This window comes from Nostoc sp. DedSLP04 (assembly GCF_034530775.1).
GTDB lineage: Bacteria > Cyanobacteriota > Cyanobacteriia > Cyanobacteriales > Nostocaceae > Nostoc.
In genome coordinates, this window is sequence record NZ_JAVRCL010000029.1 from 1 (window position 1) to 57,671 (window position 57,671).

At 40.5% G+C, this 57,671-nt stretch carries 49 protein-coding genes and 1 pseudogene (1 of these 50 running past the window's edge); 23 read left to right on the forward strand and 27 right to left on the reverse strand.

Annotated elements, in window-relative coordinates; translation table 11 throughout:
- The first annotated feature begins 469 nt into the window (after positions 1-469).
- From rsmI to RMX89_RS17710, 4 genes are all read left to right on the forward strand, one after another.
- A complete protein-coding gene (gene rsmI / locus RMX89_RS17695; RefSeq protein WP_322673641.1) occupies positions 470-1,330 on the forward strand; it encodes a 16S rRNA (cytidine(1402)-2'-O)-methyltransferase in 861 nt (286 codons plus the stop codon).
- Positions 1,331-1,822: 492 nt separating this feature from the next.
- Positions 1,823-2,101 (forward strand): GlsB/YeaQ/YmgE family stress response membrane protein, encoded by a 279-nt coding sequence (locus RMX89_RS17700; RefSeq protein WP_322673642.1) that lies wholly within the window; start codon positions 1,823-1,825, stop codon positions 2,099-2,101.
- 59 nt (positions 2,102-2,160) lie between these two features.
- Entirely contained in the window at positions 2,161-3,069 is a 909-nt protein-coding gene (locus RMX89_RS17705; protein WP_322689835.1) for a hypothetical protein, read from the forward strand.
- Positions 3,070-3,748: 679 nt separating this feature from the next.
- Positions 3,749-7,372: a response regulator gene (locus tag RMX89_RS17710; RefSeq protein ID WP_322689836.1), complete on the forward strand. Its 3,624-nt coding sequence runs from the start codon at positions 3,749-3,751 to the stop codon at positions 7,370-7,372.
- A gap of 62 nt (positions 7,373-7,434) precedes the next feature.
- Here RMX89_RS17710 and RMX89_RS17715 read toward each other — a convergent pair whose 3' ends face one another.
- Both RMX89_RS17715 and RMX89_RS17720 read right to left on the reverse strand, forming a co-directional pair.
- Positions 7,435-8,130 (reverse strand): Uma2 family endonuclease, encoded by a 696-nt coding sequence (locus RMX89_RS17715; protein WP_322689837.1) that lies wholly within the window; start codon positions 8,128-8,130, stop codon positions 7,435-7,437.
- Positions 8,131-8,322: 192 nt separating this feature from the next.
- Entirely contained in the window at positions 8,323-9,339 is a 1,017-nt protein-coding gene (locus tag RMX89_RS17720; RefSeq protein WP_322673646.1) for a ribose-phosphate pyrophosphokinase, read from the reverse strand.
- A 1,463-nt stretch (positions 9,340-10,802) separates the two neighbouring features.
- On the opposite strand from RMX89_RS17720, the gene RMX89_RS17725 reads away from it, so the two are divergent.
- Positions 10,803-12,527, forward strand: coding sequence for a protein kinase domain-containing protein (locus tag RMX89_RS17725; RefSeq protein ID WP_322689838.1), 1,725 nt, complete (start codon positions 10,803-10,805; stop codon positions 12,525-12,527).
- Positions 12,527-13,222: a dethiobiotin synthase gene (gene bioD, locus RMX89_RS17730; RefSeq protein WP_322689839.1), complete on the forward strand. Its 696-nt coding sequence runs from the start codon at positions 12,527-12,529 to the stop codon at positions 13,220-13,222. Before RMX89_RS17725 ends, bioD begins: the two co-directional genes overlap by 1 nt.
- Positions 13,223-13,317: 95 nt before the next feature.
- Here bioD and RMX89_RS17735 read toward each other — a convergent pair whose 3' ends face one another.
- Together RMX89_RS17735 and RMX89_RS17740 are read right to left on the reverse strand one after the other, a co-directional pair.
- The gene (locus tag RMX89_RS17735) at positions 13,318-15,984 is read right to left on the reverse strand and encodes a PAS domain S-box protein (RefSeq protein ID WP_322689840.1); all 2,667 of its coding nucleotides are present in this window, start codon (positions 15,982-15,984) and stop codon (positions 13,318-13,320) included.
- A gap of 182 nt (positions 15,985-16,166) precedes the next feature.
- Entirely contained in the window at positions 16,167-16,304 is a 138-nt protein-coding gene (locus RMX89_RS17740; RefSeq protein ID WP_322689841.1) for a hypothetical protein, read from the reverse strand.
- A gap of 161 nt (positions 16,305-16,465) precedes the next feature.
- On the opposite strand from RMX89_RS17740, the gene RMX89_RS17745 reads away from it, so the two are divergent.
- Positions 16,466-18,076 carry a DEAD/DEAH box helicase gene (locus RMX89_RS17745; protein ID WP_322689842.1) on the forward strand — a complete coding sequence of 537 codons (1,611 nt, stop codon included), beginning with the start codon at positions 16,466-16,468 and terminating at the stop codon, positions 18,074-18,076.
- Positions 18,006-19,220, forward strand: a complete 1,215-nt coding sequence (locus RMX89_RS17750) for a DUF790 family protein (protein ID WP_322689843.1) — start codon at positions 18,006-18,008, stop codon at positions 19,218-19,220. Before RMX89_RS17745 ends, RMX89_RS17750 begins: the two co-directional genes overlap by 71 nt.
- A 57-nt stretch (positions 19,221-19,277) precedes the next feature.
- Here RMX89_RS17750 and RMX89_RS17755 read toward each other — a convergent pair whose 3' ends face one another.
- Entirely contained in the window at positions 19,278-20,300 is a 1,023-nt protein-coding gene (locus RMX89_RS17755) for an aromatic ring-hydroxylating dioxygenase subunit alpha (protein WP_322689844.1), read from the reverse strand.
- Positions 20,301-20,428: 128 nt separating this feature from the next.
- Here RMX89_RS17755 and RMX89_RS17760 point away from each other — a divergent pair, with 128 nt between their 5' ends.
- A complete protein-coding gene (locus tag RMX89_RS17760) occupies positions 20,429-20,647 on the forward strand; it encodes a hypothetical protein (RefSeq protein WP_322689845.1) in 219 nt (72 codons plus the stop codon).
- 120 nt (positions 20,648-20,767) lie between these two features.
- Positions 20,768-21,580 (forward strand): HNH endonuclease, encoded by an 813-nt coding sequence (locus RMX89_RS17765; protein WP_322689846.1) that lies wholly within the window; start codon positions 20,768-20,770, stop codon positions 21,578-21,580.
- A 43-nt stretch (positions 21,581-21,623) separates the two neighbouring features.
- Here RMX89_RS17765 and RMX89_RS17770 read toward each other — a convergent pair whose 3' ends face one another.
- From RMX89_RS17770 to RMX89_RS17820, 11 genes are all read right to left on the reverse strand, one after another.
- On the reverse strand, positions 21,624-22,088 hold the full coding sequence (locus RMX89_RS17770) for an SMI1/KNR4 family protein (RefSeq protein WP_322689847.1): 465 nt from the start codon (positions 22,086-22,088) through the stop codon (positions 21,624-21,626).
- Between the two features lie 14 nt (positions 22,089-22,102).
- Positions 22,103-22,495 (reverse strand): deaminase domain-containing protein, encoded by a 393-nt coding sequence (locus RMX89_RS17775; protein WP_322689848.1) that lies wholly within the window; start codon positions 22,493-22,495, stop codon positions 22,103-22,105.
- Positions 22,496-22,527: 32 nt separating this feature from the next.
- Positions 22,528-22,812: a 2Fe-2S iron-sulfur cluster-binding protein gene (locus tag RMX89_RS17780; protein ID WP_322689849.1), complete on the reverse strand. Its 285-nt coding sequence runs from the start codon at positions 22,810-22,812 to the stop codon at positions 22,528-22,530.
- 18 nt (positions 22,813-22,830) lie between these two features.
- Positions 22,831-24,036: a P-aminobenzoate N-oxygenase AurF gene (locus RMX89_RS17785; RefSeq protein ID WP_322689850.1), complete on the reverse strand. Its 1,206-nt coding sequence runs from the start codon at positions 24,034-24,036 to the stop codon at positions 22,831-22,833.
- Between the two features lie 39 nt (positions 24,037-24,075).
- The gene (locus RMX89_RS17790; protein ID WP_322689851.1) at positions 24,076-24,981 is read right to left on the reverse strand and encodes a ferritin-like domain-containing protein; all 906 of its coding nucleotides are present in this window, start codon (positions 24,979-24,981) and stop codon (positions 24,076-24,078) included.
- Between the two features lie 120 nt (positions 24,982-25,101).
- Positions 25,102-26,154 (reverse strand): aromatic ring-hydroxylating dioxygenase subunit alpha, encoded by a 1,053-nt coding sequence (locus RMX89_RS17795; RefSeq protein ID WP_322689852.1) that lies wholly within the window; start codon positions 26,152-26,154, stop codon positions 25,102-25,104.
- A gap of 5 nt (positions 26,155-26,159) precedes the next feature.
- The gene (locus RMX89_RS17800) at positions 26,160-26,900 is read right to left on the reverse strand and encodes a hypothetical protein (protein ID WP_322689853.1); all 741 of its coding nucleotides are present in this window, start codon (positions 26,898-26,900) and stop codon (positions 26,160-26,162) included.
- Positions 26,901-27,160: 260 nt separating this feature from the next.
- Positions 27,161-28,165 (reverse strand): aromatic ring-hydroxylating dioxygenase subunit alpha, encoded by a 1,005-nt coding sequence (locus RMX89_RS17805; RefSeq protein WP_322689854.1) that lies wholly within the window; start codon positions 28,163-28,165, stop codon positions 27,161-27,163.
- Positions 28,149-28,571, reverse strand: a complete 423-nt coding sequence (locus tag RMX89_RS17810) for an Mpo1-like protein (protein WP_322689855.1) — start codon at positions 28,569-28,571, stop codon at positions 28,149-28,151. The genes RMX89_RS17805 and RMX89_RS17810 overlap by 17 nt, the downstream gene beginning before the upstream one ends.
- Before the next feature lie 343 nt (positions 28,572-28,914).
- Positions 28,915-30,582 carry a DUF262 domain-containing protein gene (locus RMX89_RS17815; RefSeq protein ID WP_322689856.1) on the reverse strand — a complete coding sequence of 556 codons (1,668 nt, stop codon included), beginning with the start codon at positions 30,580-30,582 and terminating at the stop codon, positions 28,915-28,917.
- 18 nt (positions 30,583-30,600) lie between these two features.
- A complete protein-coding gene (locus RMX89_RS17820; protein ID WP_322689857.1) occupies positions 30,601-30,747 on the reverse strand; it encodes a hypothetical protein in 147 nt (48 codons plus the stop codon).
- Positions 30,748-30,847: 100 nt separating this feature from the next.
- Here RMX89_RS17820 and RMX89_RS17825 point away from each other — a divergent pair, with 100 nt between their 5' ends.
- Together RMX89_RS17825 and RMX89_RS17830 are read left to right on the forward strand one after the other, a co-directional pair.
- The gene (locus RMX89_RS17825) at positions 30,848-31,189 is read left to right on the forward strand and encodes a type II toxin-antitoxin system RelE/ParE family toxin (protein WP_322689858.1); all 342 of its coding nucleotides are present in this window, start codon (positions 30,848-30,850) and stop codon (positions 31,187-31,189) included.
- 4 nt (positions 31,190-31,193) lie between these two features.
- Positions 31,194-31,508: a helix-turn-helix transcriptional regulator gene (locus RMX89_RS17830; protein ID WP_322689859.1), complete on the forward strand. Its 315-nt coding sequence runs from the start codon at positions 31,194-31,196 to the stop codon at positions 31,506-31,508.
- Between the two features lie 55 nt (positions 31,509-31,563).
- On the opposite strand, the gene RMX89_RS17835 is transcribed toward RMX89_RS17830, so the two are convergent.
- Positions 31,564-33,270: a D-aminoacylase gene (locus RMX89_RS17835; protein ID WP_322689860.1), complete on the reverse strand. Its 1,707-nt coding sequence runs from the start codon at positions 33,268-33,270 to the stop codon at positions 31,564-31,566.
- 472 nt (positions 33,271-33,742) lie between these two features.
- On the opposite strand from RMX89_RS17835, the gene RMX89_RS17840 reads away from it, so the two are divergent.
- Complete coding sequence (locus RMX89_RS17840) at positions 33,743-34,192, forward strand: orange carotenoid protein N-terminal domain-containing protein (protein ID WP_322673667.1); 450 nt, start codon at positions 33,743-33,745, stop codon at positions 34,190-34,192.
- Between the two features lie 142 nt (positions 34,193-34,334).
- Entirely contained in the window at positions 34,335-34,484 is a 150-nt protein-coding gene (locus RMX89_RS17845; protein ID WP_322685440.1) for a hypothetical protein, read from the forward strand.
- Between the two features lie 143 nt (positions 34,485-34,627).
- Here the strand turns inward: RMX89_RS17845 and RMX89_RS17850 are convergent, their stop codons facing one another.
- From RMX89_RS17850 to RMX89_RS17865, 4 genes are all read right to left on the reverse strand, one after another.
- Positions 34,628-34,933: a hypothetical protein gene (locus RMX89_RS17850; protein ID WP_322673668.1), complete on the reverse strand. Its 306-nt coding sequence runs from the start codon at positions 34,931-34,933 to the stop codon at positions 34,628-34,630.
- A gap of 287 nt (positions 34,934-35,220) precedes the next feature.
- Positions 35,221-37,440: an adenylate/guanylate cyclase domain-containing protein gene (locus tag RMX89_RS17855; protein WP_322689861.1), complete on the reverse strand. Its 2,220-nt coding sequence runs from the start codon at positions 37,438-37,440 to the stop codon at positions 35,221-35,223.
- Between the two features lie 84 nt (positions 37,441-37,524).
- A complete protein-coding gene (locus tag RMX89_RS17860; RefSeq protein WP_322689862.1) occupies positions 37,525-38,304 on the reverse strand; it encodes a DUF928 domain-containing protein in 780 nt (259 codons plus the stop codon).
- Between the two features lie 269 nt (positions 38,305-38,573).
- Complete coding sequence (locus RMX89_RS17865; protein WP_322689863.1) at positions 38,574-39,251, reverse strand: Mo-dependent nitrogenase C-terminal domain-containing protein; 678 nt, start codon at positions 39,249-39,251, stop codon at positions 38,574-38,576.
- Positions 39,252-39,636: 385 nt separating this feature from the next.
- Between RMX89_RS17865 and RMX89_RS17870 the strand changes: the two genes are divergently transcribed.
- The 8 genes and pseudogenes from RMX89_RS17870 (at position 39,637) to RMX89_RS17905 (ending at position 46,301) form a co-directional block, all read left to right on the forward strand.
- Positions 39,637-40,737, forward strand: coding sequence for a glutamate-cysteine ligase family protein (locus RMX89_RS17870; RefSeq protein ID WP_322685442.1), 1,101 nt, complete (start codon positions 39,637-39,639; stop codon positions 40,735-40,737).
- Between the two features lie 548 nt (positions 40,738-41,285).
- Positions 41,286-41,642 carry a hypothetical protein gene (locus RMX89_RS17875; RefSeq protein WP_322685443.1) on the forward strand — a complete coding sequence of 119 codons (357 nt, stop codon included), beginning with the start codon at positions 41,286-41,288 and terminating at the stop codon, positions 41,640-41,642.
- A gap of 249 nt (positions 41,643-41,891) precedes the next feature.
- On the forward strand, positions 41,892-42,431 hold the full coding sequence (locus RMX89_RS17880) for a Dps family protein (protein WP_322685444.1): 540 nt from the start codon (positions 41,892-41,894) through the stop codon (positions 42,429-42,431).
- A 231-nt stretch (positions 42,432-42,662) separates the two neighbouring features.
- Positions 42,663-43,121, forward strand: a pseudogene (locus RMX89_RS17885) (ChaB family protein); the annotation flags it as partial.
- A 366-nt stretch (positions 43,122-43,487) separates the two neighbouring features.
- Positions 43,488-43,721 (forward strand): hypothetical protein, encoded by a 234-nt coding sequence (locus tag RMX89_RS17890; RefSeq protein WP_094352841.1) that lies wholly within the window; start codon positions 43,488-43,490, stop codon positions 43,719-43,721.
- On the forward strand, positions 43,714-43,995 hold the full coding sequence (locus RMX89_RS17895; protein WP_322673676.1) for a hypothetical protein: 282 nt from the start codon (positions 43,714-43,716) through the stop codon (positions 43,993-43,995). Before RMX89_RS17890 ends, RMX89_RS17895 begins: the two co-directional genes overlap by 8 nt.
- Positions 43,996-44,776: 781 nt before the next feature.
- Entirely contained in the window at positions 44,777-45,430 is a 654-nt protein-coding gene (locus RMX89_RS17900; protein ID WP_322689864.1) for a hypothetical protein, read from the forward strand.
- A gap of 319 nt (positions 45,431-45,749) precedes the next feature.
- Positions 45,750-46,301 (forward strand): L,D-transpeptidase, encoded by a 552-nt coding sequence (locus RMX89_RS17905; protein ID WP_322689865.1) that lies wholly within the window; start codon positions 45,750-45,752, stop codon positions 46,299-46,301.
- A gap of 107 nt (positions 46,302-46,408) precedes the next feature.
- Here RMX89_RS17905 and RMX89_RS17910 read toward each other — a convergent pair whose 3' ends face one another.
- From RMX89_RS17910 to RMX89_RS17930, 5 genes are all read right to left on the reverse strand, one after another.
- Positions 46,409-47,638, reverse strand: a complete 1,230-nt coding sequence (locus RMX89_RS17910) for a glycosyltransferase family 4 protein (protein WP_322689866.1) — start codon at positions 47,636-47,638, stop codon at positions 46,409-46,411.
- Between the two features lie 25 nt (positions 47,639-47,663).
- The gene (locus RMX89_RS17915; protein ID WP_322689867.1) at positions 47,664-49,196 is read right to left on the reverse strand and encodes a response regulator; all 1,533 of its coding nucleotides are present in this window, start codon (positions 49,194-49,196) and stop codon (positions 47,664-47,666) included.
- On the reverse strand, positions 49,196-55,159 hold the full coding sequence (locus tag RMX89_RS17920) for an AAA family ATPase (protein WP_322689868.1): 5,964 nt from the start codon (positions 55,157-55,159) through the stop codon (positions 49,196-49,198). Before RMX89_RS17920 ends, RMX89_RS17915 begins: the two co-directional genes overlap by 1 nt.
- A 514-nt stretch (positions 55,160-55,673) precedes the next feature.
- The gene (locus RMX89_RS17925; RefSeq protein ID WP_322673681.1) at positions 55,674-56,306 is read right to left on the reverse strand and encodes a response regulator transcription factor; all 633 of its coding nucleotides are present in this window, start codon (positions 56,304-56,306) and stop codon (positions 55,674-55,676) included.
- Entirely contained in the window at positions 56,303-57,139 is an 837-nt protein-coding gene (locus RMX89_RS17930) for a S1C family serine protease (RefSeq protein WP_322689869.1), read from the reverse strand. The genes RMX89_RS17925 and RMX89_RS17930 overlap by 4 nt, the downstream gene beginning before the upstream one ends.
- A gap of 92 nt (positions 57,140-57,231) precedes the next feature.
- On the opposite strand from RMX89_RS17930, the gene RMX89_RS17935 reads away from it, so the two are divergent.
- Positions 57,232-57,564 carry a hypothetical protein gene (locus RMX89_RS17935; RefSeq protein WP_322689870.1) on the forward strand — a complete coding sequence of 111 codons (333 nt, stop codon included), beginning with the start codon at positions 57,232-57,234 and terminating at the stop codon, positions 57,562-57,564.
- Here RMX89_RS17935 and RMX89_RS17940 read toward each other — a convergent pair.
- Positions 57,532-57,671: the end of a S1C family serine protease gene (locus tag RMX89_RS17940; RefSeq protein ID WP_322689871.1), read on the reverse strand. Its footprint extends 763 nt past the window's final position; 140 of the gene's 903 nt are visible here — the last part of the coding sequence; its start codon lies beyond the right edge, outside the window — the gene reads right to left on this strand; it ends in the stop codon at positions 57,532-57,534. The genes RMX89_RS17935 and RMX89_RS17940 overlap by 33 nt on opposite strands.

The window sequence follows — 57,671 nt, forward strand, 5'->3', positions numbered from 1 at the left end:
CTACCTCAATGGTCAACTTGCTATCTAATGTTTTTGCAAAAATGGGATGCTCCCGTATTAGTTACCCTCAGTGGACTAAGATTATTGAAATAAGATAGGACGCAATATAAGCCCAAAAGCCAGTTGTAGAGACGCGATTTATCGCGTCTTCAAAGACCAGAAATACCCAAAATCACTGAAATTGATGAATTATATCATGTCCGCTTGATTGCTTATTAAACCCGAAGAACCCCACCCCGCCAAAGCTGTGCTTTGTCTCCCCTCCCCGCAGGCGGGGAGGGGTTGGGGGTGGGGTTCTTTTATTATGGGTAATTTGGCGGACATGATATTAGAAACTCTCATCGGGTCAAAAAACAAAATTTGAGTATGGAGTGTTACCAATACTCAATTCGTATTAGACGTAAATTATTATTTTGACTTCTTAACTCTTAACTCCTAACCCCTAACTCTTAACTCCTAACTTTTGCTCATGCAAACCGATCCAAAACCAGGAACACTTTACGTTGTCGGCACACCAATTGGCAACCTGGAAGATATTACCTTTCGGGCAGTACGAATTTTGCAAACTGTGGATATCATTGCTGCGGAAGACACGCGTCATACGGGGAAACTACTACAGCATTTTCAAGTTAAAACACCCCAAGTGAGTTACCACGAACACAATCGTACCAGCCGTATTCCAGAATTATTAGAGCATTTAGTTAATAATAAAGCGATCGCTCTGGTGAGTGATGCGGGGATGCCAGGTATTTCCGATCCTGGATATGAACTGGTGAAAGCTTGTATTGAAGCGGGAATTCCTGTAGTTCCCATTCCTGGCGCTAGTGCAGCAATTACCGCTTTGAGTGCAGCTGGATTACCAACAGATCGGTTTGTCTTTGAAGGCTTTCTCCCAGCGAAAACCCAACAGAGACAAGAACATTTAGAATCTCTGCAAACAGAATCTCGCACTTTGATTTTCTATGAATCGCCGCACCGTTTGCGAGATACTTTGCAAGACTTAGCTCTTGTTTGGGGAAGCGATCGCCAAATTGTGCTAGGACGGGAGTTAACTAAATTGTATGAGGAATTTTGGCGGGGGACAATTGCCGAAGCGATCGCTTACTACACTCAACGAGAACCCCAAGGTGAATATACATTAGTTGTAGCCGGAATTCCAGCCAGTCAGCCCCAACTGACAGAAGCAGAATTGATAGCCGAATTGAAACAGTTAATTAGTCAAGGAATATCGCGATCGCAAGCTAGCCGTCAGTTAGCAAAATTTACTTCCCTTCCCCGTCGCCAACTATATCAACTAGCTCTTTCTATAGTCTCCAGTCCTGAACCTTGAACGGCTGATATCGCTTTTTTGAAAATTAAAAATCTAGATGTTAAATGTCTATATTTATTTATTTTTTCTTCCTTTTCTGTCCTTCTCTACGAAATACTACAGATTCTTGAAAAGTAACTTTTGCTTTCCGGTTGGGGTGCATGTTAAAGGGAAAGTAAAATTCCATACCGTTACCCTTTAACCCACTTCTGTAAGAAGTCCTATGCTTACCCATACAGGGAAGCAAGCTACACTAGTGTCTCATATAGAATGCGGTTAGCTTCCTTATCTACATCTTGTATGATGTCAAATAGGATTACTATATAAATAGTTGAATGTACAGAATGTGACTAATTTGTATATTCATCCTCAAAGATGACTTGGCGAATATTCAAATGATATCTAAAGATTTATGATATTAGTTCTTTAGATAGATCGGAAATTTTAGAAGCAAACTTTAATATGAAATAGTCAAATGCAAATAAAGCAGATTTTTAGTGAAGGAGAAATTCGATGACTAACATTATTGCTTGGTTGGTTTTGGGTTTAATCGCAGGTGCGTTAGCTAAGTTATTTTATCCTGGAACCCAAGGTGGCGGTATTATCTCTACAATTATATTAGGAATCCTTGGAGCCGTATTCGGTGGTTATTTGGGTCAAGTATTACTAGGAAGTGGTTCGGCAGCAGCTGCATCTGCCGGAGCTTTATCTCTAGGAAGTATTTTATTTGCTGTTATTGGTGCAATGATACTAATTTTCCTTTGGGGTTTACTGACTCGTCGCGCTGTGTAATTACCTCAAATTGAGGTAACAATCTTGGGAATCACTTCTAACTGCAATAAACCGATAAAATGACATTAGAGAAAGAGCGAAGAACTATAGGAGTTTTCGCTGGGTATTCCGATGCACAATTGGTACTTCAGGAACTAAAAGCTTCTAATTTTCCAATGGACAAAGTTTCTGTTATTGCACGGAATACAGAAGAAAGTGATATTGCTGGTGTTAGAATCATCGAAAACACTGGCAATACATCCTTAAAAGATGCTGCTGGAGCTGTTGCTAGTGATTATTTAGGAAATATTGCTGATTTATCAGTCGATCTAGTCCTCTTGGTAATTCCTGGTATAGGCCCAGTCATCTTAGCCGGAGCGGAAGTAACAGCGATCGCTACCACTTTAGCAGGTGGTTTATCCAGTTTGTTCCTAAGTTTAGGAATTACTGAAAAACAAGCACAGGGTTATAGCGATCTTGTCTGTAAAGGTTACTATTTGGTGATAGTAACCGGTATAGACATAGAACTTCGTCTTGCCAAGAGGATTTTTAATCGCCGCGATATTCAACAATGGGGAGTCTTTGAGCCATACTTGACCCCAAATAATCGCTACAAATATGCACTCGGTATTTTTTATCGATATCAAGATGCACAAGCAGCGGTTACTGAATTAAAAACCGCTGAATTCCCCATGAGTCAAATATCAATAGTTGTTAAAAATACAAGCAATCTGGGTGATATCTCTGGGGTGAATATCAGCAGTTCCCAAGATAAATATACTACTTTAGGAATTTCTGATGAGCTAACTAAATATTATGAGCATCATCTGACTCTTGGCCATTACATATTAGTACTAAAAGGCACTGATATCTATGTAGCAGGTGCAAGAGCTATTTTAGAGAGTAACAAAGTTCAACATTTTAGTATTTATAGTCAATCCGAGCTTGAGGCAGCTAGAAGCGATCGCCAGGTGATTAATAACTTCTAGTTAAATATTAAGTTGATATCAACAGATTTTTCGACACGCCATGATTGTGCGTGCATGTTCCTAAAAATGCTTTTGTACTATAAATTATATACTTCTATTGAAACCTTGACTTTGTTGTGGAATGGATGCTGCTGGCGATCGCTAAGGTTATGGTTTGTGTAGATTGATGTATAATGGCATAGATGTCATATCCAATTGCGAAATACACTATATCTAGTGTCTAGATAAATTACGTTTTAATTAATTGAATTTTACCGATTAGGCTGTTTAATTTTACTATCCAGTCTTTTGATTAATTTCAAAGTTATTGAACCATTACAATATAAATTTAAAGATATCATTTTTTAGCTAATGTTAAATTTAGAATCTAAGCAAAAATTTTTACCTATACCCGGCAATATTAAATTCAAAATATAATCAAGTAATTGCTTCTTTGGAAAGAAGTTATACTATTGAATGGCTTCTTGTCAAAATCTTAGATAAAAATATTAGTATTTAGTTATATACTTATTTAAGTGCCTTACATTTGTAAAAAGTTAGGATACAAATGATAATAGTTGGGGTGCAAAAAATTAGGTATATCCTAGATAAACTAAATATCCCCCATTGATTTTGCACAGCCAAAACATAATCAAAATAGTCTCAAAAACAGAAATAATTTGAATACGTGCCTGGAGTAATGTTAAACCGTTTGAAGATTGGACCCAAGATTGGAGTGAGTTTTGCCTTGAGTTTGGCAACTCTGACCACCATTGGTTTCATCTCCTACCAAAGCACCAATGAGCTTATTCAAACTTCGCGCCAAGAAAGCCATACTTACCAGGTGTTAAGTCAGCTAGAAGACCTCAACTTGCAACTGACAAATGCTGAGACAGGCCAACGCGGTTACATTATTACTGGAGAACAGCGCTATTTAGAACCTTATAACGCTGCTATTCAAGTACTGAATCAAAAAGTTAAAGAACTTCAAAGGTTAACGGCAGATAACCCCAACCAACAAAATCGGCTTGATATTTTACAGCCACTACTAACCGAGAGAATGGCTGTAATGAAAGATGTCATAGAGCTACGGCAAAGCCAGGGCTTAGAAGCTTCTCAAAAAGCTGTTCTGACAGACCAGGGTAAACAACTGATGGATAATATCCAGAAAGTTATCCAGGCGATGAAAAATGAAGAGAATGGACTGCTAAAACAGCGTTCTGAGAAAGCACAAGCAGCTGGTCAGCAAACGCTCGCCAGCATTTTCTATAGTATTCCCTTATTTTCTTTGCTCTTAGCTTTGATTGGATTCGCCTTGACCAGACATATCTCAGTACCGCTGAAGCGAGTTTCTGATTTGGCAGAAAAAATGGCGGATGGGGATTTATCGGTAAGTTTACCAGATAGCGATCGCCAAGATGAAATTGGTGTGTTGACGCGCACCTTCAACCAGATGATCGTTAATCTGCGAAACACAACTCAAAAAAATGAGGAGCAAAACTGGCTCAAATCTAACTTAGCTGAATTTACTCAGATGCTCCAAGGGCAGCGAAATCTGGAAAGCGTGTCTAGTCTGATATTGTCGAATTTAGCACCACTAGTTGGGGCATCACAGGGCGTTTTTTATCTGATGGACTCCATAAACGACCAGCCTGTGCTGAAGTTGCTGAGTGGTTATGCTTATAAAGAGCGAAAAAACCTAGCAAATCAGTTTCGTTTAGGTGAGGGATTGGTGGGACAATGCGCCCTAGAAAAACAAAGAATCCTCCTCACAGAAGTTCCCAGTGATTATATCCGGATCAGTTCCGGTTTGGGAGAAGCACCACCGTTAAATATTATTGTCTTGCCCATACTATTTGAGGAACAGGTAAATGCTGTAATTGAACTTGCCTCTTTTGGGCCTTTTAACCAGTTGCACCTAACATTTTTAGAACAATTGAGTGAAAATCTGGGTGTATTTTTAAATAACATCGCTTCACAATTGCAAACACAGCAACTACTTGAAGAGTCTGTTGCTTTAACAGAGGAACTGCAAACCCAGCAAGAAGAACTACAGCAAAGCAATCAACGCTTGGAAGAACAGGCGCACGAGTTAGAAGAATCACAATTCCTTGTCAAGCAATCTAACGAAGAATTGCAACAACTAAATGAGGAGCTAGAAGAAAAAGCAGAATTGTTAGAAGTTCAAAATCGGGAAGTGGGCCGCAAGAACCAGGAAGTCGAGCGAGCGAGGAAGTCTTTGGAAGAAAAAGCTGCACAACTGGCTCTGTCTTCCAAATATAAGTCAGAATTTCTGGCGAATATGTCTCACGAATTGCGGACACCGTTAAATAGCCTATTAATTTTAGCAAGGCTACTGGCAGATAACTCTCTTAACAACTTGACCGACAAACAGGTAGAGTACAGTCGGACTATTTACTCGGCTGGAACTGACTTGCTGGAATTGATCAATGACATTCTAGATTTGGCAAAAATTGAGTCCGGTACTATGTCGCTCGATATTGAGCAAATTGCTCTTGCAGATTTGGAAACATCTCTAGAGCAGACTTTCCGGCAAGTTGCCCATAATAAAGAAATCAGTTTTACTATTGAACGGGATGAGAAGTTACCCCCAACAATTTATAACGACTCCAAACGTCTGCAACAAGTCCTGAAAAATCTCCTCGCTAACGCCTTTAAATTTACAGAACAGGGAGGTGTAAAGTTACAAATATTCCAAGTTGATAATTCCACGATCGCTTTTGCCGTCAGCGACACCGGCATAGGCATTCCAGCCGAAAAGCAGAAGATTATTTTCGAGGCATTTCAGCAAGCAGATGGCACAACTAGCCGCAAGTACGGCGGAACTGGCTTAGGCTTGTCCATTAGCCGGGAATTAGCTCAACTGTTGGGAGGGAGAATTGAACTACTCAGCCAGCCAGGACAGGGAAGCACCTTCACCCTTTACTTGCCCAAACAACAGGAAAAGAATAGTCAAAATATCACCACATCACCCCTTGAGCCAACCACCCCAAGCCGTACAGCATCGACCATAAAAGAACTGCCAATGGTGGAAAACAGACCCACAACTGTGGACATCTCTCCATCAGTGAAAGTACTTCCCAGCTTACTCCACGAGATTCCAGATGACCGAGAAATAATTCAACCGGGCGATCGCATTTTGCTAATTATCGAAGATGACGATAAATTCGCCCGCATCTTACTAGATATGGCACGTCAGCAGGGTTTTAAAACTATTGTTGCTTTACAAAGCAAACAAGGTCTAGCACTGGCAGAACAGTTTAAACCTAATGCGATTATGCTAGATATCCACATGCCAGAGATGGATGGTTGGACGGTGCTGGATCGTTTGAAGCATAAACCAGATACCAGGCATATACCAGTACACATACTTTCTGTTGATGAAAGACAACAACGGGGATTACAGCTAGGAGCAATTACTTATCTCCAAAAACCCGTGTCTCCAGAAGCGCTAACTCAGGTATTGACTGAGATTAAAGGCTTTATTGAGCGTCAGGTAAAAAACCTCCTAATTGTAGAAGATGACCCCGTACAAGCCCAAAGTATTATCGAACTGATTGGTAACGGCGATGTCCAGAGTACAGCAGTCGGTACGGGGGCAGAAGCTCTCGCGATTTTGCGATCGCATCACTTTGATTGTATGGTATTGGATCTCGGTCTGCCCGATATGAGCGGGTTTGCCTTAATTGAGCAGATAAAACTTGAACCCAAGCTTTTGAAACTGCCGATAATTGTTTACACCGGTAAAGAACTCAGCCGACAAGAAGAAACCCAGCTGCGGGGGCTAGCAGAGACAATTATTATTAAAAATGTGCGATCGCCAGAGCGGTTGTTAGACGAAACTGCCTTATTTTTGCATCGGGTGCAAGCAAATTTGCCCAAACCAAAGCGGCAGATGTTAGAGCAACTACATCAAACTGACCCGGTGCTGGCTAATCGGAAAATTTTGATTGTAGATGATGACCTCAGAAATATTTTTGCCCTGACCAGCTTTTTAGAAAGCTATCAAATGCAAGTGCTATTTGCCGAAAACGGCAGAGATGGCATAGAGAGGCTGCAAGCTAATCCTGAGGTTAATATAGTTTTGATGGATATCATGATGCCAGAAATGGATGGTTACGAAACCACCCGCGCCATCCGCAAACAACAACAGTTTCGCTCACTACCAATCATTGCTTTAACTGCCAAAGCTATGCCAGGTGACAAAGAAAAGTGCATCGAAGCTGGAGCCTCTGACTACATCACCAAACCTGTAGATACCGAGCAACTGCTTTCACTACTCCGGGTTTGGCTGTATCGGTGAGATTATTGTCAAGCCGTTGCTTGCAAATTTTCGCAGTAGATACAGCAATAACTCTGCTATATCTATTTCCTATTTCCCATATTCTCATTCAACTTTTGCATAAATTCTTGATGTTCAGTGGCAGCTAAACCTGCTTGCAGGACAGATAACACCGTTGCCATTTCTCCTGAGAGCAAGGCAGATACGGCCAACCACAACCCCGGAAACACCTGAGAGCGAATAATTCCCTGCTCATCGGTTGGTAGCGAAACATACTCGTCCGCTTGCAGCCTAAACCAATCCAACTGATTATCTAATGTTCGCCAGACAATATACTCCTGTACTCCATTCCGCCGATAGGTGCGTTTTTTATCATGTAAATCGATGGCTGCACTGCTTGCTGCCACTTCTATTACCAGTTCGGGTGCGCCTTGGATATAATCATCCTCACTAATCAATGCCTGTCTGCCCGGAATAAATAGTACCGCGTCAGGCTGTGGTTCATTATCCGCATCTAAACGCACTGTGGGTTCAATTCCCAAAACAACGCCAGGGGTTGCAGTTTTATAGTTCCATAACCACCCGATCAAGTCTCCATGTGGTTCGCCATGACTTTTAATTCTCAGTGGCGATGCCATGATATACACAACTCCCTCAACCAGTTCAGCTTTTCTTAAATGTGGCATTGCCTGATAGCGCCGCTCAAATTCGTAGCGAGATAAGCGATCGCCATTTTCCAAAGGTAAAACTGAAATGACTTTTTTAGGAGTTGTAACCATTCCTTTGTCCTCTTTACCCAAATTGTTCAAACTGAATCAAAGTATTCTAATTTGACACTGCTGGATTTATTTTACTCCACACATGAAAAAGCTCCTTTGGACTGAAACAGGAGCGTAATAACTAAAAGCCCACACTGACCCCCCAAACGGGTACAGTGTGGGTAATTTATGCTTATAACACTAATGGCAATCTTAGCGAAACATACTACTAACTGAAGTATCTTCATGAATTCGCCAGATAGTTTCTCCCAACAGATTAGCTACTGACAACACCACAAGTTGTGGAAAACGATTGTTTTCTGGTATGGGAATAGTATTGGTGACAATGACTTCCTCAAACAAGCCACTAGACAACCGCTCCATCGCTGGTGGAGAGAATACCGCATGAGTTGCACAGGCGTATACCTGACGCGCTCCTTCTTCACGCAGTAATCGCGCTCCTTCTGCGATCGTTCCCCCAGTGTCGATCATGTCATCTACTAACACTGCCGTTTTGCCTTTAACATCGCCAATGATATTTAACACTTCAGCAACATTATGTGCCTGACGACGTTTGTCAATAATTGCCAGTGGCGCATCATCCAGTTTTTTGGCAAATGCCCTAGCTCGTGCTACACCGCCAACATCGGGGGAAACAACCACAAGATCGGGCAGTTCTTTGCTTGCTAGATAATCCAGCAATACTGGCGAACCGTAAACATGGTCAAAGGGGATATCGAAATAGCCTTGAATTTGAGCCGAGTGTAAATCCATTGCTAGAACGCGGTTGGCACCTGCTTCCACGATCAAGTTAGCAACCAGTTTAGCGGTTATTGACTCTCGTCCTGCCGTTTTGCGATCGGCACGAGCATAACCATAGTAGGGAATTACTGCCGTTACCTGTCGCGCAGAAGCTCGACGACAGGCGTCAACCATAATCAATAATTCCATCAAATGATCGTTGACGGGTTGACAACATGGCTGGATTAAATAAACATCACAACCTCGAATCGATTCTTGGATTTGAACGTAAAGTTCTCCATCCGCAAATCTTTTGCGAATCATTGGCCCCAAGTCCATGCCCAGATAACGAGCGACTTCTTGAGACAGTTGTAAATTGGCAGAGCCAGAAAACAGCCGCAGGCGATGATTATCGTTCAGTCCTGTTGCAGATGGTTGCACTTTGAAAGTTGCAGAACTGAGCACAGCAGATCCTCTATGTGCATTCATAGTAATATTATCATTAGAGATTTAATAGATTTAACCAAGAAATAGCCTAAAAAAACATCTGTAAGTTTTATTGAAGCTTCCATACAAAATTTAAACATTTTTCCATGAAATTATTATTCGCTACTTATCTAGTCTTCTTGGCAAACAAGCTATTCATAGCTTAACTGACATCAAGTCGATGCACTAGGTCTATAGTTCAATTTTTTGGTTGAGGTAAATAAGCCTAATTGCTTAAACATTATTGGTGTGCTAAGTTCTTCTAATTACCTCATTGATAGCTGACAGTAAAGCATTGACAACTTTAGTTGATATTAAAAAGTTTGTTCTCACACAGTATAGCACTTGTAACTAAGTAGTCAAAGAGTAGCTTATTACTCTATAGCCTACGCATTGACAAAAGTGACAGTTATTATAAAGCCTAAAAAAAGCTGGCAGTGGACAAAATTTATCCACGCACTAGCAAGTTTTTAGATAAAGATTAAATAAAGATGTTTTTTTGATACTTAATCTTACTTAACACAAGTAATTTCATTTAAGTAACTTATTGTAAGTATTTTTACTTAAAAAATTTAGTTGAATATAAAAAAATTGTTGAATATCATTGATATTGAATTTGTCTGCGAACATCCTGTCAAGTAGAAGCTACGAATCACATCTGAACTAGTTAGTGACCGTATTATTACTGAGATAAAAATAGTACTTTTGGGTATGCTTGATTTTTGAGTGATTGCGATCGCTCTACTTGGGTGCAGCGAGAACTGCCTCTGCCCTGTGATTCAAACGAATCGTGATTTTGGATGTTGGGGCGATCGCGGAGGGAATAAATTCGGTAAATAGCCCAATGGCATAATTTTGAGAACTTTGCAGATGAAAAATTTTAAAATTTTTTGATGCAGTAGCCCAAATCTGGGATGGAAGAGAAACGCCATCTAGCTCAAATAAGAATTGACAAAATCAAGATTTGTAGTGCTAAATAAATCATTATTGAGTGAGATATAGCGATTACCAGTTACGTGAGGTATAGATAATATTTTGAAACGCAAAGGGACGCAAAGTAAAGCGCAGAGGTACGCAGAGCTTTGTACCTCAGCAGACTAGGAAACGCTATAACACTATTCTTTATAAAGATGCTCGCTACCTATTTTATTGTGCAGAAGCTTGGCTTACACAAGCACAGTTAGCCGATTGCAATTTTTTATTTTTCCACAGGATTGATTGAGAAAGAGATGAGTGATTTGTATAACTTCGATTCTCAAGTTAATTTTGAATATTTCAAAATTTATCGTTTTCTCAGGCAGAGAAATTGAATTGAGGAGTTATGCAGTAGGAAACAACTTTGCTCTGGTAGAGTCTACTTGTTGAGTATAGTAGAATATTGCCGCAGGTAACTGTCCGTCGCCTCTTGGACTTAATCTTTGTGGGTGACTTCCTCCTCAGTTGCTACTACACTCAATCAACCGATCATGCAACCACCGATTACAGTTGGCACTGTCTTGCAAAACCGTTACCGCATAATTCAAATTCTCGGACAAGGAGGATTTGGTAGAACCTATCTGGCAGAAGACCAGAGGCGCTTTAACGAACTTTGCGCGATCAAAGAATTGAATTCAACAGCAAGGTCGGCTTTGGATTGGGAGAGGGCACAAGAGCTTTTTCACCGAGAAGCTGCCATTTTATATCAAATCGAACACCCACAAGTGCCGAAATTTCGGGAAAGATTTGAGCAAGACCAACGCTTATTTTTGGTGGAGGATTACGTTGCAGGTCAGACGTACCGCACTCTGCTGGCTGAACGTCAAGCTGTGGGTAAAACTTTCACAGAGGCTGAAGTATTGCAGCTGATAGAGTTGTTGTTGCCTGTTTTAGAGCATATTCACAGTCGAGGAATTATTCACCGGGATATCTCGCCAGAAAACATTATTTTGCGAGATAGTGATGCGAAACCTGTGTTAATTGACTTTGGGGTAGTGAAAGAACTGGCAACGCGTTTACAATCACCAAATAATCCCCTGCCAGAAACCACCGTGGGAAAATTAGGCTACTCTCCCAGCGAACAAATGCAAACAGGGGGAGCTTATCCTAGTAGTGATTTGTATGCATTAGCGGTAAGCGCGATTGTTTTGCTGACTGGTAAAGAACCAAAGGATCTATTCGATCAAAACCAACTAACTTGGAATTGGCAGCGGTGGGTAAAAGTGAACCCGCGATTTGCTATAGTGTTGAATCGAATGTTGAATCATATACCGAGCGATCGCTATCAAAGTGCTACTAGTGTATCTCAAGCACTACAACCTTTACACGAAGTCAGTCCTCCGAATGTGAATGTGTCTAACTTGCAGACAATGGCAGTTAGTCGCCGTCCTGACTTAGTAGCACCAGCAGCTTCGCCCAAGAAAACCGATCCTGTGATTCCACCAAGTCCCACTAACTCAATTTTGGATAATCCGTTAGCGATCGCCGCAATTGCCATTGGTGTCACGATCGTAGCAGGATTTGGTTCTTGGGCATTAGTCAGTTCCATCCGCAGTCAGTCAAAAACATCAGATGAGAGGCTTCCACAAAATTTTCCTTCACCAGTAATTTCTAGTGGTACTACATTCACACCGACACCGACACTAACACCGACACCAACACCCACACTCACATTTACACCTACTAACGAGCCACCTGTTATATCTACTAAGCGCCTCAAGCTTACAACATCTAACCCGATCGCGGTTGAAGGTACTCTCAAAGCAAATCAAATCATCCAATACAGCTTTTTTGGCCGAGAAGGTACTAAATTAAATACGTCTATTGACCCAGGCAGCAGCATTTTGCTAACAGTCTTAAGTCCCAATGGACAACCAATTGAGAATACTGCCCAACAAGTCACATTTTATCAAGGCACATTGTTGGTTACTGGTAGATATACTATTGAGTTAACTCTGCTTTCAGGTGTTGCCGAAAGCAATTACAATCTCAATGTTGCATTAGAAAAATCAGTCAAACCAATTCCCACAGAGACACCTTTGCCACTTCCTACAGAAACACCCTTGCCACTTCCTACAGAAACACCTTTGCCAATTCCCACAGAAACACCTTTGCCAATTCCCACAGAAACACCCTTGCCAATTCCGACCATTACTGAAGCGCCGACTTTGCCGCCGACTGATGGAACACAACCATTTTCTGGCCAAAGAAATTAATGTTAAACACACTACTGATTACTGGAACTGATACGGAAGCTGGTAAAACTGTTTTAACAACAGCGTTAGCAGCTTATTGGCAAAAATATTACCCGCAGCGTCACTGGGGAATTATGAAACCGATTCAATCGGGGATTGGCGATCGCGAGTGGTATCAAAAGCTATTCGTGCTAGAACAATCTACTGAAGAAATTACACCTTTATATTTTCAAGCACCTCTGGCCCCTCCCATAGCAGCAGCAAAGGAAAATCGCCAAGTAGATTTAGCACTTGTGTGGCAAGCTTTGTCTAAATTGCGATCGCAGCGTGATTTTGTACTTGTAGAAGCCTTGGGAGGGTTAGGTTCGCCAGTAACTGAGGAATTAACAGTAGCTGATTTAGCGGGGGAATGGCGTTTACCAACAGTATTGGTAGTACCAGTGAGATTGGGTGCGATCGCTCAAGCAGTGGCGAATGTAGCATTAGCTAGACAATCGCGCGTCAATCTCAAAGGCATTGTTTTGAACTGCGTACAAAGACGAACGGATGCAGAAATAGCCGACTGGACACCATCTCAATTGATTCAATCACTCACTAACACGCCAGTTTTAGGCTGCTTACCCTATCTAGATAACCTGACTGATTTAGATAAACTTGCTCAAATAGCATCAGATTTAGATTGGGAAACACTAACACTTGAGAATGATTTAAATTGACATTACCGAAGGAAGGCAGGGGAGAAATCAATTCAAAATTCAAAATTCAAAATTCAAAATTCAAAATAAAAGAACTTCTGCCTCCTGCCTCCATCCTAAATAGCCTTCATTGACAGACTGACAACGAATGTCGCCCCCTGTCCAATTCCTGGACTTTCGGCTAACACTGTACCACCGTGTAATTCTACCAAGTGACGGACGATCGCTAACCCTAATCCTAGTCCGCCATGCGATCGCGTGCTGGAACTGTCAGCTTGACGAAAGCGTTCAAATACATGGGGTAGGAATTCGGCAGCAATTCCCGCTCCCGTATCACTCACCCGAATTTGCACGTAAGATTCAATACACTCTAATTGCACATCAACCCTGCCGCCCTTGGGTGTAAACTTGACGGCGTTGGAGAGCAAATTCCACACAACCTGTTGCAAGCGGTTGGCATCGCCCACAACTATCTCCACTTTCGGGTCGAATTTACATTTGATGCTAATCTCTTTAGCCTGGGCTGCTGGATACACAGTATCAATTGCCGCCTCTACAAGCGATACAAGTTCAACCTGCTCCCTCTTTAAATGGAGTGTGCCTCTAATAATTCGTGATACATCGAGAACATCTTCAATTAGTTGTGTCAGGGATCTAGTATTCCGTTCAATTGTCTCTAGTGCCCGGCCAGTAGTAGCTCGATCGAAGTTGCGAGTTATAAGTAGCTGTGTCCAGCCCAGTATAGCATTGAGGGGTGTACGGAGTTCGTGAGAGAGTGTGGCGAGAAACTCATCCTTCATCCGGTTTGCAGTTTCGGCATCGGCGCGTGCTGCTTGTTCGCGTTTGAGCAGTTCTTCGCGTTCTTGCTCTGCTTGCTTGCGATCGCTAATATCAATCATGAATCCATGCAGTAACTGTGGGCCATTTTCATCCCGCACTACATTTACAATGTCATATAGCCAGACAACTCTGCCATCAGCAGCTAACATTCTGTATTCAAATTCGTAATTATTTAGTGATAAAGAAGATTCTTGGCAATACTGAATAGCCCACTGCCGATCTTCTGAATGCATATTTTTTTCCCAGAAATTATCGGTGTACCAGTCTGACAATGGATAGCCTAGAATCTCAACAGTTTGCGGCCCTACGTAGGTAAAATTCCCAGTATTAGCATTTACCTCCCAAGGAATCACGCGGACTTTTTCAGTCAGCATCTTTAACCGTTTCTCGCTTTGTTTGAGAGCTGCTTCTGCTAACTTGTGAAGTGTAATATCTGTGACAAGGGCAACAAATCCTGCAACTTTCCCCTCCTGACTGAACTGGGGAATGTAAGTGACATTCACGTAACGGTTTGTGCCATCTTTATCGGGTAATTGGGTTTCGTAAGTTACTTGCTCTCCTGAAAGTACTGCTTCTACATAAGGAAGAATAGACTGATAAACTGACTCTCCCAAAATTTCTCTAATATGTTTACCAGAAATTTCGGAAGCAGGAAGCTCATACCAGTCTTCATATTCTTTATTATTAAAGCGATAACGCTGCTCGCTATCAACATAAGAAATTTTGACGGGCACAGCATTGGTAATTAGGCGCAGTTCATCTTCTCGTTGACGGAGTGCTGCTTCGGCTCGTTTGCGTTCTGTGATGTCGCGTTGAGTTCCCCACGCTCTCACTAAAAACCCATTTTCGACAATTCCCACTAGATTATTCAAAAAATATTTAGAATTACCTTGCTTATCTATTTCATGAGACTCGGCATCAATTAGTCGGTAGTTAGAACGGATAAAGTTACGCAGGTATGCAATATTATGTGGATCGGAGGCAACAAGAAAGTCTCCTAATCTGACACCGATAATTTCTTCGGCACGAGAACAGCCATACATCTGTGCCATAACATTATTGCATTCTGCCAAGTAAACATATTGGTAAAAATGTTGAATTTGTTCATCTTCTGGACAATCTAGCGAAATTGGTACTTCCAGTTCGATGCACCAAATACCTTCTGAACTCTGCTCTAAAAAAGTGCGGTAGCGTTCTTCGCTTTTAGAAAGGGCAAGTTCTGCTTGTTTGCGTTTGCTTATATCAATCACAAAAGAAATAATATGATTTTGGTTATTTTCTAATAAAGCAGAACCTAACAGAATAGGAACGCGGCTCTTATCTTTGCGGATGTATTCGTTTTCAAAAGGCTGACACACGCCTTTAGTTTTGAGTTCTGCGATTGCACTGTTGTTAGTTTCAATATATTCTGGTGGGATCATGTCGTGCCATCTGACTCGTCCTGCTAGCAAATCCTCCTGAGAATAACCTACCATTCGTAAAAAAGCATCATTAGCTTCTGCAATCGCCCCGTCCATATTGGCTACAATTACCCCAATAATGTTGGACTCTACCAACCTTTTAAATCTGGCTTCGCTCACCTGTAGTTTCTGCAAACTCGTTTGAAGATGTTGTTTGGCAGTGCGTAATTCTGAGTTCAGCAAGTTAATAATTGTTGTCACCAGCACAAACAAGCATAAGCGCAGTATGTTGTCAAGACTTACAACCAAGAGCGAAAACACTGGTTCTAAGAAAAAGTAGCTGACGGCTAAAGTAGACAAAGCAGTAGCCAGTAACCCTGCTTCCATACCGCCATACCAGGCACTAACCGCCACAGCAGCAAAAAATAGCAGAAAAATACTTGGTTTAAGTAGTGGCTGTAGCAATAGTGTTAATAGCAATACGCTACCAACAGCCAATAGTGCCACAACATAAGGCGCTAGAAGGGAACGTGTTCCTCTCAATGTCGCTTCTCCTTTTATGCAGCTAGCTAAAAGATTATTCCCAAAATCAGCTAGAAAATGCGTAGGCGTAGCCCGTCATAGACAATTTTAAAAGCATATATTTTGCCTTCTAATTGTGAATTTACCCAAAGAAAAAAAGTAATAAAAGTCAACCCAGCTATTAATATAATCTGCGCCTGCAATTACAGATGTTTCAGCAAAAAGCTTTGTCGCTGTTCTTTGTAAAATTCAGACAGGTTATTGTTGGTTTGTCGATAGGACATTCCATGACTAATGAGCGCATCTAGTTGGGTTTTGTCGGAGTTAGTTGGATGAATCATGCACTTTTTGCGTTATTAGTAATCAATAGACTGGGGAATGGGGACTGGGGACTGGGGACTGGGGACTAGATACTAGATACTAGATACTAGATACCAAGTACTGAGGACTAGGAAAAACTTTCCAATCCCCAGTCCCTAATCCCCAGTCCCTAATCCCCAAAATGGCTCGTACCCCTACATTAAATTTTGATCGTGGCACATTAATTTTGCATCCACCACCACGCGGTAAAGGTTGGATGGACTATGCTACGTGGGATGATAGAGTTGAAAAATTCCGCATCCCAGCAATTAGATACCGATCGCTAGTGGAAGCACTACAAGCGGAAGATGTGAATTTTATCGATGAGGCCAAGCAATTTTATCCTGTAGATTTGGTTCCTACTCTGGAAATGGAACCTTATTCTCACCAGACTGAGGCGCTAGCAGCTTGGAAACTGGCGGGTAGGCAAGGGGTGGTTGTGCTTCCCACGGCGGCGGGAAAGACTTATTTGGCGCAAATGGCGATGCAGTCAACGCCGCGCACGACGCTGATTGTAGTACCAACTTTAGATTTGATGCATCAGTGGTATGCACATTTAGTAGCGGCTTTCCCCGATGCTGAGGTGGGATTACTAGGAGGTGGTTCGCGGGATCGAACAGCAATTTTAGTTGCAACTTATGATAGTGCCGCAATTCACGCTGAGACGTTGGGAAATCAATATGCGTTGATTGTTTTTGATGAATGTCATCATTTACCAACAGATTTTAATCGAGTAATTGCAGAATATGCGATCGCACCTTATCGCCTGGGACTCTCCGCGACACCGGAACGTACTGATGGCAAGCACGCTGACTTAAATATCCTCATTGGTCAAGAAGTATATCGCAAACGCGCTGAAGATTTGGCAGGGAAGGCATTAGCAGAACATGAAATTGTCCAAATTAAGGTAAAGTTATCGCAACTTGAGCGGGAAAGATACAACCAGTTAATTCAAACCCGCAACGACTTTTTGAAGCAATCAAAGATTTCTTTGGGGAGTTTGCAAGGTTGGCAAATGTTCGTGCAAATGAGTGCGCGATCGCAATCTGGACGTAGGGCAATGTTAGCGCATCGAGAAGCGAAAGATATCGCTTTGGGTACTGATGGAAAGTTGCGAATTCTGATTAATTTATTGGCAGAACATTATCCGGCAAGAATTTTGATTTTTACTGCGGATAACGCGACGGTTTACCGCATTTCTCAAGAGTTACTAATTCCGGCAATTACTCATCAAACTCCTGTGAAAGAACGACATGAGATATTAACCAAGTTTCGAGAGGGTAAATATAATACTTTGGTTGCTTCTCATGTTTTGAATGAAGGGGTTGATGTACCTGCGGCAACTGTTGCAATTATTTTATCGGGGACTGGTTCGGCTAGGGAGTATACTCAGCGGTTGGGTAGGATTTTACGGAAGGGGAATATTGAGAATAAACAGGCGATTTTATATGAGGTAGTGGCGGAGGATACGAGTGAGGAAGGGACTTCGGCTAGGAGAAGAGGACAAGGGGACAAGGGGACAAGGGGGCAAGGGGAAAATCAAGGGAAGTTACAGGTTGTGTATGGGAGTGGGAAGGAAAGGAGTTTGAAGGCTGCGGAACAGTTAGAAATTAATTATTCGATCCAAAATCCAAAACTTATACTGAGCGAAGTCGAAGTATCTAAAATACAAAATTCAGCAGATGTTACCAACAGATTTACTGATGCATCGCCAAAACGGGGAGGAGATCATCCCGAAGAGACTGAAGATTGATCGAGCAACTTCGGAGTTGGCGATTGAGTTAATTAATTATTTTCAATCAGCAGTGGGGAAGACTCAAGGTGTACTTGAGCGACAGCTGACTGATTTTGAAGGAGATTCTACAGATTATCGGGTGAAGCGGGGGTTAGCTTATATTCTCAAAAGCAGTTTTTGCACTTTTGAGATAGTTAGTCCGCTGGAACCACAAATGTTAAGAGAACGGGTATTTTCGTTGGCTGCAAAGTCTGTTTCAAGTCGGGAATCAACCCAAGTTACTTTGAGTAAAATTGCTGATGAGTTAACTCAAGAACTTGAGCGGGAAGTTTTATTGGAACAGGTTCGGAATGGACTATATGCTGATTTATCTGAAAATAAGATTTTGACTGTTTTTGATGCACCAACAGCGCCAGATTTATTAAATAGATATAACTTATCTCAGGTGCAAGGTGTGTTTTATAAGGCCAGTCAACTGGTGTTAAATGCTCACCGGAATGTTCCGGGAGAATATAAGTTGTTATTTCGCTATTTAAAGTTGTTTCAATTGATGGCTTATATTGAAGGTGATGCTGACCACGGGTTTACAATTACCATTGACGGGCCGACGAGTTTATTTAATCCTAGTACGCGATATGGATTAGCGATCGCTAAACTTATTCCGGCTTTACTTCACGTTACTAAATGGAGTCTTTCTTCGATTCTTCAAACCCGTGACGCTTATACAAATACCTGGAAAACTGGACGTTTTACTCTCAATTCTGAATGTGGTTTGGTATCCCACTATCCACCAGGTAAGCCCTACGATAGTATGTTAGAAGCATCTTTTGCTGATAAATGGGATGCATTGAAAAGTGGTTGGGCGTTAGAGCGAGAAGTTGATTTGATCCCAATTCCTGGTAGCGTAATGATTCCTGATTTTCGCTTGGTGCATCCTGATGGACGCACTTTCTTGTTAGAAATTGTTGGTTATTGGCGACCAGAATATTTACAAAAGAAGTTTTCTCAGGTGCGGCGGGCTGGACGTGATGATTTGATTTTGGCAATTTCCGAGCGACTTAATTTAGAAAAAGCGGGAGTAAAATTAAATGATGTCCCCGCCAGAATTGTTTGGTTTAAAGATAAGTTATTGCCAAAAGCTGTGTTAGCTGTGATGGATTGAACAAGGAAAAATGACTGGAGAAATCATAACTAATTTATGCGAAGATGATATTATTTTTTAAACCCAAAATGTAACTTTTACTGATTGATTTGGCAAGAGACGCGGATCTTCTCCACGAGATATAGCTGCCATAATTGACTCGACAAATATATGAATTGTGTCCGCAGGCGTATTATAAAATTGTGTCCCGTATTTAGCGATCGCTTCCCCCTGAATACCCAAAATTTCCACGTCTTGGCGGATAATGTGTTGAGCAGTCCACCGCACAAAGGGACGCGCTAACTTATTCCAAATACCGTAGTTATAGGTGACATCGGTGTAAACCAGAGTTGAATTATCGGTTTCTGGAATAGATTGACTGGTAATGAACAAATGGCGATTCTGTGCCATTTTATATTCTACAGAGGTAATATTTGGCATATAAAAGCGATCGCTATGTTTAATCTCTGCACCCTGCAAATTCAGAAAACGGCTGTACCATCCCAAATTATTGTTTTCGTTGCGATACTCCACCAAAACCGAACCATTGCAGCGTTCTACAGTCATCTCTAACTTTTGTTGGCGGGAAGTACGGAAAACACCAGGATGAACAAAAGCCGTATGGGGAATATCAATAAAGTTCTCCGCACAATTAGTCACATTGTTAGCAAAACGGTTAATTACCCGTACCGTCTCCCATCCGGTTTGTCCGTAGTGAGGCATAGAAAAAGGTTCAAGATTAACACTTGGGGTATCGGCTAACCGCACATAAACATAGCCATCTTGTTCTTTGGTAGCGTAACACTTGGCTCGACGCTGTGGGGAAGGCTTGAAATCATCTCCTTCGGCTGGAACAGCAATCACGTTTCCAACTGCGTCGTATACCCAACCATGATAGGGACATTGTAAAGCACCATCACAGATTTTACCTGATGATAGACGGCTATTGCGGTGTAAACAGCGATCGCGCAAAGCTACGGGTTGTCCATCTTCACCGCGAAATATTGCTAACCATTCTCCTAAAACGGTGCGTGATAATACCTTATTAAGTTGTAGCTGTTCGCTGAGTGCGACAATGTACCAGAAATCTGCAAATTGCATGGTGGGTGGGAGCGATCGTATTTAAATTATGGCAATGTCTTGAATAGAACTGCATTGCTATATCTATTGAATTCCAAAAGAGCTAATTTACAATTAAAGGTGAGATAACCTAAGACGAGGAAACGATCGTGACATTAGAACAATTGCAAAAGCAGATATTAGAGTTATCAATTAGCGATCGCTGGACATTAGTGCAGATTCTTTTGAAGTCGCTACAGCAAGAAACTAGTTCTCAATTGCAAAAGGGTAACTTGTCCCGACTGCGAGGGATTGCAAAAGGTACAGAAATATCAAGTGAAAATATAGAAGTGGATTATATTAACTATCTCACCTTAAAGTATCAGTAATATAAATATTAATTTAGTACAAATATTATTTTGTGTATTATTGTTGTAGTATTAAATATTAGTACCCAGCTAAAATAAACAGGTTTGTGAGTTAAACAATGCATGAGGAGGCTTAGAATAATGCGCTGCATTTTTTGCAAAAATGATTCAAGTAAATCTAGAAGTGTTGAGCATATTATTCCAGAGTCTCTTGGTAACACCACGAACATACTTCCTAAAGGAGTAGTTTGTGATACTTGTAACAACTACTTTGCACGGAAAGTAGAGAAACCTTTTCTTGAAGCTCCTGCACTGATGTTTCTCCGTTTTCATCAAGCTATCCCAAACAAGAGAAGTCTAATTCCACCGATATCAGGAATGCTCTTACCAGAATTTCCTGTTACTGCATATCGATACATTGATAGCCCTTTAGTAGGAATGATTGACGTTCCGTTGAATGCAGTTGAACATATTTTCCAAAATGATGGAGGACAGTTAATTCTTCCGAGTGGTGGTCAACCACCATCTGACAAAATCATCTCAAGATTTTTGGCAAAGGCAGCCCTTGAATTAATGGCTAAACGATTATTAGATACTTCTGGTGGAATCGATTACATAGTTGATCACCCAGAACTTGATCCTATAAGAGATCATGCCCGCCGAGGTAATATACCAGATTGGCCACATCACTCACGCCGAATCTATGACATGAATGAGACGTGGATTGACGAATTTGGTTCAGAGGTACAAATGGTTCATGAGTCTGATATTCTTCAGACTGCTTGGGGCGAGTATTTTTTCGTTCTAGCAATCTTTGGGTTGGAACTTGTGATCAACTATGGTGGTTCAGAAATTGAAGGATATCGGCGCTGGTTGTTGGAGAACAATGGGGATAGTCCCTTACATATCGGTAAGAACAAGGTAAATTCCCGACTAAGACGAGCCACAAGCTAACACATAATTTCAACTAGCTGCTAATTCAGTTAGTTACTGTTATCTAACTCGCTAGAGACATGAAAGACTTTAAATAAAAGTCTATTTCCACTGCTAGAAAGTTACTAAACGTATCATGGCTTTTGACGAAATAAGGCTCTTGTTGCCCTTCGCAATATGAGTACGTTGGTGGGTTATCGCCTTCAGAAAGCCTAAAAAAGCTAAACTGATAACCCTGGTGCATGAAAAATACAAAAGCATCTTCTGGCAAAGCTTCAGGAAAATCATTTTCTACCAAAAGTTCTTTAGCCCATTCTTGAATTTGCGGTAGATGCTGGTAAAAGCAATCTGAACCACGCAAAAACTTACCTGCACCATGTCCCATCATCTTGAGAAAATCTTTGTAAATACTGGGCAAAGTAATACCTTGTTGTTGTTCAAATTGAATTATTTCCAAATCTGAACATGGCGAAAGCTGATTTTCGTTAAAAATAAGCTGAAGTGGTTCGGGTAAATTGCGAATTAACATTTATACCGACTCCTTTACGCAATGTTTCCGTGATGTACATTTAGCTGAATGTTTGGGAAAGTTTGCCTAAACTGCTTGATGACATACTCACACGAATCACATGGCTCTCTCTCCGTGAATAACTCAATTTTACCCTTTACTTCTCTATTATTTGTATATTTTTGGGCAATCGCTTCTAATATTTTGTACTCTGAGTCTAAGTCTCTTCGGTGTCCGGTAACTTCAAAGGTTTTAAACATCGGTTGAGCCGGTACATCAACCGCTCCCTCTTGCAACAGCTTACCACTAAAGGCGAATAGCTCGGAAAATGTCTCATCTACCCATACTCTAGCAACAGCAACATTTCGGGCTGGTGCTGGCACGTTACAAGTTTTACGAATTTCTGCGACGCGCTTTAACCAATCCATACTTGCTCTTCTAGTTGTTTTTAAATCACCATCTAAATCCTACGAATTTCAACATTAGCTGTAATATCAAGCTGACAAGCTAACCGCGCATGAGGATTATTAGGTGCTAAAGTCTCCAGCATTTCCTGTTCATCAGGTTGGGGAGGAGGAATATCACCAAGAACCTCAACCAAACAAGTGCCACAAATACCAGTCCGACAACCAAATAAAACAGGTGAATTCTGAATTGTGAGATGTTCAGATAAATTTTTATGGTATTCCAAAGTGATAGGAACAAACTCACTTCCAGGAAACGATATCTTACATAATTCAGCCATAATACGCAATAATTTTACCTAAACAACACTCTTCCATTCCTCTCTGCGCCTCTGCGTCTCTGCGTTAGATATAAACAAATATTCTTGGTGTTCAAAATCTTTAAAAGCCCTTTGTTGAGTTGCCAAATATCGAGAAATTGAATTAGTAGCCATCAGTGACATATCCCGATTACGTTGCCAAAGATAATCGAGCTTTTCAACATACACTTGATAAGATTTCATCGCCTCTTGATGAGTTGAAAAACTGCGCTGTAATCCTTCCGACTCCTCGGTAAAACAACGGCGGATCATTTCTTTAGCATCACTGTCACTCATCTCAAAAATTGGCGATTGCAACACCTGATAAATCTTACTATACAGCGCCGGCTCGTACCAAAAAATTCCGTTTATCGCTGCCGAAAAATGAAAATGATCGCGCTGACATCCCAGCAATCCTAAATTAGCAACCAGTCGCTCATAAGCAGTTGGTGGCTTAAGACAAGTGACAACATCGTGAGATATAATTGTTGAACTATTGAAGTGAAAACTTTCATCCATGAAGTGATAATATGAGACTTTAGCAGGAATTGGAGCAGCTTCAGGATGGGGATGTTTTTGATAATAATTGCTGAGTTTGTGCTGTACTAACTTGCCGTTTAGTGTCCGCACTCCCCGGACAGTGAAATACTGACAAGCCAAAAAAGTATTATTCGCAGAAATTAACCCAAAGTATTGAAGTTGAATTTTTTTCCACCAAGTTTTTAGAGCATTGGTGTTAGCATAAACCATCGTTTCTGTAAAGGGGCCGCGCATGGGGTAGGTAAAGATAAGTTCCCCAAACAACGCTTGTTCAACCTGTTTGGCAATTGTGCGGAAGGCGTTAATGTGCGATCGCTCTTGGGCAGATTCTAAATCTAATGTATCGCAGATTAAGCGAAAATCCTCTTGGGCGTAAAGTCCAGCTGCGCTGGTTTGATTGAAAAAGATAGTTGCAATTTCAGCAGAAACAATTTGTGAGTAGTAAGCTACCCAGTAAAGTTGGTTCAAAATTATACGCTGATGTTGGCTGGACTGTTCCCATAAAGGTGTACCATATAACAGGGAAAATTCCTCTGGATTCCAATACTCGTTTTGACAATCTTCATAGCGAAAATTGCTAACTGCTTCATCCATTAAAGCAGTATGATCTTGCTGTTTGTTGCGAGTGTGGTTAATTTGTAATTTGCGATGAATAGTTTTTTCCATATCCGTTTTGATTTAACGCAGAGATAAGATTGAGATTTATTACACACATTGATGGGCGGGGAGTGGTTCAAAAGCTCCGCGTTCTTCTAAATGTTGCAGGATAGACTGGGCTGATGTTCCCCCCATGAGCGATCGCAATATTTGTAATCGCGTTCCACTGTGGGTTTCTGTATCTAGTTCTTCTAAAATTTGGATTTTTTGCGATCGCGTCAGATGTCCTTTCACTCGTTCAACTGCTGTTAGTACACTTTGTGGCCCCACTTGTACCATAAACAAAAACTGTGCTAATACATCGAGAATTGTTGTTTGACTGAATGCTGAAACAGTAATTTGATTAAATAAGGTGGTTCCTGTGGCGTGATGACGGGATTCTGATTGTAAAAAACTGGAAAAAAGTTCTGCTAAAACTGGATAGCGGCATTCCTTTGCTAAACGCCGATAATGGCTTAAACCCCATCCTTCTAAAACGACTTGCAGCACAAATAACAAAACTGTTTTATCTGCACTTTCAACCACTTCTGATAGTAAGCGCAAAAACGGATCGTCTGTGCTAGTTAATTCCATTTCTGGTAAAAAATGGCTAAGTTGGTGAAGGTGGGTAGCTTCATCAGCCGTAAACAATCCATAAAGCATTCGTTCTTCAACTGTTTCTGCTAACAGTACCATTTTTGCCATGTAGCCAACGCCTGCTTTCTCAATGAAATACGATTCTTCTAACAAACTGCGGTTGGCAAGTTCTAGAATAGCAGATTGTTCAGTAATATTAGATTGTTGAAAAATTTTGACTTGATGTAAGTTAAAAAAATCAGCATTCCAATAATTTAATTGTGGATAATTATCATAATTATTCTGATTGGGTAATGCTGCTGTTAATATCCGTTGCAAACGGTCATTAGAATCTGTGTGTGGTAAATCAAAACCAACAATGTTATATTTTAAATCCATTTTTTCTGTTCAATTAAAGTGAATTCAGGGTCATACCAATTCTCCGTAAGTTTACACTTAATAATTACTCCTTGTCTCTCTTGGCGTACTTGGCAGTTCGTTTAATAATTAATTGCATCTTCATAGCGAATTACTATTAGGTATTGATAGGGTTTGAATATTTGGATAATTAACAGTTTCCCAAGTTCCCCAGGTTAAAGCTTTCTGGTGATTAACGTGCTGAATAAATTCCAGAATAGATTGATCTGCTTTAGTGGGAGTCTTTAAATCAAACTGAATTGTCTGAAATACCTGTGTATCCCCTTTGGCAAAGTAATTACCAACTTGCTGAGTTAACCATAATAAACCACGATTTAAAATCCATCCCCAAAATCCTGGACGCTTAGGAGTGACAAGAATTGTTTGCCCTTCAGTTTTACCACCTTCTATCATTCGCAGTGTAAATATAATGTAGAAGTGCAGGAAATCCGGGCCTAGCGTCACAGTGCCAGTACTGCCATACCAGTAACACATACTATAAGTAACTTCGTTGCGATATAGAGGACGAATCAGGCGAATTAACCAGGAATCATCCCCTCCGCGTGTAGTGTTACTGAAGGTAATAGCGCTAGGGTTGAGGTTTTGAGAATCAAATACAATTTCTAAAGGTAAATTGTGTACTGTATTGAAATGGTGAGCATCAATTGCATTAATTAGTAAGACATTGGGATGGCAGTTTTTGACAAATTTAGTCCCCAATATGTAATCGCAATCTGTTTGTTCTAGTTCTGGTACAAAAGGCAGCGAACTTGGCTTTTCTTCTCCTACCCAAACCCAAATCATGCCGTACTTTTCCGCTGTATGCCACGTTTTAATACACACAGGTAGCGGTTTTCCCAGAGAAGGAACATCTACACAAATTCCGCGACTGTCATACTTCCAATTATGAAAAAAGCAGCGAATTCCGTCACCTTCTACCTTACCTTCTGCTAAATGAGCGCCCATGTGTGGACAATAAGCATCTATAGCTACTACCCGATCGCTAACTCCCCGATAAATTGCCAGATTTCTACCTAGCAAAGTTATAGCTTTTACCTTGCCAATTTTTAATTTTTTTGATGCTAATGCCCAGTACCATCCCTCTATAAATTGTGTTGGGTTGTTAAAGTTTGGTTGTGGGTTTGTAGATACCATAAAACTTAAATGACGACACAATCTTGCACAACTTGTAACGATGATTTTGACTCCCACATCCGTTTTCCAGCACGAGTGAGATTGTCATAGTTAATTTCAGTTAAACAAACTAATTCATCACCTAATCTATAGCCGGGGTTTTTGTCTTCAAAAAACTGGATATGGGGGTTAGTCTGTCTTCCTGTGGGGATTTCAATTAACTCCTCACAGAGAATTTGGGGATGCGGAAAATTGACGATACCAGTTGATTTTTGGTATAAACTACCATAGTATTCGCGTGCTAAACTCACCATTATATTTGTAATATTGGCAGGTGTTGTAACATCATAACGCGGGTAGAAATCTTGCCAAAAAGTAGGGAGAAAACGATAAGTGCGAAAACCAGAGCAAATTAGCAACCAGTAAAGTTTATTTTCTGCATAGTGTTGACGCAGAAAATTGATGGCGGCAATCCAACTACGTGGTAGTGTTGTACTCGACCAAGCACTAGGATCAACAATAGTGTCGCCAGAATACACCACACTAATTTTTTCTCCCAAAAAAGTCGTTTGGCATAACATCAGAGTTGAAAATCCTTTGAGTGCGTTGGATGTTTCATCTCTTAACAACAAAACCCAGTTTTTGCGCTCTAGATCGATTTGAAAGCCATCCCAGGTTATACCTTGAAAGTGATTTTGCAGCAACGCATACATGGCGATGCGATCGCTTCGCTGCAAATTTTGAACAGGAATCAGCAAACTCTTCATTACTCGTAAATTACTTAAATTCGATTTGTATTATATTTAATTAAAACTTTATCGACCATTATGGTAAATTTACGGTGTAATGTGACAGATTCCAGAATGGTTATTTACGTTATAATTCCGTATTCACATCTTGCACCCTCTCAATAAGAGTTAATGGAAATCGCCTACTCTACAAAATAATTAAGATGTATTTATATTGAGAAACAAAACGCAACATTATCAAAGCTTTTGTTGAGTTAAGCGATCGCTAACCCAGTCTACTATTCTACACCCCTATTTTTTGACCATCGAGACGGTTCTAGCTGATTTACATACTCCATATATTCAGCTAATGGCCGATCGATACTAAGGAGCAACTTCGGATTAAAGCGAATATTATCGTAAATTTTGCCATCCTCATCTCTGAGCATATAGTAAGCTAACCGAGTACAGAATAACAAAAATTGACTTTGCAGATACCCTAGAATACCTTGACGTTTTTCAGTTACATAAATCGGTTGAATTATCGTTTTTCCAGATGAAATTGGAGTATAAGCATATATCATATACAGTGGGGGAAAAAGCCTGACATCTTTCATCATTGTTAACAAACCAATGCAACCATGAGCATAACGCATTGAATATTGATATGTAGAACCAAGAAATCTTTGACCTAACTTTTCTCTCCAAGTAGTTTGAGGGAATTGTCCCCGCATTGTAAAGTCAATTTGCGTCCCTAATTCACTGCGATGTAGCGACAAATCCATTTTGATATCTAAATGATGAATTGTTTTTAAATGTTGAGCATCAATTCCGTTCATCATACAAATATGATGATGACAACTTCTGGCAAATGCAATATCAGCTTGTGCAACAATTTCTTTTCCCTTCAATTCATCAAAATCAGCTACTCCCTCTGGTGCTTTAGCATCTGGATAAATCCAGATAAATCCATACTTTTCCTCTGTTGCATAAGCTTGTAACTTAGCTTGAGTAGGAATTTCTGATTGACAGGGAATATTTAGACAAAGCCCTGTTTCATCAAATGCCCAATGATGAAATGCACAGCGAATCCAATTACCATCAACCTTCCCAATTCCTAAATCTGTTCCCAAATGAGGGCAGTAAGCATCCAAAGCCCGTACTTGCCCATCTTCACCTCTAAAAATGGCAATTTTTTGACCGCATACTTCTACAGATTTTGCTGTTTTTTTAGGGATTTCATGACTAGGACAGGCAATATACCAACCCTTAGCAATTACATTCCAATTATTGAATATTTGCATAATTGTTTGATAGATAATTATTTAATATTTCTTGCCGTTGGCGAATATCATCTCGATATTTACCCGTCAAAATTCTAAATAACATTTTACCTAAACAATAAGAAGCCCGCCAAGAAAATACAGCATCTTGTAAATCAATATGGCTACGCTCAAATAGAAAATGTCCAGATAATCCCAATAATTGAGTTAACGGTAATCCTAAGAGTAACCAAAAATTTTGCAATTTCCAAGTATAAAAGAGTAAACTGTAAAAAAATAATATTCCTAGAATGTGTAGAGTAATATTAATTGGATGTTGATGTTTAAGAATAAAAATATCCCAATAGTCTGTAAAAGGATGATCTTTAATTTTATTATTAATACGATTTTTTAACTTTACTTGAGGAATAAAATTGATATTACTCATAAGATAATGTATGACCAAGCAATAGAATTTATATATTAATAATCATTGTCAGCTACACAAATCCCTTTACATTTAATGCCGTTCGTAGCAGTACGCTGACAATGAGGACATAGAACTTTTTCATTTTCTGTTTCTTGATTTGTCTTTATACTAGTGCTTGCCTGTAGCTTGTCTTTTTCGGTCTGGACTTTTTCACTCATAAGAATGGAGGAACTTTTTGGTGTTTAAATTTTACACTTCATTAAAGAGTGATTATTGTTGACGCACTATCTAATATAGCAAAATGATACTTCTGCTAAATAAAGCTTTTTACTCGGTAATAAAGTTTAATCAGGGATTATATTTAATCCAAGGGACTTAGCCAAATATTATTGGCAATAAATAACAAACTCTTTGCTCGTTCCTCAATTTCTGACGTTCCCCAACTGGTCTGCTGAAGAATCCAACGGTTTAACTCGATATGAGTATTTTCGAGTTTAGCTTTCTTCTCTGAAAAAGGGAGGTTGCTCAACTCTGGGTTATAACTAGTCAAAGTCAAGTTGCCGAATGTATTAACCAGGGTGGTATGTATTTTCTCTGATTCTGAACCTAGCTCATTTCTCCATTCCTGAGTCAGCGTTTGAGGTAGAATATGCTCTATTGTTGCCGTTGAAAGATCCACAGTTTCTTTATGTTTAAAGGATTTTTCAAGACGGCAAAGGATAAAACGAGTGCTCCCACGTCCATACTGTGGTTGGTTCATAAAGGCTGCGGCGAACTCACTATCTTTCGGAAAACGACTCGTACCACCACCTGATGACAAAGAACCGTGCAACCATTTGACATGATCCGTCTTGGGAAAGTTTTTAGCCCACTGGATAAAGAGTTTGTTTAGACGGTTAGTCGGCACTTCACAAACAGCCCGCCGAACCACGAAGGATTCGATCAATCCAAGGCATTTCTCCAATTCAACGTCGCTGAGATGCCCATTCTGGCGAGCATCAAACAGGCGGAGCAAGAGCGGATAAGAGGTCGTTACTTTAAGTTCTTTAATATTCTCCAAGCAGTCACGAATGCTTGCTGTTTCTTCTTTGTCTGGCAAAAGTAATCTAGCATAAAACTCTCCAAACCTTTGCATAGACCGAACTTCTGCTTCGACTTCTTGCGTTAAGTCCATACTTTTTAGCTTCGCCCTGGTAGCTGCATATATGCCACCTTGCTTGATGTCATCCCCATCTTTCATCATGTAATGGCGAAGAAATTCGGTGAGGTTGGACTTAAGCATACTCTCAAGTGGAATCCAATATTTTGAGTAAACCCGCTCCTGCTCTCCATCAGCAGAAATCGAGTGGCGGAAGCGCATCAGCAGATAATTCCTCACTAAGTCAGCTTGGGTGAGTGGTTCACCCTTAAAATTAAGGCTCTCAAAAATTAAATACGGATCGTCATCGTCGCCAAGGTTGATCATCACAACTTGGAGACATTGCTCCAGGGTAATTAGCACTTTGGCGGGATTTACAAGATTGTCATTAAGGTCAGTGCTTTTGGTTAGTTTGTCTTTAAAAAAATGATAGGCAACAGCCATCCGAACATCTTTGTTTTTTGGCGGAACCTGACGGTCAAGGGCAATGGTACGGTACACATCCCGGTCTGCCTGGGTTGGCACAAACTTCAAGGTGTCCTCTGGATCGCGGAAGCGATTAGTTAGATAAACCTCCTGTATTCGTGAGGCAGAATTTGAATCAAGACAATCACGCAGAGCGCAGAGAAGTAACGACACGGTTGTAAGGCGCTGTTGTCCATCAATGATGAGATACTTACTAACTCCTACAGGCACACTGCGCGCTGGGACAGAGACAATCGCCCCCATAAAATGGGCTCCAGTATCGCCCACTTCATACTGCACCATCAGATCATCCCATAGGGTTTGGCAATTGTTCTCAGTCCAGGTATAAGGGCGCTGGAAAAGAGGAATTAAATTTTGCTTTTCACCGTTGAAATACTGAATAACTTTAGCGGGTGAGGCTTCCATTGAATTTGCTTTGTCCTATTAATCTACGAAATTTACATACTTCAGATGATATTCCGAACCGCGCTTAACTATCCAAGGTTCACCATTTAAAACTGGATCTAATATCTGCACCTGCGGGCTAATTGGCTGACTTAAAGCATTGGGATCAAATAAAACTATACCCATTTAGTGCGAAGAATGCGATCGCTGTAGGTATTGCTTTACAGATAAAGTTCCCTTTCATAGGTATATTATATCGATATATCAGATATGATATAAATACAGCATGGGAGATCAAAGTAAGCTTTTAGTTTGGTTACATGGTGAAGTTAAAACCCCACCTTTCACTCAAGAAGCACGCATAGAAGCAGGTGTTCTGCTCAGACAATTACAAGAAGGTGAATCCCTTGGGTTGCCACATTCACGCCCTATGCCAAGTATAGGAATTCACTGTCATGAATTACGTATTCGAGATGCAGATAAAAACTGGAGAATCATTTATCGAATTGATGACGACGCAATCTTGATTGTTGAAGTTTTTAATAAAACAACAAGAACAACATCCAAAAAGATAATTGAGATTTGCAAAAAGCGTCTGAGCAAATACGATATCGATCAACAGGAGTAATGTGATGGATCGAGCTAAGAAAGAACGTTTGGAATCTAAAGGCTGGAAAATTGGCACAGTTTCAGATTTTTTGGAGTTAACACCCGAAGAAACTATCTTGGTTGAAATTAAGCTAGCTCTCAGCCAAAACTTGAAGGAGCGCCGACAAAAACTGATGACTCAAAGTGAACTCGCTGCTAAGATTAGTTCTAGCCAACCTCAAATTGCTAAAGCTGAAAATGGCGATGCTTCAGTATCAATTGAATTGTTGATCCGGGCAATGTTAGCAACAGGTGCAACTCCTCAAGATATTGGACAGGTGATTGCTGGTGTGGAGTAAAAGCAATTCAATGCTACAATCTCAAACTTTTCTTTGTGCCTCTGCGTGAGATAATTCAATAAGGAAACAAAACCGTTCCCAACTTTTCACGCCCCAAGCGATCGCTCACTTTCCCCCGACAAACAACCCGAACTCCATTAATATAAACTCCTTGCACAATCTCATCTGAACCGCGCTTAACCATCCGAGGTTCACCATCTAAAACGGGATCTGATATCTGCACTTGCGGGCTAATTGGCTGATTTAAAGCATTGGGATCGAGTAAAACTATATCCGCTTTCGCACTAAGTTTGATAACTCCCGTATCAAGACGGAACCAACTAGCAGGTTCTCCGGTAACGCGGCAAATCGCAGCTTCCGGTGAAAGGAACTTTGTTGCAACTGCTTGTTTGAGCAAAGACAAAGCTCCATCATAGTAGCCCAGGTTACGAACGTGAGCGCCAGCATCGGTAAAACCAGGCAAAATATGCGGATGCTGCATCATCGCTAAACGGGGTTTTAGGCGATCGTTCGCTCCTGTCGCCACCCAGCGCAAATCTGTATCGTATTTTTGTAATGCGTGGATAAATAAATCCACTGGTTCTTGTTGCTTTTGACGAGCAATTTGGGCAAAACTTAACCCTTGCCAACTTGCTTCGGGACAGTGAATAACTTCCATCAAATCTAACTGACGATGGAATGATTTACGCCGTTTACTCAGCCATTCTTGGCGAAACTGACGACGAAACATTTCCGATGCCCATAGTTGTTGTCTTTCTTCTCGTGACTGACAGCCATTGAGTTGTGCGCCTGTGGAAAATTCTTCAAATAAGGGAGTCACAGATCCATCAGAGTAAATGGTGAAAGGTTCGGTTAGGGTTTGAAAGCGCACATTCCCATTTAGAAGCCGATTCCAAATAAAAAGTAGGGGGGAAAATATTCGCCATAGTTTGCGATCGTGTACGGCATCTAAGGCTGAGAGGACAGTTAGCCGCAGTGGTTTTTGTCCAATTCCTGAACCCATACGCAGAATTTCTACAAAGGAAGCAAATCGTTGTAAATTGGGTGTGACTTGAAAAACACGATCGCACCGTCGACATAAATCCGCTAACATTGCATATTCTTTAAATTTGGCGTGTTGAGAGGGAATTGTACAACCTTGCCATTCTCCACTCATCCGATGCCAAGGAAACATATCAATAGAAATGCCAATAAAGCCAGCATCTATTGCATCTCTGGCTATGCACTGCATAAGTTTTAGTTCAAATTTTGTCGGCTGAACGGTTAAACTGCGTTCTAACCCCATCACATGAGCGCGTAAGGCACTGTGTCCAAACATTGGGGCAACATTGGGGCCAAGGGGTAACTGTTGCAAATGCTGTAAATATTCTGCTGGTGTTTGCCAGGAAACTGACTTTTGTAGCCATTTTGCAATCAGCCGATGGGAAAGTGTCTCTACCCTCTGAAAAATATCAGCCAAGATTTGGGGTTGGGCGATCGCAACAGACAAGCTACAGTTACCAATAACCACGCTGGTAACACCATGACGCACTGATTCGCTCAATCCTGGTGCAATTTCTAACTCTAAATCGTAATGAGTATGAATGTCGATAAATCCAGGTGTCACCCATAACCCAGAAGCATCAACCACTTCACGCGCTGGGGTAGTTAAGGAGGGTGTGAGGGTGACAATGTGGCCGTTTTGAATGCCGATATCTCTGCGAACAGGTGGAGAGCCTAAGCCATCGAAAATTAACCCGTTTTGAATCAGCAAATCTAACATGATTGTTTGTTTTCCTTTGATGTCGCCACCGGAAAGGGCGGGTACGCCATCGCACTACAGTATGACGCAAATATTCATTGCTACATCTTATACTACATAATCAATAACCCCTTCAAGCGATCGCTTGGAGGGTGTCTAAGAAGTCTCAAATATTTGTTGATTCCCCCTAACTCCTTTAAAAAAGGGAGAATAATAGTTTTAAAATCCCCCAATTTATCGAGGGATTTAGGGGGATCTCCAAAGGTAGGTGTATACAAAAAAACTTTTTAGACATCCTCTTAAAGTCACAGACGTTACTTAGCTTTTACATACATCGAAACAGGCATTTTTGTAACTAGCAATTTCAGTTATCTCTATCTGTCTTATGTAATAAGTCCTATACCTATCCTAAGTAGGGTTATCTATCTATATTTGTTCGTTAAGTTGTATGAAGTATTGAAAGCAGAATACTTTTAACTTAGTTGGAGTTTTTATGACTTACACAATTGATGAAGCAACAAGACCAGCTTTAGAAACTTTTCAACGCTTTGATGTAGATACTCAACTAGCCCTACTTTGGTTCGGTTATCTCGATCTTAAAGAGCAGCTACAACCAGCACCTCCTCCAAGCGTTGAAGCGCCTGCTAAAGCAGTGTTTGACAAATTCCTGGATTTGTCAAAAGAAGAGCAACTGCAAGCACAACGCGACATTATTAATGGTGCAGCTAACGATATCAGCCAAACCTATAATAGTCTAAGTCCCAATGCCAAATTAGACGTTTGGTTTCTGCTGGCACAAGGAATGGAGGATGGAAGCATAATTCAAGTGCCCTCCGACTATCAACTACCTGGTGAAACTGATGAATTTGTCGCATTGATCAAAAATCTAGAGTTTGAGCAACGGATTAATTTCATGTTGAGTGTAGTGGAAACAATGGGTTAGTCAAGTCCAACAACTCTCAAACTTTCTAGAATTAAGGATAACTCAAAGTACCAAATTAAGCTAGACTTGGCTATTTTTGCTTTACTTTAATAGACCTTAACTTAGAACTACCGCAGAGATGCTCATCTTTGCGGTAGTTTTGATGCAAATTTTATCAAGTCCGCTTGATTATACGAACTCAATTAATGATTGTAATGATTGGAACACATCCTTGGGTAAAGACGCGATGAATCGCGTCTCTACAAATGCTCTATTTGTCGCATTTTTTTCCAAGCGCACGATCGCATTATAATCAGGTACACTTCGAGCGATCTTTTTAAGCTTTCAACACTTTCAACATAAAATATTTTATAAATCTTTAAAGCAGTAGTTGAAATAAAAATCCCTGTCAACTGTCTGTGACAGGGATAGCAGTTTTGAGATATTGCTTGTCTTTTAGCTAACAAAATCTTTATGGGCAGCGACAAGCATCTGAGCTTGCCTTAAAACGTTTCCGAATAAATAAAAAGGAATCTGCCAAGCTGCAACGGTAACTTCTTTGACTATATCTTGTACGCTAACTGCGATTAATTCATGCTCTGGCGGCTCTCCCTCAACTGTACCAGACCAAGTAAAAGCTAATAAGAAATCATCGTCTCCAGGCAAGGATGCAATCAAACATTCTTCAGGTGTTGGTTCGCAAATAATTCCATAATCATTTGCAAGTTCTACTAATCTTTGAAATTTGTTTCCGTTTGTCATTTGTTCTTAGGATGTAATTGAATCTCAGTTTTAGAAGAAATCATATTTTGAACTCCAGAACTCAAGTGAGTTGCTACATAGCAGAAAGTACGAATTATTAATTATTCGTTGAAAATTATGAGTTATTGGAGTTGGATCGGGCTTAAGTCCAAAATCTTACCGCGATCGCTTGGTTGTATCAGCAACAATTGTTACTGTTTTAGAAAAAGCTAAACTACTTACTTTTTCGGTTTACCCTATTTACACACACCTCCATTTGTTACCATTTCAAGATTGATGCTTTAATCTCACCTTAGCTGACGCAGTGCATTGAGAATTGCGTCAGCTTTTGGGGGAACTGCTGTAAACCGAAGCAGAAAAAGATGCTCATCAACATTAGACTGTTCGATCATCTTGGCATAGATATCTTCTTCTGTAGCCATTTCTGCCTCAATCAATAACTGGAGTTTGAGATTACTCAAGAGTTCTAAAGAATGTGGCGATCGCAGCTGCGCTCCTTTTTCTGAGAGGCTAATCAATTCCCCCATAAATACTGTTCCAACTGCATGTTTTCCCTGCAAAATGGAGTATTTTACAGGTACTTTTTGAGTCAGAACGATCGTTTCTTCATCATGTTTAGGCAAGAATAAATTATATTTACCACCAATGCCACGAATTTCACAAATTGTCACAGGGTGTTTTATGCCTTTGGGTTCTATTTGTAATTGCCCAGCAATTTGTAAGTCAATATTGGCATCCTTACAGGTATTTTCGGAAATTAAAATTTGTCCTCCCACTGTATAAGATTCAATTCGAGCAGCCAAATTAACATGACTGCCAATAACTGTATATTGAGCGCGTTTTTGAGAACCAACATTTCCCGCTACGGCTTCGCCTGTATTAATTCCAATTCCCATTTCGAGGATTGGAAAATTCATTTGCTGATTTTGTTTGTTCACTTGCTGCATTGCTAATTGCATGGCAATAGCACAGGCGATCGCTCGTTGAGAATCATCCTTGCGACTAATTGGCGCACCAAATATCACAAAAATCCCATCACCCATAAACTCATTAATCGTGCCTTTATACTGGTTGATTACATCTGTCATTGTTCCCAAATAAAGATTCAAAATCTTTACTACTTCTTCTGGGGGCAATTGTTCGGAAATAGCCGAGAATCCTCTTAAATCAGATACGAGAACCGTAACTTTTCGGCGTTCTCCTCCTAGCTTTAACCCAGATGGAGTTTCGAGGATATTGGCGACGATTTCATCAGTTAGATAGCGGCCGAGGGTTTTTCGCATCTCGGTAGCACTTTGGGCAATATACTGAGTAAGTGCGATCGCAGAACCTCCAAAAGCCAGCAATGAAGGTATAACGGGAATCCACCAACCAAGCAAAAACGCCAGAAAACTACCACCAATTAAACCGCCACCTGCCAACAAAACACTAATAGCCATGAGGGTTTTCTGGTTGCTACTGTGGCGTTGCAGCCAACACAAGCTAGCACCAATAATTGACCAGATTAAAATTAATAGCCATTCTAGCGGCTCAGGTAAACACTTAATCAATGGACGGCCTTCCATCGCCGTACTTAAAATTTGACTAATCAAATTAGCATGAATTGTCACACCCGCCATCCGTTCCGGATCAGTCAACACATTACTGCTGTAAGGTGTATAGAATAGATCCTTTAAACTTTCAGCAGTAGCACCAATTAGTACCACCTTGTCTCGCATTAAATCTGGTGGGATGAGATTCTCTTGCACTTGAGTAAGAGAAACTTTAGTAAACTGCTGTATCCGTCCTCGGTAGTTCAACAGCACTTGATAACTCCCGGCATCAGCTCGGACGTAACCTCCATCATTAGGTTCAAAAATTGGGAAAATACCCCGATTTAACTGCAAGTAATTAGAGTTAGTTGCCGATGGCTTGGCAGTAATACCTTCAGGTTTCAAGTACAACAATGCCAGTTTTAACCCAAAACTTTCCAGAATCTCGTCATTATTTAAATTTACGTACAATAATGCTCGTCGAATTTTGCCATCTCCATCTATGGGTAAATCATTCGACCCAATTTGATTAAGTTTCTTCAGTTCTGGAGATGAATCAACCGCCGAACTATCAATAGTATCAGAGACTTTTTGGACTCCAATCAAATTAGGAGTAGACTTAAATACCTTAAGTAAGTCTTGATGACCGGGATTTACAGGTAAATCACGATAAATATCTAAACCAATCGCTCTGGGTTTTTGCTGTTTGATTTTTTCTAACAAACTAGCAAGTTTTCCATCAGGCATAGGCCACTGTCCCTGCTTGCGGACATCTGCCTCATTAATCTCAACTATGACAATGCGGGTATCAGCCGATTCTCTTGGACGAAGGAGAAAAAATTGATCTAGTGCTGCCAATTCCAACAATTGCAGTAATCCAGTCAAGCGTATTGCAATCACCAGGGCTGTAATATTGGGAACAGCAAGTAAAACACCCCGCCATTGCCAAATGTGCGGTTTCAGCTTTGTCCACATAATATTTAGTGCTGAGTGCTGAGTGCTGAGTGCTGAGTTAGGAGTTAGGAGTTAGGAGTTAAGAGTTAAGAATTTTTCCTCAGCTTAATGCCCTCTGCCCAATGCGCCGTGCCCTTGTTTCGTAAATGTGCAACAATCAATCAATGGTTCGGAAGCGATCGCACTCAAACCTACAGACTTGAAAAATTGTTTCCAATCTAATCTCGCTTTGAAATTATTCGGCTCAGTCCGGCGTAGCTGCACCAAACTAGTCAGCGCTTCATGCCAAATCCCAGCTTCTGCATAGATAGTGGGCAACTTGTACAAATTCGCCTTTGCTAACGCCTCTGACAAAGTTGCTCCTGGTTGAGTGCGTTCCACCCAACCATCTACAGTCGGATTTTCACTCTTGTCTTGATTATCACAAATAATTGTTAGATACCAATGATAAGTTTTACCTACAGCGAGTGCAGGGGCACTGTCAGGAAGTTTAAAGCTAATAATTCCCGATTTATTTGGAAGTGTAAAAGAGGTTTCATAAAATACGTTCTGGTCTTCAGTCAAGAGCAGAAACTTGGCTGTTTTGAGTTGAGATGGAGGTATATACCAGAAAAATGTTGGATGTTGAGCAAATGTCAGCCCTAATTTATCTGGAGGTATTAAGGGAGTTATTAGTTGTTTGCCTTTTAGGCAAGAACTACCACGGGTAGAACCACCAGCACTTGCGGGAAGTTTTCCCCGCTGTGGTGGTTTAAATATTTGACTAATTTGCCAAGTTTTATTGGCATGGTACGACTGAGCTTGTACCTGTGCTGTTAAAGCAGAAAGCAAATACAAAGGTAAGGAAAAGGGTACAAAATATAGAGATGGTTTAATCCCTTTCATATTGATAATGCCTGAGTTCTAGATTAGTCAGGTGAATAAATCAAGTATTCCCAAAAGCAGAGTTAGATTTTTCACTCAACTACAGAACTATTTATTAGGCATTGGGCATTGGGCATTGGGCATTGGGCACTTGTACTGAGCGGAGTCGAAGTATTGGGCATTGGGCATTGGGCATTGGGCATTGGGCAGAGGAGAAAGAGGTAATTTTTTATTCTCCCCCTTGTCCCCTGCTCCCCTGCTCCCCTGCTCCCCTGCTCCCCTCTCCCTACTCAAATATATGGCGATACATCTTCACCGCATTTATCTGCTAAATAGGAGAGGGCGCGGAAACGTAAGCCTACCAGTTGCTCATATAACGGGTTAATTTTACACATCGGTGGAATATGCACAATCTTGCGTCCAAATAGGGTGACATCCCGTTCAAAGGGACACTGGGCGGGAATCATTTTACACAAAAAGCGGGCTACTCTTGGGTCTTGGATATCTAGCCCATCAAGCCAGTTTTGCAGGGAGTGTAGGGCATTGATTTGACGCTTTGTCAGCCCTGTGCTGGCGATAGTGGGGGTAATTTGCTCTGGGTATTCCAGAGTGGGGCGAAGGGCTTCGAGTAACTTCTCTGGCTGTTCCAAAGCTTGACAGAATTGTTGCAGAACCTCATCTTCGCTGGGAGAATAAGTACCATCTGCGATCGCTACCATTATCGCTGTCCTTAAGAAATTTTCGGCAGCTGGTGTACCTTTACCCAACGCTGCGGCTAATTCCTCTGGCGTAATTACCTCTAGTGAGTCAAATTTAATCTTAGGAGCTAATTCATTTTCGGTGATGCTGGCAATTAATTCCTGTTCTCGATCGTCAAAATTACCATCAGCCCAAGCAATAGTAAGCAGTCCACGCAACCAAGCGGCAATCTGTTCGCTGCTGTATGGGGATTGAACGGTACTTGTCATAAACTCTATGTCTCAAGCTTTCCTCAGTCACTACTACGCTACCCTAACCAGTGACTATGAAGATAGTGGAAGCAGCACAGAAAAATAAATCAGAGAAGTTTTCAAATCGCAATAGTCGGTCTTAAGGTAAAATTCATTTGTACCATTATTGAGAATTTTTCTACTTAAAGTAAATTTAATTGGAGTATCTCAAATATTTATCAGGTTAAAGACTGTAATTTGTGCTACAGAATGATGGAGTTTTCTAAGTATGCGAATCTGCCAGCTAAATATCGCCGACGCTTTTCTCTAATGAATCGTTTACTGATGTTACTTGCTTCTCTATAGAATTGCGATCGCTTGGCATTAGTGAAATTAGGTTAACTCTAAAAAATTAAGGTATATAATGTTTTTCTTTGGCATTGAACATGAAGTCGCGTTTTTGAATAATCAGGGAAAATTTGCTGATTTCTCCCACACAAAATTTGCTGATTTCAATCAAATTATTGCAAGGCTACCTACATACCCCAGTGATTATCCTCAACTCCGCGTTGGCGATGCGGGTATTAAGATGAAGAGATGGTATATTGAGGGATTTGAAAGATTTGCGGATTCTGATGAAGTCATAGACTGTCATGTTAAAGGTATTGAAATTAGAACAACTATCCATTCCAATATTCTAGGCGCTATTACTGAATTATCAGAAAGTTTTAACTTGCTACGTCAGGTTGCCGCTGACTTTGGCTTATCACCAGTTTTGGTGAGTTTTAATCCCTACAATCCAGCTTTTGAGCCTCAACCCCCATTAAACAACTATGAAATTAAACAGCTAGAAGCTTATCCTGACGAACAAACTGCTAATATTCACATGGTATCTTATGGGCCAGATTTAAATATTTCCGTGGCAGATTTGTCAACTGAAGATGTAATTGATATTGGCAGAAAGTTAACTTATTACAGTCCCTATATCGTTCCTTTTAGTTATAGCTCTCCCTTTTATAATGGAGGTTTATGGGATGGACTATCGGTACGAACATTTATCAGAACTGGCAAAAGACCAGCTACTCTGGTTTTTGTCCAAAAAGAAGAACAACTTATTAATAGCATACCTGCCTTAACAAAAATTGCCCGCATTCCGGCGGAAGTGGGACGCATCGAATTTAAGGCTTGTGACAGTTGTGATAATTTTTTAATCTATGCGGCTTTGCTGGTATTATTGAAAGGTTTGGTGTTGGATGAAACCTTACTGGGTAGAGCAACTGTACCCGATGCAGCGTTACACCAACTTTCTGCAAAAGAAGCGTTTGAAAACGAAGATATTTTTGAAAATGCGACAAAAATCTTCCAAGCAGCCGAAGTTGCTTTAGGAGATGACCCAGATGTTCATTATTTAACGCCCTTAAAAGTGCTGCTGGAAAAGCGAAAAACAAGATCCCATGAATTAATAGAAATGTTTCATCGCGTAAATTCAATAGAAGAGGTTATAAGGCAGACTTATCAAGTTTAAAAAAAAGATTTATTTTTTTCCTTTTATTTATTAGAAGGGATTAAGCAGAGTCTTTATATAATTATATAAATTAATACTTTACAAATGTCCTATAAAGTGCATCTTCTCTGCAATTCCTTTAATTTGATAAAGTCCAGCTAACTGAACATAAATAGTATGGCCTTAGCTTGAAAAAACTAGATTAAGTCGATATACCTAGAGAATGATTTTATTCTAACTAAAGATGTAGTAAAATTCATTCTAGAGATTGATGCATACCCTAGCTTTTTCACAGTAAAAGTGTAAACAGGGAACTGAAATGAAGGATTTCAATTATGAAATCTAATAATTTTGCTAAAGAATTAAGGTGGTATTTACTTATTATACCTCACTAATTCAATGCAGAAATACAAAAAATCTCTTCGTCAGGTTCGTTTTTCAAGAACTTCTAAATTGAAGCGGAGCTTGCCACTTTTATGATTTCTTAAAATCGGTGAGTAAGTAAAGGTATATGCTTCGCTCTTTCAGTAAAAGTTCTGCGTTGTTAAAGCTGTTATGGAGGATTTCAAATGAAGATGATTACTTCTGTTTTATCTATTTTTCGTCCAGTACGTTTTCTAGTAGTAGCTTTTACTTGCGCTCTAGTATTATTCTCTAATGCTTTTCCTGCTTTTGCAATTGGTACCGACCCAAGTGACCCTACTGAAGCTACTACACAACTGCTTGACATTCAGCGCAAAACTGACGAAGCCGCTAAAGAACCACCAATAGGATTGGAAAAGACTCAAAAAGAGGCTAACGAAGGACTTAATGAGGTTCAGGGAGCCGCTGATATTGATAAGCAGAAGCGTCCTGAAAATTCTCAGGGTGCAAGAACTATCGAAGAAAAAGCAAATAAATTATTTGACAAAATTACAGGTAAATAACAGAGTTAGTATCTTAGTAATTTTTTGGTAGTAATGGGTGACTGCTTTCATGCAATCACCCATTACTACTCTTTAATGTGACGATCGCAACTGAAATTAAATATAAAAATATGTTCATCCCTATTAAGGTGTAAGTATAGCTATGGAATGTGATGATTAATCTAAACTCATAATGTTTCCTTTGGTTGATGTGGATTATGTGGAAAATTTGGCAAATTAATAAATAACTTTGCTTAGGGATGGAAAATAATGCGTGCGATAAACATTGGTTTGACAGACGAACAGCGTCAAGGTGTAATTAATCTGTTAAATCAAGATTTAGCAGATGCCTATTTACTGCTGGTGAAAACCAAAAAGTATCACTGGGATGTCGTTGGCCCTCAGTTCCGCTCTTTGCACCAGCTTTGGGAAGAACACTACCAAAAGCTGACTCTAAATATTGATGCTTTAGCAGAGCGGGTTCGTGCTTTGGGCGGTTATCCAGTTGGCACATTAGAGGGATTTCTCAAGCTTGCTACCCTCAAGGAACATGCTGGTAGTGTGCCCAGTGCAACAGGGATGGTAGCTAATTTAGTGGACGATCACGAGCAGGTTATTCGTAATTTGAGAGACCATGTAGATCAGTCTAGTGAAAACTTCCACGATCAAGGAACTGCTGACTTTTTGACTGGACTACTCGAACAGCATGAAGAAATAGCTTGGATGCTGCGTTCATTTATTGAAGGCGAGGCACTAGATGCAGATGGCAGACAGCCAGCAGCAGGGGCTAAGACTCCCGTAGGTGTATAGCTCATAACATCTGAGTTCAGGAAGGCTGTATGTGAAATCAATTGAGGGAGGAGCGATTCCTCCCTCAATTGATGTGAAAGAATTAATCTGCCTGGATCTACTCATTCACCTTGCCAATTTGGGAATTGAAAATTGGTTCATGCGCCAATCCCACTTAACGCCAGTCCGCTCAAGTCGGAAATTCCGCCTACGCGGCTGGTTCATTTATGTATGCTGGGGAATCTGTCTAGTGCAGTGCTCTTGGGGGCTGCTAGTGGAGCGATCGCAGGTAGTGCTGGTGCCGGTCTAGTATCGGTTCTGACTACTTTGGGAATGCCAGAAGATAAAGCGGCTATCTACCAAACTCGCTTACAAGCTGGCGAATTTTTCGTGATGGCAGAAGTCCCAAGCGATCGCACTGGCGAATTTCAATTGCTGCTCGAAAGTGCTGGTGGCGAAGAAATTAACACGATTGAGAAAACTCTGGCTCGTTCTTGTTCTGGACAGTGCAACAGTCCAGCAGACTTGTCTTTTGAAGTTCGCGCTCATCTTTCTGATGAAGCTCAGAGTACATTCATTGAACGATATAATGCTGTACTCAATGAAAAAAGTGACGAGTTCACAGCCGAACAAGCTGCTTGGGAGACTATTCACCAACAATATGAAGAAGATGAAAATGGTGTCTGGTCTAAAGCTAAGGTTAAAGCGTGAACAAGGCAGGAGTCGAAACACTGACTTTTGCCTTTCTTGTTAAACTACTGTGCAAGACTAGATATCAGGGATTTATAACAAATAAATTATCCAATATTGTGGGGTGGGTTTTGTGGCTTACCCCACGAAAAGTAAGTATATTGGCAATAATCTGGAAATAATTGTAGATATTTATACGTATTATGGCAGGCGATCGCACTTAGATAGAAATTGCCTACTCTGGGTCTGGTTTGCATAATTTTGGGTACATTACCGCAAATGCGCTGATACTTTAATTTTCCCTCTTCATAAATTCCGCAAAAACACCGTTACGCTATTTGTGTTTGCGATCAAAACTTAGAGCATCCAGTTTATGAGGGCGGATTTATGACCAACCCTGTAAAGACGGTTATCCAAGTCAATCTGGAGATGGCTCTAGAAGTAGCTCAAGAATTAGAGCAAGCTCCATACACTCAACTCGGTGCTTATTGTTTGGAAATTTTACGGGAAATCGGATGTGCTGGTACTGAACTCCCAGTTAACTTACAAACTCGCGATCAGCAGCTAAATTTCATTACAGGCTTTGCATCTTATGCTTTTGGGGAGGTACAAAGTGTATAAAGCATTAATTGATGATATATTTTCTGATTCTGAAGATACAGAAGAAACTACCTTTCCTGCCACAGATGAAGATTTATTAATCTTAACAGAAAAATATTTAGGGTTTGAAATTCCCTCAAAGGTTTTCTTGCAAGCTATAGCCATTGCTGATTACGACGGTGCAGCTGCTTTTCGCTACGTTGATAATTATTTGATTACTCTCAAAAATAAGAAGAAGCGTAAGCAGAAGAAATTACTTGTGTTAGGTTGTTCGACTAGATTTGAAAATAATTGACGTGTTTATTCACCAGCTAACTAAAAACCAATACGATTTAGATAAGATAATTTGCACGGCTGATGTAGAGGCGTTGTATTACAACGTCTCCGCACATTTGTTTCAAAAAGACAATAAACAACAATAACAATTTATCTAGAGTTAGTGGCAGGGCAAACGCATTTTATTTACTAATAAAAAATAAAAAGGATTCTCAAGTTATCTAATTGAAGAAGGCATGAGGCAGAGAGCAGAAGATACTATTCATTCTGCCCTCTGCCTTTTTCGATAACTGTCAAACTTGATGAGATTATAAACAAAACAAATCCGATTTTTTCGGAAAATATTAATTAGCTTATTTTAAAATATATAACTCTTTAGTAAAAATAAAAACTCACGATTCGGGTAATAGATAGCTTTACCAAAGAGAGAGGTTAGGAGTGAGGTTAAGGCTCGCTAGATTAGGAAAGGCTATATGAAATTTAAAACATTATTTTTTAGTAAGCAAACTAGTACATTAAACATATATCTAAAGAAAGAGATTAATTAATAATTAACTAAACAAATACTGTCTAGAACATCACAAATTAATTTAATACCAGACCATACTTTAGGCAGAAGGTTAAGAAAATCAATTCAGCTAACTTAGTTAATTAAATAACAACTTATCGGCTCAATACTTTTGATTTAGATCCTTGCTTGGAGTTGAGAAATAGAAAAACTTCTTCTATATTTCAACAAATTGCTTAGTAGCAGTAGCATAAGAACCATTTAACTTCAAACTCAGGCTCAGGAGATACCAATGAACTTAAACCACAGTAAAAATTTGCTCAAAATGCTTGCTAGCCTCGTGGGAGTTGCTAGTACTGGTGCTTTAATAAGTCTTCCAGTATACGCTCTGCCCCAACCCATTTCTAGAAATTTGGAGACTAGTCAAGCCCCCATAGGTAATAGATTGTACTCTCAAGCAGGGCAATCTACAGGAGGTGATTCTACCACTGGAACGCAGCAGTATCCAAATAATGGCACTAGTGGAATAAATAATGGTACTGGAACACAGCAGTATCCAAATAATGGCACTAGTGGTAGTGGAACTGGTACTAGTGGGACACAGCAGTATCCAAATAATGGCACTAGTGGAATAAATAATGGTACTGGAACACAGCAGTACCCAAATAATGGCACTAGTGGAATAAATAATGGTACTGGAACACAGCAGTACCCAAATAATGGCACTGGAACGCAGCAGTATCCGAATAATGGCACCAGTGGAACAAATAATGGTACTACCGGAACGCAGCAGTATCCAAATAATGGCACTAGTGGAACAAATAATGGTACTACCGGAACGCAGCAGTATCCGAATAATGGCACTAGTGGAACGCAGAACAATACAGGAGGTAACAACACCACAGGTGGACAAAACACTGGTGGAGGTGTCAGAGCGCTCTGGTAATTTCTTAGCCTTATACAATACAGGCTAGAGAGCTTGTTAAGCTTGCTTCCTCTACTTAGATGATTTCAAATCATGACTGTTATCAACAGTAAATGCAGTAGAAAAGATGAAATGCCCTGTCAATTGATTCGATTTCTACTGCAACTACTTTTGACAATTTTGTTTTCCCTTCTTCACAAAATTACATATCTAATGCTAGACTATTCTGTTCATCAGAATGATTCCTCAAATAGCTACAGAGTATAATAAGCTCAAAAATTAAACAATTGATAATTAATTTGGTACTAAAATCTTGATAGACAAAATTTAAAATTTGAAAATGTTCAAGCAATTAGATAAGTTAGTTATTTTTATTTGTGCATCTGGATTAAATTTTAATCCGGCTATGTCTTTAGCTTCTGAACTAAGAGTTCCTTCTCATACTTCAACCAACAATTTAGTCTCTCAAACGGCTAATATTAATAATAATTTAATTATTCAACCTATTCACCTAGAGATCAGCCTTCGCAACCGTCGAGTAACCCTATATCGAGGACAAAACCGAATTAAAAGTTATCCCATAGCAGTAGGTCGCCAAGACTGGGAAACCCCAATTGGTAATTTCCGCGTGCGTACAATGTTAGAAAACCCTACTTGGATAAACCCTTTTACAGGTAAAGCTATCCCAGGAGGAGATCCTGAAAACCCACTTGGCAAATACTGGATTGGATTTTGGACAAACGGTAAAAACTGGGTTGGCTTTCACGGTACCCCTAATCCTGATTCAGTAGGTAAGGCTGCCTCACACGGTTGTATTCGGATGTACAACAACGATGTTAGAGAATTATTCTATCAGGTTAATATGGGAACACCAGTTACTGTGGTGCGATAGCTGATATAGAGTTATGACGAAAGTCTTAGTCGAGGGTAGCTAGTTATGAACCCAAGTTGCGGCTTTTCATTTTAATCCAAAATCTAAAATTGTTCGGTCATTACAAATTACAGATTAGTATTACTTCTGGCAAGACAAACTTGTTCATAGCTTTTACCAGCAATATCCCAAGTGAATTCTGTTTCTACCAGTTGTCTGCCGTTGCGAGACAATTCTGAACGCAGATGTGGACGATCGAATAGTTGACTAATAGCGGTGACGTACTCTGCTGGTTTATTGGCTCGTAATGCCCGTAATGGATGACTAGCAGCATCTACAGCTAATCCTTCTAAGCCGCGATCGCTGGCTACTACAGGTATACCAGCTGCCATTGCTTCTAAAGTTTTATTTTTAATACCAAACCCAGTCCGCATCGGGACAACGCAGATGGTGGCTTGATGTAAATATTCTGCCATCGAAGGTACACGCCCCAGCACATTAATTCCTGGTTTTTTATCAAGTGCCAAAACTTCTGCCACTGGGTGAGAACCGACAATATCGAAAGTAGTATCGGGATACAATTTTTGGATTTCTGGCAAAACTTCATTGCTGAAAAAGCAGACAGCATCAATATTTGCTAAATTATCCATTGCACCAATAAAAATTAGGCGATGTCCTCCGGGATCGGTGGTACGCTTGGGGAAAGAAACTAAATCTACGCCATTGGGAATAACTGCAATTTCACTATTGGGGTTAAATTCTTGTAATTGAATTTTATCTTCTGCTGTTGTCGCCACAATTGCCGAAAATTTAGCACAATAGTTTTGCTCATAACGCCGCAAAAGTGGCAGATTAATTTTGTCTCTGAGTGAATTTTCTGAAATGCCTGTTGCTAATTGGTTATGACAGCTAGCATAAACAGAACTATGAACATTAACAATGGTTTTTAGCTGTTTTTGAAAATGTGGCTGCACATAAATTTCATTGACGCTATGTTCGCAAGTAATTACATCACATTTTCCCGCTTCCACCCAGTTATTAATCCATGTTTGCATCTCAAGTGAGTAGCGGTTAAGTACGCTTGGCGGTGTTCCCTGCTGCAAAAATCTGCCAAATCGCTGTATTTTCTGCAATATTTTGGTGGTTTGAGAATCTGGCGGGCGTTCAAAAATAGCTAGACGATCGACACAATCGCGTAATCCTGCTACTTCTGCGTCTGTAACATCACTTTCGCGTTGAGTCACGAGGGTGACAGTATGACGTTGACTCAAGTACTTGAGTAAATTAAATGTCCTAACTTGGGTTCCTCCACGCGTTGCTGGGTAAGGAAAGGTGGAAGATAGCATTAAAATGTTCATATAAGCGTCTTCAAAAGTTTTTGGTTTAGCCAAAATAGGAAGGTGCAGCCAAAGTCAATTCTAAAGGGTGCGATCGCATCGGAATTTTAATCATAAACTCTGTTCCCTGACCGGGTGCTGAAATACACGTTATTTGACCACCATGTTTGGAGACAACAATTTCCTGGCTAATCGACAAGCCTAAACCCGTTCCTCTACCTACGGGTTTTGTTGTAAAGAAAGGGTCAAATAAGCGATCGCGTACTTCCTCTGTCATACCGGGGCCAGTATCGCCAATCCTAATAGTCACAAAATTATCGTCAGTTACTTCGGTGCGAATCCGAATCGTGCTGCGGCAAAAGTAAATTTCCTGGGGCGATCGCTCTTTATCATACTCCTCCAAAGCATCAATTGCATTCGCCAATAGATTCATAAACACTTGGTTGAGTTGTCCCGCATAACACTCCACAAGGGGTAGGTCGCCATACTCTTTAACGAGTTGAATCCCTAGTTGGTTAGAGCTGCCTTTAAAGCGATTGTGCAAAATCAGCAGTGTGCTATCTAGCCCAGCATGAATATCTACTGGCTTCATTTGGGCTTCATCGACGCGGGAAAAAATCCGTAAGGACTGAATAATTTCGCGGATGCGGTCAGCCCCAACCTTCATCGAACTCAGCAATTTAGGCAGGTCTTCACTCAGAAATTCTAAATCTATCGCTTCAGCCAGTTGTTGAATTTCAGGTAGCGGTGAGGGAGTGTACTTAGCATAGAGGTTCAAGAGGTCGAGCAAGCCTTGGGTATATTCATAGGCGTGAGTCAGATTCCCATAGATGAAGTTGACGGGATTGTTAATTTCATGGGCGACACCCGCCACCAATTGTCCCAGACTGGACATTTTTTCACTATGAACCAGTTGGCTTTGAGTTTCTTGAAGTTGGCGAAAGGCAAGTTCTAGTCGATTGGCTTGTTCTCGATAGCGTGCTTCTGATTCTTGCAATGCTTGTTCTGTACAAATTCGCTCTTGGATTTCCTGTTGCAGCAGCTGATTAGATTCAAAAAGTGCAGCTGTCCTTTCTTCCACGCGTTCTTCTAACTCAGATGTCAGTTTTAAGAGGGCGTTCTCTGCCTTAGTTCGTTCTTGAATCTCTTGTGCCAGATGCACATTTTGTTCTTGCAATTTCTTAGTCAGGTTTCGGATGCTTAAATGGATTTTGACACGGGCTAAAACCTCTTCATGCTGAAGTGGCTTAGTGATATAATCAACCGCCCCAAGATTCAAACCTCTGACCTTATCCACTGTCTCAGAAAGCGCCGTCATAAAAATTACGGGGATGTCTTTAGTTGATTCTTGAGCTTTCAAATGCTGGCAAGTTTCAAACCCATCCATACCAGGCATGAGTACATCTAACAAAATTAGATCGGGGAGAGCATATTCGACCTGTTCAATTGCATCCTCGCCATCCTGCGCTACTAAAACTTGGAAGCCAGAATCAGCCAAGAAATCGAATAACACTCCTAAATTTGTCGGGTTGTCATCAACGATTAAGATAATGCCATTTTCGATGTTGGAAAGACTCATTAATTTACTCCTATATTTTTTAAAACTTCACGGATTTTTTTAACTTGAAAACCTTTAGCTAATTGACGCAATTCTAAAGAAAAAGGTGCATATTTAACATCCAATTCTTCCAATCGCTCGACTTGTTGTACAATACCTTTGAGATCGCCTTTCATTGCTAAATTCAACAGAATTGCAATTTCGTCTGCGGAGGGAGCTACCAATGATTGCTGAAAATTTTCTTGTTTATTCTCTGTAGATACTTTTTCACCATCTTCATAAATCCATTCCAGTTTTAAGTGATACTGCAACTTTTCTAAAAGCTCTGTTATGCGGATGGGCTTAGGTAGAAAATCATTGCAACCTGCCTCCTTACTTTTGTTGAGATCGAAATCAAAAACACTGGCAGAAGTGCCAATCACGATCGCATTCTTTAGTTCAGGCGATCGCCGAATGCGACGGGTAGTTTCAAAGCCATTCATTTGAGGCATCAACAAATCCATTAAGATACAATCTGGATTCAATTCAAATGCCTTATTGAGACAATCATGACCATCTGCCGCTTCCACAATTTCAAATCCTAAAGGCGATAGCATCTTAACCAAGATTGCACGATTTTCTGCTCTGTCATCTGCTACAATTACTTTCCGCTTATAGCCTTTAAAACTTTGGATATTTCGTTGCTCTTTCTTGACAACATCAGCGTATTGAGAAACTTCAGGTAAATCTAAATCAAAGAAGAAAACGCTCCCTTTTCCTAAAGTACTCTTCACTTGGATTTCGCCACCCATCATCTGAACTAATTGGCGGGTAATTGCCAGCCCCAATCCCGTTCCTTCTGCTTTGCGATCGCCATCTCCTACCTGCTGGAATGGCAAAAATATCTCTTCTAATTGCTCTGGTGCCATACCAATTCCTGTATCTTCCACCTGGAACCGAATTTTACCTTCCTGATAGCCGACTTTGAAAGCCACGCCTCCAGTTTCAGTAAACTTAACGGCATTACCCAGTAAGTTAATCAAAGCTTGCCGCAACCGTTTTTCATCAGCCTTAACACCTATAGGAAGTTGAGTAATCTGTTCAAAAATTAAGCAAATACCTTTTTGTTCGGCACGGATACGGCAGATTTCGGCAATGCCTTCGAGAAATTCTGGAAAATGAAAATCCGTTAGATGGAGTTCCATTTTTCTAGCTTCAATTTTAGAGAGGTCTAAAATGTCATTGATCAGGTTCAAGAGGTGGTCGCCACACTGATGAATAATATTTACACCATCTTTTTGTGAGTTAGTTAAACTTTTTTCACGCTTAAGAATTTGGGCATAACCCAAAATGCCATTAAGCGGTGTTCTCAGTTCATGGCTCATGTTGGCAAGAAAATCACTTTTAGCACGGTTGGCTGATTGGGCGATTTCTTCTGCTTTTTGCAGATGCACATTTTTTTCCTGTAATTCTAAAGTTCGCTCTTGTACTTTGGCTTCTAAGTTAGTGTTGGCTAATTTTAAGTCTTTATAAAGACGAGCATTTTCAATGGAAATCGCCGCTTGAGAAGATAACAGTTGTAATACTTCTAAGCGATCTGATGTAAATGCGCCAATGGTGAGATTATTTTCTAAATAAAGAATGCCACTGAGTTTGCCTTGATGGATGAGCGGTGTACATAAAACCGATTTAGGTTTATGGTTGACGATGTACGTATCTGTGGTAAATGTTCCTTCACGAGTTGCATTATTGAGGACAATATTTTCTTTAGTTCGGGCTACATAGTTAATCAGTGAAATTGGTAGTTGCTGACTGGTTGATACTGAGATTCCTTGTAATACAGTTACATCGACTTTATCTACTGCTCCTGATGCTTCTATTAGCAAGTCTCCTGATTTTTCTAAAATTAAGTAGCCTGTTTGAGCGCCAGCATTCTCTAGCACAATTGTTATTAATTTTGTTAGTAAATTGCTCAAAACTATTTCTCCAGAAAGAGCTTGAGATGCTTTCATAACTGTGGCTAAATCCAGTGAGTCTGAAGCATTTTCACCCGTAGAGTTAATTATCTGAGTCACATTCGTACTGACGCTTTCTCGCTTTGATATGCGAAATAGTTGAGGATATCTTTTCTCCAAGTCTTTGACTTTTGCCTTCGCTCCCCAGCAACCATATCCATAGTAGGCATCGTTGAGATAGGTATTAGCAACTTTCTCTCTACCACACGCAAAATAGAATTCTGCTGCTAGTTCCGAGGCTAGGGCTTCTTCTTGAATATATCCATGTTCTCTAGCTCCAGTTATGGCTCGGTCGTAAAACGCGATCGCTTTGGCATCTTGCTTCAATACTCGCGCTTTTTCTGCTTCCACTAAATCGTACTTATGCTGATAGTTCGCAGGAGAATGCAACGCCCATTGCTTCATTTTTTTCTGCTGCGCTATCACTTGGCTGAAATATTGTTGGCGAGCGGTTTGTGATGCACTGGGATACAAAGCTAGGAGAGTCAAAGAGGAGTAGAACTTGTGTTCGGCTTTGTACATCAATCCTTGTCCACCTTGTTCGTATTTTTCTGCCAACAAGGCATTCTCAGCAGCGCGATCGTAATTTTTAAATAAATAACCCAGAATCAGTTTAGAAACATAGATAGGATAAATAGCCATATAATTATTGCTATTTATCAGAATTGGCAACATTTTATTTTCATCAAAACTTTCGCCAATTAATCGATATGGTTCCGCAGTTTTTCTAGTTAAATTTAAACTTGTTTGTCGGACTATCTGAGCATAAATAATTTGAAACTCTTGTTTGGTTCTTTGCATTAAAGCAATATAATGCGCCTGTTTTTGAAGAGCAATTTCTAGATTTTCGCCGATAAAAAACAAATGCGTACAATAAAAACAAGCCGAATAAGAAGCATATTCTAAATCTCCTGTTTCTAGCCCTCTTTGGACACCCTCAATTAACGGTTCTATAGTATTAATACCTGGTTCTTTCCAATGCCTGATAAAATAATTAAATGTTTCATAGATTTTCGCCGTCATTTCCTTAGCATTGAATTGATTTAACAGCTTTAAGCCTAGCTGACCGAATTGATAACCAGAATCCATGTCTTCAAAAGCGCCACATAAGAACATTCCATAAAGTACATACGCATAAGCTGACAGAGGAGAGTTTCCATCTTTGAGACAGAGATTGGTCATTTTAAAAACGACCTGTGGATAAAGTTCGGGAGCTACAATATAAACCGGAGGAATCAAATTTATCAAAATTCGCAATGCAGCTAATTTATAAACATCAGTCATTTCTGGTAATTCTATTAAATCTTCAATCCGTTTTCCTCCTAAATTCAATCTAGTCAGTCTTGTTGGGGATTTAGCTGCTAAAGGTAAACCTAGCATTTTCAGCACTTGCAGTCCGGTATTTAATGCGGCTTGCATTTGGTTTTTAGCAATATAAAACTGCATTTTTGTCTCATACACCTGGACTCGATCGAGCAGGGTTTTTGCCTGTGCCAAAACTACATCAGAAAGCATTTCTGCTCGCTCAAAATTAGTGTTGAGGAATTCTACTGCTGCTGTTTCTACATAGAGGTTAAGTGTCATGTCATACTGACACTGCCAACTATCTGCCGCAAGTAATTCCAAACCTACATTTAAATATTTAACAGATGATTCATACGCTGTTGCTGCTTTTGCTTTCTGTCCAGCTATAAGATTGAGTTGAGCCAGTCTATCTTTTTGAGGCTGTTGGGCGATGAATTCAGCACCAACATTCAGTTGGTTGACAATTTCAAAAATGTTTTCTTCAATGTCCCTTTCCGAGGTATGTATTAGTAGCAATTCACCAATTTTTAGGTGAGTCTGTTTTTTCTGGTCATCTGGAATAAGAGAATAAGACGCTTGCTGTACCCGGTCGTGTAAGAACTTATAGGTAATGGGTGATGAGGGCTGGTTAATGTGCGATCGCCTGTTCTCAGTCTCTATTTGTTCTGAGTCAAAAACAAGCGGTGTTTTGTAGGAATTGTTGAGGGGTAGAACCAAACCTGATTGCAGAGCTTCCCACAAATCTGCTGCTGTTTCTGACTGAGATGTTTTATTAATAATAGCCAATATATCTAAAGTAAACTTGTCTCCAATGCAGGCGGCAAACTTTAACACATTCTGTGTTTTTTCAGATAGCTTTTGAATTTGGCTAACCATCAATTCAACGACGTTATCAGTTATATTAACTCCCTGAATAAACTCAATATTCCATTGCCAAAAACCGCGTTCAAAGTCAAAGTATAATAAGTTATCCTGATAAAGAGATTTGAGTAACTGAGTTAAGAAAAAGGGGTTGCCTTGGGTTTTTGTAAAAACTAACTCAGCTAACGGCTTTACCTTTAAAATCTCACTACGAAGAGTATCGGCTACTAACTGATTGACGTGAGCGATATCCAAAAGCTGGAGGATAATGTTATTTACGATCGCACCAGTCTGTTGAATCTCCTCCAAGGTCTGAATCAAGGGATGAGTGGCGCTTACTTCGTTATCTCGATATGCACCAATTAGCAATAGATATTGGCTATCTGGGTCAGTCATAATTAACTGGATAAGCTTGAGGGAAGCTGAATCTGCCCACTGTAAGTCATCCAGAAACAAAACTAGTGGGTGTTCGGGTTGACTAAATACATGAATGAATTGTTGAAACACCCGATTAAATCGATTTTGTGATTCTGACGATCCTAATTGAGGAACTGCTAGCTGCGGGCCAATAATCCGTTCTAATTCGGGAATAACGTCTATAATCACTTGAGCGTTGGAGCCGAGGGCATCTATTAGTTTTGATTTCCAAACGGCTATTTGCTCGTCGGTTTCTGTTAGCAATTGCCGCATCAAATCTTGGAATGCTTGAATTAGAGAAGCAAATGGAATATTCCGCTTGAACTGGTCAAATTTACCGGAGATAAAATAACCTCGCTGGCGCACAATCGGTTTGTGAACTTCAGAAACTAAGCACGATTTACCGATGCCTGAGTAACCAGAAACTAGCATCATTTCCGTAGTACCAGAACTGACGCGATCGAATGCTTCTAACAAAGTAGCAACTTCTATTTCCCGTCCGTAGAGTTTTTGCGGGATGGAAAATTGGCTGTATGAATCTAATTGACCGACAATAAAGTGGGAAATCTCGCCATCCGTCTGTAACTGAGTCAGACAGGTTTCTAAATCGGCTTTTAGTCCGAGAGAACTTTGATATCTATCTTCAGCAGTTTTAGCTAATAATTTCATTACAATGTCAGAAACCGCCGAGGGAATTTGGGGATTGAACTCTTGAGGCGCTATTGGTGTTTTGGCAATATGGCAATGAACAAATTCCAGAGAGTCAGCGGCATTAAATGGCAGCGCACCTGTCAGCATTTCATAAAAAGTAACGCCTAAAGAATAGAAGTCGGTACGGTAATCAATTGACCGATTCATTCGTCCGGTTTGCTCCGGTGACATATAGGCGAGAGTGCCTTCTAATAAATTGGGATTGCTGATGCTTTGATTTTCTTTTTCTAAACGCGATGCAATACTGAAGTCGATAATTTTAACTTGTCCGGTTTTTGGGTTAATAACGATATTGTCAGGTTTAATATCTTTATGAATAATCTTGGCTTGATGCAGTTGAGTGAGAGTGGATGCTAGCTGAATGGCTATTGTGAGAAATTCGGTTAATGACAATTGGCGATCGCTAATATACTTTTTTAGAGATTCTGCACCAAAGTCTGCCAAAATTAGGGCTAAACCGTTATGATGATTTTCTAAGGCTAGAGACTTGACAATTCCCTCTATATCTACTAATATCTGCGATATTTTATATTCATGTCTGAGTCGGGTTAGTTCTTCGAGGCTGGGATACTCGGCTTTCAGGGCTTTAACGATCGCAAGACTTCGATCTGACTGCTTGGAAGCGCGATAAATAACGGTATTCACACCTTCATGCAGAGCTTCAATAAAGTTGTAACCGGGAAGGACAGGTATCATTTTTCTAAGCCTAAGTAGTACGATGAACTGGGCATGATGCTAATGAACTTTATCCACAACTGTCAAATAAAAGGACAATCAAGTGCTTTCTTTAGCATTCCCAGCCAGCCCAAAATTTCTCTAAGGCTAAATAAAGCTCAACATTTGGAAATATAAGCTTGGGTTAAAGGTTATTGGTGTAGATAATTGGTTTTAAAAGACGCGATAAATCGCGTCTCTACATCTGGGTTTTGTTGCTCATTCTGAACTGTATAGACGCTGCGCTATCTGCTTTTGGGTCAGAATACCTAACTGAATTCTGACTTCTGAATTCTGTATTAGACCTCTTGCACAAATGCAAAATTCGCCCACCCTACGGGATCTTGCTACATCTCCCAACCCCTTCTCCCAATATTGGGAGAAGGGGAGCCAATTTCAAAGTCCCTCTCCCAAGTTTGGGAGAGGGATTTAGGGTGAGGGCTTTTTATTCATACAAGAAGTCTATCGATCGCGATCTCATATTAATGACTAAAGATCAAAGCATAATCAAACCCAGTCGTACACCCACAGCAACAGCTTCAGTGCGGCTGGAGACACTGAGCTTTTGAAAAATGGATGAGAGATGAAATTTAACGGTATGCTCAGAAATATGCAAACGTTTTGCGATCGCTTTATTTCCCAACCCCGATCCAAGCATTCCTAAAACCTCTATCTCCCGTGGTGTCAAGGTTTGTACGGGATTTGTTACTACTTTTTCGCGGATAGACAGTAATTCTACAGCATTTGGGTGCAGCACCAGCAAACCAAAAGCGATCGCTTCTACAGCCGCGACAATTTCTGATTCTGTACTAGTATTAGGCAATATTCCCCGGATACCAGAACGTAACGCCGTTTCTAAATCAATGCTGTCGAGTTCTTCAACAATGACGATTATTCCTAATGGATATTGCTGTTCTTGAATAACTAGCAATTTTTCCCACACCGCTTGTTGAAAATTCCCACTCAAATCTACCAGCACTACATCCGGCTGTAATTGCCCAACTTCACTCGCCAATACATCCAAATCGGATGCACTCCCCACAACCGTCAACCGAGGATTGGTAGTCACCACAGCTGATAACCCTGCCCGCACCACAGGGGAAGTAGCAACCACCATCACTCGGATCATGTCGCCTCCACAGCAGTTTTATCGGACTGCACGGCTACATAAATCACGAATTGCTGCCTACCGCGTAGGAGTTGTAGCGGCACAGATCCTTTACTTTCATGGAGATATTTAGTTAAGTCATTTATGCTAGTGAATAATCGCCCCGAAACTCCAATTAAAACATCGCCGATTTGTACACCAGCATTTTCCGCCGCACTGTTAGGTAGAATTGACAACACCAAGAAACCCAAGCTACGCCTACTTAAAAGCACAGGTTGCAGTGTAACTCCCAGCTGCGGACGACTATTTCCCTGTAAAAAACGCTCAACGGTGTTGCTGGGAACTGCCACAGCCAAACCATTAGCAATCATCGTGTTAATTCCCACGACAAGACCTTGACAATCGGCAAGTGGCCCCCCAGAATTACCAGGATACAGCCGCAAATCGGCCATAACTGCTCGTGGATTATTTGTATAGATAATTCCAGTTGTCACAGCGCCACTGTCAGCAAAGGGATTACCCACCGCTAAGACCAATTCACCTACTCGTAGCGCTTCAGAATTGCCGATAGTTGCAGCAGTTAAATCAGTGGCAACAATTTTCAGAGCTGCTAAATCCTGCTGTGGATCGAATTGGGTACGCACCGCATCAAATACCCTTCCGTCTGCCAATTCCACAGTTGCGCGGTTGCTAGTTGCTACATGGGCATTAGTGATAATTAGTCCGTCAGGTTGCCAAATTACACCAGAACCGACTCCCAGAGAGCCGCTTTTTACTTTGACAGTGCGTAGGCGTAGTTTAGCAGCTACCTCTGTCAATTCAGCAGCGATGTTAGTTAATGTTGTGTTTGCCATGTTATACAGTTTTTGAGCGTGTGAAAGTAAAATCTAGTGATGTCTTTTGTCATTTGTCCTTTGTCCTTAGAAACACAAATGACAAATGACTAATGACTAATGACGATTCGAGCAAAAAGGTGCAACTTCCGAGTTCAGAGGCTCAACGTTCGAGCAAAAAGGTGCAACTTCCGAGTTCAGAGGCTCAACGTTCGAGCAAAAAGGTGCAACTTCCGAGTTCAGAGGCTCAACGTCCGAGTAAAAAGGTGCAACTTCCGAGTTCAGAGGCTCAACGTTCGAGCAAAAAGGTGCAAGTTCCGAGTTCAGAGGCTCAACGTTCGAGTAAAAAGGTGCAAGTTCCGAGTTCCAAATTCCAAATTCCAAATTCCAAATTACGAATTACGAATTACGAATTACAAAGGTCGTTCGCCAACTGCGATCGCTAACTCAATTAACACTCCACCCCGGACAACTTGGACGTTGACAGCTTTACCAATGCGATCGCTACTATTGAGCAACGCCAACACATCACCTGTATCGCCCACAGTTACGC

Excerpts from the sequence above, each read along its gene's own strand:
- rsmI (WP_322673641.1), top strand. The coding sequence starts at position 470 with ATGCAAACCGATCCAAAACCAGGAACACTTTACGTTGTCGGCACACCA.
- RMX89_RS17700 (WP_322673642.1), top strand. The coding sequence starts at position 1,823 with ATGACTAACATTATTGCTTGGTTGGTTTTGGGTTTAATCGCAGGTGCG.
- RMX89_RS17705 (WP_322689835.1), top strand. The coding sequence starts at position 2,161 with ATGACATTAGAGAAAGAGCGAAGAACTATAGGAGTTTTCGCTGGGTAT.
- RMX89_RS17710 (WP_322689836.1), top strand. The coding sequence starts at position 3,749 with ATGTTAAACCGTTTGAAGATTGGACCCAAGATTGGAGTGAGTTTTGCC.
- RMX89_RS17715 (WP_322689837.1), bottom strand. The coding sequence starts at position 8,130 with ATGGTTACAACTCCTAAAAAAGTCATTTCAGTTTTACCTTTGGAAAAT.
- RMX89_RS17720 (WP_322673646.1), bottom strand. The coding sequence starts at position 9,339 with ATGAATGCACATAGAGGATCTGCTGTGCTCAGTTCTGCAACTTTCAAA.
- RMX89_RS17725 (WP_322689838.1), top strand. The coding sequence starts at position 10,803 with ATGCAACCACCGATTACAGTTGGCACTGTCTTGCAAAACCGTTACCGC.
- bioD (WP_322689839.1), top strand. The coding sequence starts at position 12,527 with ATGTTAAACACACTACTGATTACTGGAACTGATACGGAAGCTGGTAAA.
- RMX89_RS17740 (WP_322689841.1), bottom strand. The coding sequence starts at position 16,304 with ATGATTCATCCAACTAACTCCGACAAAACCCAACTAGATGCGCTCATT.
- RMX89_RS17745 (WP_322689842.1), top strand. The coding sequence starts at position 16,466 with ATGGCTCGTACCCCTACATTAAATTTTGATCGTGGCACATTAATTTTG.
- RMX89_RS17750 (WP_322689843.1), top strand. The coding sequence starts at position 18,006 with ATGTTACCAACAGATTTACTGATGCATCGCCAAAACGGGGAGGAGATC.
- RMX89_RS17755 (WP_322689844.1), bottom strand. The coding sequence starts at position 20,300 with ATGCAATTTGCAGATTTCTGGTACATTGTCGCACTCAGCGAACAGCTA.
- RMX89_RS17765 (WP_322689846.1), top strand. The coding sequence starts at position 20,768 with ATGCGCTGCATTTTTTGCAAAAATGATTCAAGTAAATCTAGAAGTGTT.
- RMX89_RS17770 (WP_322689847.1), bottom strand. The coding sequence starts at position 22,088 with ATGTTAATTCGCAATTTACCCGAACCACTTCAGCTTATTTTTAACGAA.
- RMX89_RS17775 (WP_322689848.1), bottom strand. The coding sequence starts at position 22,495 with ATGGATTGGTTAAAGCGCGTCGCAGAAATTCGTAAAACTTGTAACGTG.
- RMX89_RS17780 (WP_322689849.1), bottom strand. The coding sequence starts at position 22,812 with ATGGCTGAATTATGTAAGATATCGTTTCCTGGAAGTGAGTTTGTTCCT.
- RMX89_RS17785 (WP_322689850.1), bottom strand. The coding sequence starts at position 24,036 with ATGGAAAAAACTATTCATCGCAAATTACAAATTAACCACACTCGCAAC.
- RMX89_RS17790 (WP_322689851.1), bottom strand. The coding sequence starts at position 24,981 with ATGGATTTAAAATATAACATTGTTGGTTTTGATTTACCACACACAGAT.
- RMX89_RS17795 (WP_322689852.1), bottom strand. The coding sequence starts at position 26,154 with ATGGTATCTACAAACCCACAACCAAACTTTAACAACCCAACACAATTT.
- RMX89_RS17800 (WP_322689853.1), bottom strand. The coding sequence starts at position 26,900 with ATGAAGAGTTTGCTGATTCCTGTTCAAAATTTGCAGCGAAGCGATCGC.
- RMX89_RS17805 (WP_322689854.1), bottom strand. The coding sequence starts at position 28,165 with ATGCAAATATTCAATAATTGGAATGTAATTGCTAAGGGTTGGTATATT.
- RMX89_RS17810 (WP_322689855.1), bottom strand. The coding sequence starts at position 28,571 with ATGAGTAATATCAATTTTATTCCTCAAGTAAAGTTAAAAAATCGTATT.
- RMX89_RS17815 (WP_322689856.1), bottom strand. The coding sequence starts at position 30,582 with ATGGAAGCCTCACCCGCTAAAGTTATTCAGTATTTCAACGGTGAAAAG.
- RMX89_RS17820 (WP_322689857.1), bottom strand. The coding sequence starts at position 30,747 with ATGGGTATAGTTTTATTTGATCCCAATGCTTTAAGTCAGCCAATTAGC.
- RMX89_RS17825 (WP_322689858.1), top strand. The coding sequence starts at position 30,848 with ATGGGAGATCAAAGTAAGCTTTTAGTTTGGTTACATGGTGAAGTTAAA.
- RMX89_RS17830 (WP_322689859.1), top strand. The coding sequence starts at position 31,194 with ATGGATCGAGCTAAGAAAGAACGTTTGGAATCTAAAGGCTGGAAAATT.
- RMX89_RS17835 (WP_322689860.1), bottom strand. The coding sequence starts at position 33,270 with ATGTTAGATTTGCTGATTCAAAACGGGTTAATTTTCGATGGCTTAGGC.
- RMX89_RS17840 (WP_322673667.1), top strand. The coding sequence starts at position 33,743 with ATGACTTACACAATTGATGAAGCAACAAGACCAGCTTTAGAAACTTTT.
- RMX89_RS17845 (WP_322685440.1), top strand. The coding sequence starts at position 34,335 with ATGCAAATTTTATCAAGTCCGCTTGATTATACGAACTCAATTAATGAT.
- RMX89_RS17850 (WP_322673668.1), bottom strand. The coding sequence starts at position 34,933 with ATGACAAACGGAAACAAATTTCAAAGATTAGTAGAACTTGCAAATGAT.
- RMX89_RS17855 (WP_322689861.1), bottom strand. The coding sequence starts at position 37,440 with ATGTGGACAAAGCTGAAACCGCACATTTGGCAATGGCGGGGTGTTTTA.
- RMX89_RS17860 (WP_322689862.1), bottom strand. The coding sequence starts at position 38,304 with ATGAAAGGGATTAAACCATCTCTATATTTTGTACCCTTTTCCTTACCT.
- RMX89_RS17865 (WP_322689863.1), bottom strand. The coding sequence starts at position 39,251 with ATGACAAGTACCGTTCAATCCCCATACAGCAGCGAACAGATTGCCGCT.
- RMX89_RS17870 (WP_322685442.1), top strand. The coding sequence starts at position 39,637 with ATGTTTTTCTTTGGCATTGAACATGAAGTCGCGTTTTTGAATAATCAG.
- RMX89_RS17875 (WP_322685443.1), top strand. The coding sequence starts at position 41,286 with ATGAAGATGATTACTTCTGTTTTATCTATTTTTCGTCCAGTACGTTTT.
- RMX89_RS17880 (WP_322685444.1), top strand. The coding sequence starts at position 41,892 with ATGCGTGCGATAAACATTGGTTTGACAGACGAACAGCGTCAAGGTGTA.
- RMX89_RS17890 (WP_094352841.1), top strand. The coding sequence starts at position 43,488 with ATGACCAACCCTGTAAAGACGGTTATCCAAGTCAATCTGGAGATGGCT.
- RMX89_RS17900 (WP_322689864.1), top strand. The coding sequence starts at position 44,777 with ATGAACTTAAACCACAGTAAAAATTTGCTCAAAATGCTTGCTAGCCTC.
- RMX89_RS17905 (WP_322689865.1), top strand. The coding sequence starts at position 45,750 with ATGTTCAAGCAATTAGATAAGTTAGTTATTTTTATTTGTGCATCTGGA.
- RMX89_RS17910 (WP_322689866.1), bottom strand. The coding sequence starts at position 47,638 with ATGAACATTTTAATGCTATCTTCCACCTTTCCTTACCCAGCAACGCGT.
- RMX89_RS17915 (WP_322689867.1), bottom strand. The coding sequence starts at position 49,196 with ATGAGTCTTTCCAACATCGAAAATGGCATTATCTTAATCGTTGATGAC.
- RMX89_RS17920 (WP_322689868.1), bottom strand. The coding sequence starts at position 55,159 with ATGATACCTGTCCTTCCCGGTTACAACTTTATTGAAGCTCTGCATGAA.
- RMX89_RS17925 (WP_322673681.1), bottom strand. The coding sequence starts at position 56,306 with ATGATCCGAGTGATGGTGGTTGCTACTTCCCCTGTGGTGCGGGCAGGG.
- RMX89_RS17930 (WP_322689869.1), bottom strand. The coding sequence starts at position 57,139 with ATGGCAAACACAACATTAACTAACATCGCTGCTGAATTGACAGAGGTA.
- RMX89_RS17935 (WP_322689870.1), top strand. The coding sequence starts at position 57,232 with ATGACTAATGACGATTCGAGCAAAAAGGTGCAACTTCCGAGTTCAGAG.